Source organism: Micromonospora sp. DSM 45708 (assembly GCF_039566955.1).
Classification (GTDB): domain Bacteria; phylum Actinomycetota; class Actinomycetes; order Mycobacteriales; family Micromonosporaceae; genus Micromonospora.
In genome coordinates this window covers 5,303,977-5,359,042 of sequence record NZ_CP154796.1, presented here as the reverse complement: position 1 = coordinate 5,359,042, position 55,066 = coordinate 5,303,977, and the positions used below count along the sequence as shown (strand labels likewise).

General features: G+C 74.0%; 58 protein-coding genes (2 of these 58 running past the window's edge). 30 read left to right on the top strand and 28 right to left on the bottom strand.

The features are described from left to right. Window positions 1-413 carry the 3' portion of a hypothetical protein gene (locus tag VKK44_RS22970; RefSeq protein WP_343443287.1) on the top strand. Its footprint begins 76 nt before the window's first position, so only the last 413 of its 489 coding nucleotides appear in the window; the start codon falls outside the window, past its left edge; its stop codon occupies window positions 411-413. On the opposite strand, the gene VKK44_RS22965 is transcribed toward VKK44_RS22970, so the two are convergent. Further along, complete coding sequence (locus VKK44_RS22965) at window positions 397-2,769, bottom strand: hypothetical protein (RefSeq protein ID WP_343443286.1); 2,373 nt, start codon at window positions 2,767-2,769, stop codon at window positions 397-399. The two genes, VKK44_RS22970 and VKK44_RS22965, sit on opposite strands and share 17 nt — an antisense overlap. 217 nt (window positions 2,770-2,986) lie before the next feature. Here VKK44_RS22965 and VKK44_RS22960 point away from each other — a divergent pair, with 217 nt between their 5' ends. The 5 genes from VKK44_RS22960 to VKK44_RS22940 all read left to right on the top strand — a co-directional run bounded on the left by VKK44_RS22960 (window position 2,987) and on the right by VKK44_RS22940 (window position 6,122). Further along, window positions 2,987-3,910: an S-4TM family putative pore-forming effector gene (locus VKK44_RS22960; protein WP_343443285.1), complete on the top strand. Its 924-nt coding sequence runs from the start codon at window positions 2,987-2,989 to the stop codon at window positions 3,908-3,910. Between the two features lie 53 nt (window positions 3,911-3,963). Then, window positions 3,964-4,344 (top strand): GIY-YIG nuclease family protein, encoded by a 381-nt coding sequence (locus VKK44_RS22955; protein WP_343443284.1) that lies wholly within the window; start codon window positions 3,964-3,966, stop codon window positions 4,342-4,344. Between the two features lie 90 nt (window positions 4,345-4,434). After that, a complete protein-coding gene (locus VKK44_RS22950; RefSeq protein WP_458351557.1) occupies window positions 4,435-4,710 on the top strand; it encodes a hypothetical protein in 276 nt (91 codons plus the stop codon). Window positions 4,711-4,738: 28 nt separating this feature from the next. Further along, window positions 4,739-5,317 carry a DUF6879 family protein gene (locus VKK44_RS22945; protein WP_343443283.1) on the top strand — a complete coding sequence of 193 codons (579 nt, stop codon included), beginning with the start codon at window positions 4,739-4,741 and terminating at the stop codon, window positions 5,315-5,317. A gap of 34 nt (window positions 5,318-5,351) precedes the next feature. Then, window positions 5,352-6,122, top strand: coding sequence for a DUF6082 family protein (locus tag VKK44_RS22940; protein WP_343443282.1), 771 nt, complete (start codon window positions 5,352-5,354; stop codon window positions 6,120-6,122). Here VKK44_RS22940 and VKK44_RS22935 read toward each other — a convergent pair. Together VKK44_RS22935 and VKK44_RS22930 are read right to left on the bottom strand one after the other, a co-directional pair. Then, complete coding sequence (locus VKK44_RS22935) at window positions 6,097-6,642, bottom strand: flavoprotein (protein WP_343443281.1); 546 nt, start codon at window positions 6,640-6,642, stop codon at window positions 6,097-6,099. The genes VKK44_RS22940 and VKK44_RS22935 overlap by 26 nt on opposite strands. Window positions 6,643-6,716: 74 nt before the next feature. Next, a complete protein-coding gene (locus tag VKK44_RS22930; RefSeq protein ID WP_343443280.1) occupies window positions 6,717-8,957 on the bottom strand; it encodes a choice-of-anchor J domain-containing protein in 2,241 nt (746 codons plus the stop codon). 168 nt (window positions 8,958-9,125) lie between these two features. On the opposite strand from VKK44_RS22930, the gene VKK44_RS22925 reads away from it, so the two are divergent. The 5 genes from VKK44_RS22925 to VKK44_RS22905 all read left to right on the top strand — a co-directional run bounded on the left by VKK44_RS22925 (window position 9,126) and on the right by VKK44_RS22905 (window position 13,367). Then, complete coding sequence (locus VKK44_RS22925; RefSeq protein WP_343443279.1) at window positions 9,126-10,406, top strand: AAA family ATPase; 1,281 nt, start codon at window positions 9,126-9,128, stop codon at window positions 10,404-10,406. A 64-nt stretch (window positions 10,407-10,470) separates the two neighbouring features. Further along, window positions 10,471-10,695 (top strand): hypothetical protein, encoded by a 225-nt coding sequence (locus VKK44_RS22920; RefSeq protein ID WP_343443278.1) that lies wholly within the window; start codon window positions 10,471-10,473, stop codon window positions 10,693-10,695. A 55-nt stretch (window positions 10,696-10,750) separates the two neighbouring features. Then, window positions 10,751-11,059: a DUF6403 family protein gene (locus VKK44_RS22915; protein WP_343443277.1), complete on the top strand. Its 309-nt coding sequence runs from the start codon at window positions 10,751-10,753 to the stop codon at window positions 11,057-11,059. Beyond that, entirely contained in the window at window positions 11,056-12,408 is a 1,353-nt protein-coding gene (locus VKK44_RS22910; protein WP_343443276.1) for a hypothetical protein, read from the top strand. Before VKK44_RS22915 ends, VKK44_RS22910 begins: the two co-directional genes overlap by 4 nt. Continuing rightward, window positions 12,405-13,367: a hypothetical protein gene (locus VKK44_RS22905; RefSeq protein WP_343443275.1), complete on the top strand. Its 963-nt coding sequence runs from the start codon at window positions 12,405-12,407 to the stop codon at window positions 13,365-13,367. The genes VKK44_RS22910 and VKK44_RS22905 overlap by 4 nt, the downstream gene beginning before the upstream one ends. A gap of 27 nt (window positions 13,368-13,394) precedes the next feature. Here the strand turns inward: VKK44_RS22905 and VKK44_RS22900 are convergent, their stop codons facing one another. The 3 genes from VKK44_RS22900 to VKK44_RS22890 form a co-directional block, all read right to left on the bottom strand. Further along, window positions 13,395-13,961, bottom strand: coding sequence for a snapalysin family zinc-dependent metalloprotease (locus tag VKK44_RS22900; RefSeq protein WP_343443274.1), 567 nt, complete (start codon window positions 13,959-13,961; stop codon window positions 13,395-13,397). A gap of 99 nt (window positions 13,962-14,060) precedes the next feature. After that, complete coding sequence (locus tag VKK44_RS22895; protein WP_343443273.1) at window positions 14,061-14,288, bottom strand: hypothetical protein; 228 nt, start codon at window positions 14,286-14,288, stop codon at window positions 14,061-14,063. After that, on the bottom strand, window positions 14,239-14,406 hold the full coding sequence (locus VKK44_RS22890) for a hypothetical protein (RefSeq protein ID WP_343443272.1): 168 nt from the start codon (window positions 14,404-14,406) through the stop codon (window positions 14,239-14,241). Before VKK44_RS22890 ends, VKK44_RS22895 begins: the two co-directional genes overlap by 50 nt. A gap of 227 nt (window positions 14,407-14,633) precedes the next feature. Here VKK44_RS22890 and VKK44_RS22885 point away from each other — a divergent pair, with 227 nt between their 5' ends. Genes VKK44_RS22885 through VKK44_RS22875 form a run of 3 tightly spaced genes read left to right on the top strand, consistent with a single transcriptional unit; the run spans window position 14,634 to window position 16,019 of the window. Continuing rightward, window positions 14,634-15,344 carry a hypothetical protein gene (locus VKK44_RS22885; RefSeq protein WP_343443271.1) on the top strand — a complete coding sequence of 237 codons (711 nt, stop codon included), beginning with the start codon at window positions 14,634-14,636 and terminating at the stop codon, window positions 15,342-15,344. Window positions 15,345-15,357: 13 nt separating this feature from the next. Then, the gene (locus VKK44_RS22880; RefSeq protein WP_281936205.1) at window positions 15,358-15,618 is read left to right on the top strand and encodes a hypothetical protein; all 261 of its coding nucleotides are present in this window, start codon (window positions 15,358-15,360) and stop codon (window positions 15,616-15,618) included. Further along, entirely contained in the window at window positions 15,615-16,019 is a 405-nt protein-coding gene (locus VKK44_RS22875; RefSeq protein ID WP_343443270.1) for a hypothetical protein, read from the top strand. The genes VKK44_RS22880 and VKK44_RS22875 overlap by 4 nt, the downstream gene beginning before the upstream one ends. Window positions 16,020-16,098: 79 nt before the next feature. On the opposite strand, the gene VKK44_RS22870 is transcribed toward VKK44_RS22875, so the two are convergent. Beyond that, complete coding sequence (locus tag VKK44_RS22870) at window positions 16,099-16,671, bottom strand: dihydrofolate reductase family protein (protein WP_343447865.1); 573 nt, start codon at window positions 16,669-16,671, stop codon at window positions 16,099-16,101. A 125-nt stretch (window positions 16,672-16,796) separates the two neighbouring features. On the opposite strand from VKK44_RS22870, the gene VKK44_RS22865 reads away from it, so the two are divergent. After that, window positions 16,797-20,180 (top strand): ATP-binding protein, encoded by a 3,384-nt coding sequence (locus VKK44_RS22865; protein ID WP_343443269.1) that lies wholly within the window; start codon window positions 16,797-16,799, stop codon window positions 20,178-20,180. Between the two features lie 74 nt (window positions 20,181-20,254). On the opposite strand, the gene VKK44_RS22860 is transcribed toward VKK44_RS22865, so the two are convergent. From VKK44_RS22860 to VKK44_RS22850, 3 genes are read right to left on the bottom strand one after another with little or no spacing between them, the layout of a single operon-like run. Further along, window positions 20,255-21,109, bottom strand: coding sequence for an ABC transporter permease (locus tag VKK44_RS22860; RefSeq protein ID WP_281936200.1), 855 nt, complete (start codon window positions 21,107-21,109; stop codon window positions 20,255-20,257). Further along, window positions 21,106-22,119 (bottom strand): ATP-binding cassette domain-containing protein, encoded by a 1,014-nt coding sequence (locus tag VKK44_RS22855; protein WP_343443268.1) that lies wholly within the window; start codon window positions 22,117-22,119, stop codon window positions 21,106-21,108. Before VKK44_RS22855 ends, VKK44_RS22860 begins: the two co-directional genes overlap by 4 nt. Window positions 22,120-22,147: 28 nt before the next feature. Further along, entirely contained in the window at window positions 22,148-22,702 is a 555-nt protein-coding gene (locus tag VKK44_RS22850; RefSeq protein WP_343443267.1) for an NADPH-dependent FMN reductase, read from the bottom strand. A gap of 103 nt (window positions 22,703-22,805) precedes the next feature. Between VKK44_RS22850 and VKK44_RS22845 the strand changes: the two genes are divergently transcribed. Next, window positions 22,806-23,306, top strand: a complete 501-nt coding sequence (locus VKK44_RS22845) for a GNAT family N-acetyltransferase (protein WP_343443266.1) — start codon at window positions 22,806-22,808, stop codon at window positions 23,304-23,306. Between the two features lie 13 nt (window positions 23,307-23,319). Here VKK44_RS22845 and VKK44_RS22840 read toward each other — a convergent pair whose 3' ends face one another. The 3 genes from VKK44_RS22840 to VKK44_RS22830 all read right to left on the bottom strand — a co-directional run bounded on the left by VKK44_RS22840 (window position 23,320) and on the right by VKK44_RS22830 (window position 26,776). Next, window positions 23,320-24,303 carry an aldo/keto reductase gene (locus VKK44_RS22840; protein ID WP_343443265.1) on the bottom strand — a complete coding sequence of 328 codons (984 nt, stop codon included), beginning with the start codon at window positions 24,301-24,303 and terminating at the stop codon, window positions 23,320-23,322. A 279-nt stretch (window positions 24,304-24,582) separates the two neighbouring features. Beyond that, window positions 24,583-25,758, bottom strand: coding sequence for an endonuclease (locus tag VKK44_RS22835; protein WP_343443264.1), 1,176 nt, complete (start codon window positions 25,756-25,758; stop codon window positions 24,583-24,585). Window positions 25,759-25,798: 40 nt separating this feature from the next. Beyond that, window positions 25,799-26,776 carry a LysR family transcriptional regulator gene (locus tag VKK44_RS22830; RefSeq protein WP_343443263.1) on the bottom strand — a complete coding sequence of 326 codons (978 nt, stop codon included), beginning with the start codon at window positions 26,774-26,776 and terminating at the stop codon, window positions 25,799-25,801. 38 nt (window positions 26,777-26,814) lie between these two features. Here VKK44_RS22830 and VKK44_RS22825 point away from each other — a divergent pair, with 38 nt between their 5' ends. Further along, a complete protein-coding gene (locus VKK44_RS22825; protein ID WP_343443262.1) occupies window positions 26,815-27,693 on the top strand; it encodes a serine hydrolase in 879 nt (292 codons plus the stop codon). Between the two features lie 156 nt (window positions 27,694-27,849). After that, window positions 27,850-28,833, top strand: coding sequence for an MBL fold metallo-hydrolase (locus tag VKK44_RS22820; protein ID WP_343443261.1), 984 nt, complete (start codon window positions 27,850-27,852; stop codon window positions 28,831-28,833). Between the two features lie 10 nt (window positions 28,834-28,843). Here VKK44_RS22820 and VKK44_RS22815 read toward each other — a convergent pair whose 3' ends face one another. The 9 genes from VKK44_RS22815 to VKK44_RS22775 all read right to left on the bottom strand — a co-directional run bounded on the left by VKK44_RS22815 (window position 28,844) and on the right by VKK44_RS22775 (window position 37,422). Beyond that, entirely contained in the window at window positions 28,844-29,383 is a 540-nt protein-coding gene (locus VKK44_RS22815) for a DUF1697 domain-containing protein (protein WP_343443260.1), read from the bottom strand. A 13-nt stretch (window positions 29,384-29,396) separates the two neighbouring features. Further along, entirely contained in the window at window positions 29,397-30,146 is a 750-nt protein-coding gene (locus tag VKK44_RS22810; RefSeq protein ID WP_343447864.1) for an FkbM family methyltransferase, read from the bottom strand. Window positions 30,147-30,159: 13 nt separating this feature from the next. After that, complete coding sequence (locus tag VKK44_RS22805; protein ID WP_343443259.1) at window positions 30,160-31,899, bottom strand: alkaline phosphatase family protein; 1,740 nt, start codon at window positions 31,897-31,899, stop codon at window positions 30,160-30,162. Further along, window positions 31,896-32,714, bottom strand: a complete 819-nt coding sequence (locus tag VKK44_RS22800) for a CDP-alcohol phosphatidyltransferase family protein (protein WP_458351556.1) — start codon at window positions 32,712-32,714, stop codon at window positions 31,896-31,898. The genes VKK44_RS22805 and VKK44_RS22800 overlap by 4 nt, the downstream gene beginning before the upstream one ends. Window positions 32,715-32,889: 175 nt before the next feature. Then, window positions 32,890-34,314 carry an amino acid permease gene (locus VKK44_RS22795; RefSeq protein ID WP_343443258.1) on the bottom strand — a complete coding sequence of 475 codons (1,425 nt, stop codon included), beginning with the start codon at window positions 34,312-34,314 and terminating at the stop codon, window positions 32,890-32,892. Window positions 34,315-34,430: 116 nt separating this feature from the next. Then, entirely contained in the window at window positions 34,431-34,940 is a 510-nt protein-coding gene (locus VKK44_RS22790) for a hypothetical protein (RefSeq protein WP_343443257.1), read from the bottom strand. Window positions 34,941-35,024: 84 nt separating this feature from the next. Beyond that, complete coding sequence (locus VKK44_RS22785; RefSeq protein WP_343443256.1) at window positions 35,025-35,732, bottom strand: YqeB family protein; 708 nt, start codon at window positions 35,730-35,732, stop codon at window positions 35,025-35,027. A 2-nt stretch (window positions 35,733-35,734) separates the two neighbouring features. Further along, window positions 35,735-36,526: an ABC transporter permease gene (locus tag VKK44_RS22780; protein ID WP_458351555.1), complete on the bottom strand. Its 792-nt coding sequence runs from the start codon at window positions 36,524-36,526 to the stop codon at window positions 35,735-35,737. Then, a complete protein-coding gene (locus VKK44_RS22775) occupies window positions 36,523-37,422 on the bottom strand; it encodes an ABC transporter ATP-binding protein (RefSeq protein ID WP_343443255.1) in 900 nt (299 codons plus the stop codon). Before VKK44_RS22775 ends, VKK44_RS22780 begins: the two co-directional genes overlap by 4 nt. Window positions 37,423-37,555: 133 nt before the next feature. Between VKK44_RS22775 and VKK44_RS22770 the strand changes: the two genes are divergently transcribed. From VKK44_RS22770 to VKK44_RS22760, 3 genes are all read left to right on the top strand, one after another. Then, window positions 37,556-38,791 (top strand): sensor histidine kinase, encoded by a 1,236-nt coding sequence (locus VKK44_RS22770; RefSeq protein ID WP_343443254.1) that lies wholly within the window; start codon window positions 37,556-37,558, stop codon window positions 38,789-38,791. Beyond that, a complete protein-coding gene (locus VKK44_RS22765; protein ID WP_458351683.1) occupies window positions 38,767-39,456 on the top strand; it encodes a response regulator in 690 nt (229 codons plus the stop codon). Before VKK44_RS22770 ends, VKK44_RS22765 begins: the two co-directional genes overlap by 25 nt. 121 nt (window positions 39,457-39,577) lie before the next feature. Next, complete coding sequence (locus tag VKK44_RS22760) at window positions 39,578-40,099, top strand: hypothetical protein (protein ID WP_343443253.1); 522 nt, start codon at window positions 39,578-39,580, stop codon at window positions 40,097-40,099. A gap of 158 nt (window positions 40,100-40,257) precedes the next feature. Here VKK44_RS22760 and VKK44_RS22755 read toward each other — a convergent pair whose 3' ends face one another. Next, the gene (locus tag VKK44_RS22755) at window positions 40,258-41,034 is read right to left on the bottom strand and encodes a D-Ala-D-Ala carboxypeptidase family metallohydrolase (protein ID WP_343443252.1); all 777 of its coding nucleotides are present in this window, start codon (window positions 41,032-41,034) and stop codon (window positions 40,258-40,260) included. A 211-nt stretch (window positions 41,035-41,245) separates the two neighbouring features. Here VKK44_RS22755 and VKK44_RS22750 point away from each other — a divergent pair, with 211 nt between their 5' ends. Both VKK44_RS22750 and VKK44_RS22745 read left to right on the top strand, forming a co-directional pair. Beyond that, a complete protein-coding gene (locus tag VKK44_RS22750; protein WP_343443251.1) occupies window positions 41,246-41,887 on the top strand; it encodes a DUF6642 family protein in 642 nt (213 codons plus the stop codon). A gap of 31 nt (window positions 41,888-41,918) precedes the next feature. Beyond that, window positions 41,919-42,383, top strand: a complete 465-nt coding sequence (locus tag VKK44_RS22745) for a PPOX class F420-dependent oxidoreductase (protein ID WP_343443250.1) — start codon at window positions 41,919-41,921, stop codon at window positions 42,381-42,383. On the opposite strand, the gene VKK44_RS22740 is transcribed toward VKK44_RS22745, so the two are convergent. After that, complete coding sequence (locus tag VKK44_RS22740) at window positions 42,384-43,025, bottom strand: NAD(P)-dependent oxidoreductase (RefSeq protein WP_343443249.1); 642 nt, start codon at window positions 43,023-43,025, stop codon at window positions 42,384-42,386. Window positions 43,026-43,079: 54 nt separating this feature from the next. Next, the gene (locus tag VKK44_RS22735; protein WP_343443248.1) at window positions 43,080-44,312 is read right to left on the bottom strand and encodes a serine hydrolase domain-containing protein; all 1,233 of its coding nucleotides are present in this window, start codon (window positions 44,310-44,312) and stop codon (window positions 43,080-43,082) included. A 66-nt stretch (window positions 44,313-44,378) separates the two neighbouring features. Here VKK44_RS22735 and VKK44_RS22730 point away from each other — a divergent pair, with 66 nt between their 5' ends. From VKK44_RS22730 to VKK44_RS22710, 5 genes are all read left to right on the top strand, one after another. Continuing rightward, window positions 44,379-44,972: a pentapeptide repeat-containing protein gene (locus VKK44_RS22730; RefSeq protein ID WP_343443247.1), complete on the top strand. Its 594-nt coding sequence runs from the start codon at window positions 44,379-44,381 to the stop codon at window positions 44,970-44,972. Between the two features lie 320 nt (window positions 44,973-45,292). After that, window positions 45,293-46,555, top strand: a complete 1,263-nt coding sequence (locus VKK44_RS22725) for an ISL3 family transposase (protein ID WP_343442779.1) — start codon at window positions 45,293-45,295, stop codon at window positions 46,553-46,555. Between the two features lie 870 nt (window positions 46,556-47,425). Then, window positions 47,426-48,331: a hypothetical protein gene (locus VKK44_RS22720; RefSeq protein ID WP_343443246.1), complete on the top strand. Its 906-nt coding sequence runs from the start codon at window positions 47,426-47,428 to the stop codon at window positions 48,329-48,331. A gap of 168 nt (window positions 48,332-48,499) precedes the next feature. After that, window positions 48,500-49,375, top strand: a complete 876-nt coding sequence (locus tag VKK44_RS22715; protein ID WP_343443245.1) for a hypothetical protein — start codon at window positions 48,500-48,502, stop codon at window positions 49,373-49,375. Between the two features lie 181 nt (window positions 49,376-49,556). Next, window positions 49,557-49,817 (top strand): hypothetical protein, encoded by a 261-nt coding sequence (locus VKK44_RS22710; protein ID WP_343443244.1) that lies wholly within the window; start codon window positions 49,557-49,559, stop codon window positions 49,815-49,817. A 24-nt stretch (window positions 49,818-49,841) separates the two neighbouring features. Here VKK44_RS22710 and dacB read toward each other — a convergent pair whose 3' ends face one another. Next, window positions 49,842-51,425, bottom strand: coding sequence for a D-alanyl-D-alanine carboxypeptidase/D-alanyl-D-alanine endopeptidase (dacB, locus tag VKK44_RS22705; protein ID WP_343443243.1), 1,584 nt, complete (start codon window positions 51,423-51,425; stop codon window positions 49,842-49,844). Between the two features lie 64 nt (window positions 51,426-51,489). After that, window positions 51,490-52,206, bottom strand: a complete 717-nt coding sequence (locus VKK44_RS22700; protein ID WP_343443242.1) for an MIP/aquaporin family protein — start codon at window positions 52,204-52,206, stop codon at window positions 51,490-51,492. A gap of 229 nt (window positions 52,207-52,435) precedes the next feature. On the opposite strand from VKK44_RS22700, the gene VKK44_RS22695 reads away from it, so the two are divergent. Then, on the top strand, window positions 52,436-52,717 hold the full coding sequence (locus VKK44_RS22695; protein ID WP_343443241.1) for an iron-sulfur cluster biosynthesis family protein: 282 nt from the start codon (window positions 52,436-52,438) through the stop codon (window positions 52,715-52,717). Between the two features lies 1 nt (window position 52,718). On the opposite strand, the gene VKK44_RS22690 is transcribed toward VKK44_RS22695, so the two are convergent. Next, window positions 52,719-53,822, bottom strand: a complete 1,104-nt coding sequence (locus VKK44_RS22690; RefSeq protein WP_343443240.1) for a beta family protein — start codon at window positions 53,820-53,822, stop codon at window positions 52,719-52,721. 184 nt (window positions 53,823-54,006) lie between these two features. Here VKK44_RS22690 and VKK44_RS22685 point away from each other — a divergent pair, with 184 nt between their 5' ends. After that, window positions 54,007-55,066, top strand: the 5' portion of a protein-coding gene (locus VKK44_RS22685; protein WP_343443239.1) for a cellulose binding domain-containing protein. Its footprint extends 260 nt past the window's final position; the window shows 1,060 of its 1,320 coding nt (coding positions 1-1,060); its start codon is at window positions 54,007-54,009; the stop codon falls past the right edge of the window.

Genomic DNA, 55,066 nt, shown 5'->3' with positions numbered 1-55,066 from the left:
CGCCGGGGATGGCGGCGGCGAAGCGCGAGATGACCGACTACCTGGCGGCGCATCCGGGTGGGGTGCCGGTGAGCGCCAACGAGATCAGCTACGGCGACGGCGCGGTGCTGGTCACGCTGCGCGCACCCGTCGGCACCTACGCGCTGGCCGACTGCCCGTGGGGCTGGTACTGCTTCTACGACCGGCCCAACTTCGGCTATCCCCGGGGCAAGCTCTCCGACTGTGGTCGGCAGAACCTCGCGACCTGGCAGTGGCAGTTCCGGGTGGCGTCCGCGCACTACAACCTGTCCAGCGGATCGGTCACGTTCTACTACAACAGCACCGCGCTGTTCAGCGTCGGCGCCGGCAACCGGGTTCGTGCCGACGCCGCGCCCTACCGTGACTGGGCCAACTACGTCAACCGTCCCTGTTAGACGGCTTCGGGTCGGCGCAGGGCTTGTCGAGGATGGAGTTGACGCGCCCGCTGTCCAGGAACAGGTAGGACGCGAGCGTCTCGTTGCCGGCACCGATCTTCTCGTGGCTGAGCAGCCGGCCGGTCTTTTCGTCGAACTGGAGCGTCTCCTGTTGGCCCTCACCGTTCTGCGCGCTGATCGCGTACCCGTCCCGGCCGGCGCGGTCGGGGTAGCTGCCACTGTCGATGATGCCCTCGGTCCCGGCGAGCAGCCGCAGCAGCGCCACCCGCTGCGGCACCGAGAGCGGCCAGAACCGGTACATCTCAGCGACCACTTCCAGCAGACCGGCCGCGTTCCGCAGCTCCGGTGGCCGGCCGGCCAGCAGGCTGGCGACCTGCGCGCGTAGCTCGACCAGATCGGCCGACGGTGCCGGCGGCACGTCGGTCAGGTCGCTCGGGCCGAGCGGGGAGACCTTCGCCCGGGACCGCCGGCCGTTGTCGGCGGCCTGGACGGTGCGCCGGCCGGTGCCCTCCCGGGTCCACCAGAGCCGCTCCTCCCGGAACCGTTCCGGCTTGTCCGAGTGCGGCCTGAGGTCGTCAGGTGACCACACCCGCAGGCAGATGTGGGCGTACCGTCCCCGGCTCGGCGGCTCCTGCCGCTGCGCCACCCGGGCGGCGATCCGGTCGAGCTGCACGCCCGGGCCGACCGGCGTGCGCGCACGGTCGTCGTCGCGGCTGGTCGGCGGCGTCTCGGTCCGGTTGGACGGTGCGACCGGTGGCTGGATGCGCCGGTCCGACCTGCCTTCCGCCGCCATCAACGGCAGGAGGCTGGTGCCGAGCACGACGAGGGTCACCGGGACCATGAACCGACGCCGGCCACCGTTGCCGGCCGGGTCGGCCGGTGGCCGCCTGACGCGTGCGCGCCACCGCCCGCCGGTCCGGTCCGCCAGGACATTCCGGCTGCGCGCACGGGGCACTCGTCCGGTGTGGCCCGGGTCGACGGCGGGGACCGCGTTACGGGGTTGAGCCGGCTTGGCTCGGTGCCCCGGGGTGCCCGGATCGGGCCCCTCGCCGGGAAGCAGGTACCAGGCGGGCGCGTTGACCCGGGGCCGGGACGTGTCGGGCGGCCGGGGCGACGGCACACCGGACGCCGGCGTCGTCGCCTTCCGGTGGTGCTCCTCGCGATGCGCCTCCACGAGGTGCGCGGCCAGTCGGAAGCACCATTGGGCGGCGTCCGTCCGCACGTTGTCGTAGGTGGTGGCGGCGAGCGCGTGAGCGGCCAGCGACAGCCGGTGCGGCGTGCGCCACTCCGGGCGCCAGTTGCCGTGCTCGGCGTACGCCATCCCGGCCTCGTGATGGAGCCGTACGACGTCGGCCAGCGCACGCGGCAGTTGGCTCGGCGGCGACTGGTCCGGCCGGACCAGGTAGCGCAGGAGCGGCTCGGCCTGCCGGGTCGGCAGGCCGAGCGGCCACGCCCCGTCCGGGCCGGGCCGCGGTGCCACCCACCGCAGGACCATGGACATCAGCAGGGCGCTCGGGTCGCGGGTCAGTGGCGCCCAACTCTCGTACGACTCCAGGTCGATCATGCAGAACGTGCTCGGGCGGGGGGTGCCGTCGACGGTCGCCGGGATCAGCAGGTTCCCGCCGTGCAGGTCACCGTGGCTCCGACCCCGCAGGTAGCGGATCGGGAGGTCGCCGAAGAGCCCGCCCGGTTCGGCCAGCCGAAGCGGGTTGGGCAGCAACCTGCCGTCGATGTCCAGCCAGTCCCCGGCCAGATCGCCGAGCCCGAGCTGGTCGGCGGCCGGGCGGACCGCCTCCAGTGACCTCGCCACCGTCAACTCCCGACGGACGTACCCGCGCACCGTGGTGGAGGCGGTCGACGGCCCGCCCCTGCCGGTCGGCGGGTTCCAGGCCGTCAGCAGGGCGGTGAGCACCTTCCGGTACGCCGTGACGAGGAGGTCGTCGTCCTCGATCTCGTCCAGGGCGACCACCGGGTCACCGCCGTTGGCGACGTCCTGGAAGGACAGGTGACGGCCGTCGGGCAGCCGGTGCCAGCCGTGGTGCTCCTTGACCATGTGCCGCTTGGCGAAGCCGCCTCCCTCCGCCTTCGCCAGGGCGTGCCGGCCGGACTCGGGTGATCCGTTCCCACCCGCCGGGTGCACCTTGACCAGCTTCTTGTGATCCTTGGTGAGCCCCGGGCCGGTGGGGCTCACCAAACTGATGGTGAACAGGTACGCGCCGGTGTATCCACGGAGGGGTTCGTCCTGCGGCAGCACCACCGCGGTGCCGCCCTGGCCGGCCGCCCACTCCGGCAGTGCCGCCAGCACGAGCGGGTCCTGCCGGAGCCACGCCGGTGTGGCATCGAGACCTTCGTCCATCGGGGTCGTTGAGCTCTCTGGTGATGAGGGATGTGGTCGGAACTTTGAGTGCCGGCTCAAGGTACAGGAAATCTGACGAAGTGTTCGCTAACTCACGGCTCAGTACGAAACCGTACTTATCGGTAGTTCAATGATCACGTTATGATGTGATCAAAAAGCGCACGGTGACATCTAGCAAGGTGGATGTACGATCGGCTCGGCGGACCGGGAGGTTGACGTGACGGACCGGACTGATTCCCTGCTCAGGCGTCAGGTCGACCCGACCATGATGTCGCTGCTGCGGGCCATGTCCGTCTGCCACTCCCGCGCCCAACGCCTCGACGCGCTACGGACATCGGTCTCCGTCGTGATCGCCGGCGCCGGTGCGACGGTCGCGTTCACCGGCGTGTCGGCCACCGCCGTCACCGCGCTCGGCGCGCTCTGGGCCGTGGTCAACGCGCTCGGGCTCGCCTCCTGGTCACGCGGGCAGCTCCGGCGGGCCGCCACCATCCAGGAGATGTTCGACGTCGACCTGTTCCGCCTGCGCTGGAACGAGGTCGCGGCCGGTGACCGGGTCGCCGCGCACGAGATCAGCCGACTCGACCGCGCGTTCCGGGGCACCGAGCGCTACCTGCGCGACTACTACGAGATCCCGGAACTGCCCGCGCCCTACGACGTCCTCGCCTGCCAGCAGCAGAGCCTCGGCTGGGGCGCCCGGCTGCGCCGCCGCTACGCGTACACCGTGCTCGTCGCGGTGGCGACCTGGGCGGTGATCGGCGTCGGCTACGGAGTGCTCGCCGGCCTGACCGTGGCACACCTGCTGCTCGCCTGGTTCGTGCCGTCGCTCGGCGCGCTGCTGCTCGGCGTCGAGATCTACCGGGGGCAGCGCGAGATCGCGGTCGAACGCGACCGGGCCATGACCATCGTCGAGGGTCACATCGCCTCGGCCGTCCGCGACCCGGCCGCTGACGCCGGTGACCTGCTCACCGTGGCCCGCCAGGTGCAGGATCTGCTCTTCCACACCCGCTGCACCCAGCCCCGCGTGCCGAACTGGTTCTTCCGGCGGTTCCACGCCGCGGACCGGGTCGACTTCCAGTCCACGATGGCCGGTCTCGGCCAGGCGCTGCACACACCGTCGCCGGCGGCGCGGCTCGACGGGTGAGCACGCCGTCACGCGGGGCCGCACAGTGCCCCCGACGTCGGTACCCTCCCCGGATGCCGCACACCGAAGACCCGCTGGCCGGGTTCACGCCGGCCCGGGCGTACACCAAGGATGTCGTCGCCGACGCGCCCGCCGCCCCCGGCGTGCACCTGGTGCTCGACGGCGGTGTGGTCGCCTACGTCGGCCACACCGGCAACCTGCGCGCCCGGCTGCGACAGCACCTCACCGGCAACCGCGACTCGTCGGTGCTGCACGACCAGGTCGGCCAGCTCCTCGACACACCGGGCCGCGCCGCGACCCGCGACGACATCGCCGGGTGGCTGGGGCGGTGCGAGGTCCGCTGGCAGGAGACCGACAACCCCGAGGGTACGAAGGAAGCGCTGGTGCTGGCGCTGCGTCCCCGCTTCAACCGTCGGGTGCCACGCTCTCGCTGATGTTGGAGATTCACTTCAGTTCGCGAAACTCGAAGGCGTCACCGATTTCACTCTGGCTATTCTGAGTGCTCGACTCGTGACTCTGAGGAGTTGATGATGGTTGGTCGATGGGAAGCGGAACCTGCTGCCACGTTCGCCCGTCGCCTCGGACGATCCGCCGCCGAACTGGGCGAGAGCGGCGGCACGACCACCTGCCCCGACATCTGGGAACTCTCCAACGGTGACGTGGCAGTCATCGGCCGCGACCTCACCACCGCCTACGACGGGCGTCTGCCGGAGGGCGTCAGCGTCGGTCCTGACGAGCGACTGGTCGTCATTCCGCGCAGCATGATCCGGGCCGCCAAGCCGGACATCCCGGATGCGTGACCTGCTGCGGACGGCGTCCGCTCAACGGATGAGCCTCCCCGAGTACGAGGCCGACTTCTACGCCACGGTGGAGACCGTGGACGGGGTGATCCTGAAGACCGAACGGGCCCAGACGTTCCGTGAGCCGGGCAGCCCCAGTTGGGAGGCGTTCGCAGCCGGTCGATGGGATGAAGCGCTGCGGATCGCCGCCCAGCCGAATCCCGACCTGGCTCAGTTCTTCGCCCGCCTCGGCGGACAGGGCTCTGGTCTGCACCGCCTGCGGATCGTGGAGCTTCCTCTCACGCCGTACCTGATCTGGGAGCTGAACTTCCTCCGCTTCCGCGCCGAGGCGGGGGAGCAGATCCGCGTGCTCGACGCGGATGCCGTTACAGAGTCGGAGCAGGAGCACGGCCGGGTTCCCGAGCTGATGGTGGCCGGCAGCCGGGCCGTCTACGACGTCCGGTACGACGAGACGGGGCTTCCGGTCGGCGCGGCCAAGGTCGTCGAACCCCGAGTCGTCGAGGGCTGCAAGTCCCAGATTCTGGCGATGCTCGATCAGGCCGAGCCGTTCGAGTCGTTCTTCCGTCGGGAGGTCGACGGCCGAAAACCCTCCACCGCCCACCTGTAGTAGCCTGCCCGCACCAGCGACCGTGGAGGCAGGCGTGCCCCGACTGCGGATGGTCACCGGCCTGGCCCGTCGATCGGCGGCGCCAACCGCGCTGCTGCTCGCGGTGCTCGCCGTTCTCGCCGCCGTGCTCCTCACGCCGATTGGCCTGCTCTGGATCGGTGACCGTCCCGGCTACGACTGGCCGCTGCTCGGCAACGTCGGCCAGGCCTATGGTGCCGCCTCCGCCATCCTCGCCGCGCTTGCGCTGATCGGCGTGGTCGCCTCCTTGATCGTGCAGGCGCGGGAGGCCAAGGCGGCGCGCGAGCAGACGCTTCGCGCCCTCCACACGGACCTGCTCAAGATGGCCATCGACGACCCCGGGCTGCTGGAGTGCTGGGGCCCGATCGAGGAGTCGACGGATCTGCGCTGGTTCCGCAAGCACGTCTACAGCAATCTGATCGTCACCCACTGGCAGCTCATGTGGGAGGTCGACGCGCTCAGCGAACCCCACCTGGAGGTGCTGGCCGACCAGTTCTTCAAGGGCACCGCCGGGCGGCGCTTCTGGGCGGAGGCGAGGGGCCCGCGCATGAAGGCCGAGACGTCGCGTCGGGCCCGCCGCTTCACTCTGGTCATGGACCGGCGCTACCAGATGGCCGTCGCGACGGGCCCGGCAGCCGACGCGGCGCGTGCCGTGCCGGAGCCGAGCGAGCCGGAGCCGCACCGTCCCGCTGTCTACCTCGTGAGAGGTGCCGTACTCGGCGGGGGAGCGGTATTCGCCGCTCACTACCTGCTGCGGCGGCTCACCGCTCGTCGGGGTTCGCGGTAGCGGGGCGGGCCGCGCGCAGCGCGTCGACCACGGCCGCCCACCGGCTCGGCGTCATCTCGTCCGGTGACCGCAGCACGTCCCCGTCGTGCACCACCACCCCCGCCTCCCGCAACCGCCGCAGGTTCGGCTCATAGGCGGGATGCGCCGACAGCGCGGCGTTGACCCGGGGGAAGACGTGGATCGGCAGCCCGGTGCCGAGCAACTCGTTGAGGATGCCCAGCGCCAACGTGTCGCTCGCGCCGGCCGCCCACTTGTTCAGCGTGTTGAACGTGGCCGGCACGACCGCGGCGGCGTCGGCGGGCGGGTGCGGCTCGGGGTCACCGGGGCGGCGCCACTCGACGCGTACCGGATGACCGGTCTGCGCGGCGAGCGCGTCGCGGTCGAGCCAGCTCCCCGCGACCGGGGTGGCGATCAGGCAGACCCGCCAACCGTCGGCGGCCAGCAGGTCGGCGAGTTCGCCGATCCGTTGGGCCGGGGGAGCGGCGCAGACGACGAGGTGGAGCACCGGCGCGTCACTCATGGCCGCAAGTCTTACCCGGAAACGGCCCCGCCCGAGCACCGTTGCGGCGCTCGGGCGGGTCGTCGTCGCGGGCGTCAGGAGGACGCGCCGCCCTTCTGGGTCACCCCGTTCACCGTGAGCGTGTACGGGGCGTACTGCTGGACCTGCTCGGTGGGCTCGTCGTAGGCGACCACGGCGACCACCTTCGGGAAGAGTGCGAGCAGCGCGAGCTGCGCCCGGTTGAGCGTCAGGCTCGACTTTCCGTCGAACTCGAACTGCCAGGCCAGCGAGTGCTTCTCGTCCAGGCCGATGAGCCGCACGTTCCAGTTGTGCACGGCGATCGGCTTGATCTCGGTGGGCGAGTCGAACGCGGCGAGGCTGCTGCCGTCGCTGACCGTGGTGCCGCCGAGCGTGATGTCGTCGACGAGCAGGCCGCCCTCGTTGACGCCGCCGTCGCTGACGTAGCGGAAGCCGAGCAGGATGTTCTTGCCGGCGTACGCGGACAGGTCGAAGCTGTGCGGCTCGAAGCCGTCGGTGGTGCCGTTGAGCGCCGGGCCGAGCGGGCCGTCGGTGGTCCGGTCGCCGGCGACCGCCGTGTAGGTGGCGCCGCCGTCGGTGGAGACGACCACGTAGCCGTAGTCGAAGCCGACCTCCGCGCCGTACTTGGCGAGGAAGCGCAGCGTCGGGTCGGCGGTCGGCACGGTGACCGGGGTGACCGCGGCGGCGTCGGTGTTGTCGGCGTTGCCGGAGAACAGCACCGGGTTGCCGGCGCGGTCCGGGTCGGTGGTGACGACGGTCCAGGCCAGCGGCAGCGACGGCAGCGTCTTCGCGCCCTGGAACGACAGCGACCGCAGGTCACGGCCGCGCAGCAGGGTGCCGTCGGCCTTCGCCAGCGGGACGTAGTCGGCGCCGTTGGGCGCCGCGCCGGGCGTGGCGTACGCGGCCGGGTTGGCCAGGTTGACGGTGGAGCGGAGGCTCTTCGTGGTCACCCGGCTCTTCGGTACGCCGAGCATGATGCCGGTCCGCGACTCCCCGACGATCTTGTCGACCAGCGTCATGGTCTGGTAGTCGTGGATCACCTGGTACATGTTCTTCGCGCCCTCGGCCTTGAGCGCCGCGTCCAGGCTGGCCAGCCCCTGGAGGTCGGCGTCGTTGTGCAGCCGGTGCACGATGTCGTTGCCGTAGCGGTCGTACAGGAACTGGATGAACGCGTACGCGTTGCCGTAGTCGGCGAGCACCGCGTTCGGGTTCGGGCTCTCGCCCCACAGGTTCAGCGAGTTCTCCGGGCCGCCGCAGTCGCGCGGGTTCGCGTTGTACGGCGTCTGCACCGTGCCGAAGCCCTGCTGGCAGTAGAGGTGGCTGTCCGCGCCCCGGTCGAAGACGGTGGCCTTCGTGTCCACGTACCCGGTGAGCGTCTGCGCGAAGTCGGACAGGCCCTCGTTCATCCAGGTCGTCTCGAACGGGTCGCTGTAGTAGTGCGCCAGGTGCTGCCACTCGTGGGCGAACGTGCCCTCGTAGCTGAACGGGCGGGCCGGACGGCTGGTGCACAGGTCGCCGGTCGGCTCGTCCGGCGGGTTCGCGCCGGTGCGGTGCAGCCAGTCGAACGCGTCGACGGTCATCACGTTGCGGTCGAACAGCTCGTTGAGCTGCGCCGAGAAGAAGCCGGCGATGTAGGTCGGCGCGGCCGGGAACTCGTAGTAGTTGTCGTCCCGGACGTTGTCGATCAGGGTGACCGTCTTGTTGCCGCCGCCGGTGTAGTCGCCGCCGTTGCCCTGGGCGTCCGGGCCGAGCAACGCGTTGCTGCCGTCGCGGTCCGGCGGCCGGCTGAACGCCACCGTCTCCTTCGGGTACATGTTCGTGTCGAACTCGTGCACGAAGCTCTGCACCTGCGCGTCGGTGATCTGCGTCGACGTGGGGATCTGGTTGCGGCAGTCGTCGGCCGGGAACGAGATGTCGTTGGCGACCCACACCTCGACGTTGTCGCCGACGCCGCGCAGCGTGTAGTCCTTGCGGTAGTAGCTGCCCTGGAAGTCGTCCATGCCGAGCCACTGCCGGACGGTGCCGACCTGCGGGGTCGGGCCCGCCGCCGGGGCGGCCGAGCGGGCCTGGGCGCGCTTCTGGTAGCGGGCCGGGGTCTTGACCGGCTTGCCGTCGAGCGTGAAGTCCTTGCGGGTCAGCTCGCGGGTGTCGTCGGTGGCCGGCTTGGCCTTGCCGGGTACGGCCTGGGCGGGTGCGGCCTGGGCGGGCGCGGCCGACGCGGCCGTCGCGGGCAGGACGCCGAGGAACGGTAGGACGAGTGCGATGGCTGCGGTACCGGCGATCCGGCTGCGTGCCATTGGCCCCCCTTGTCGGGTGTGCGGAATCCGGCCGACGGGGGTCACCGTCGCATGCGCCGGAGAGACATTCACCGTCGTTCGTACGCCACACTGTTGCCTTTGGCAACCAGTTGAACGTGTTAAGAAGGGGCCCCGCCGCTGCCGAATCCGTTAAGAAGGGGCCGCGCCTTGCAGGTCGTCGAGAGTGTGCTGCGTGATGTGCGCGAGGGGAGCCACCGGGGCGTGGTCGTCGACTCGCCGCCCGGGGCGGGGAAGTCCACGCTGGTGGTCCGCGCGGCCGACGAACTGGCCGTCACCGGGGACCCGCTGATGATCGTGGCGCAGACCAACGAGCAGGTGGACGATCTCATCGACCGGCTCGCCCGCCGGGCGCCCGAGCTGCGGATCGGTCGGCTCTCCGCAGCCGACTACCGGCCCAGCGAGCGGGTGACGGGCCACGGGACGGTCCGGGTCGCGGCGAAGGTCGCCGACCTCGGCGGCCCGGCCGTCACCATCGGTACGGCGGCCAAGTGGGCCACCGTGCCCGAGGGTTCCTGGCCGTGGGCGATCGTGGACGAGGCGTACCAGATGCGGGCGGACGCGCTGCTGCGCGTGGCCGGGCGGTTCGAGCGGGCGCTGTTCGTCGGCGACCCCGGGCAGCTCGACCCGTTCTCCGCCGTCGAGACGACCCGTTGGACCGGCCTGACCTGGGATCCGATGCAGTCGGCGGTGGCCACGCTGCTGCGGCACAACCCGGAGCTGCCGGTGCACCGGCTGCCGGTGTCGTGGCGGCTGCCCGCTTCCGCCGCGCCGGTGGTGTCCGCCGCGTTCTACCCGTTCACCGGGTTCCGCGCCGGCACCGGCCCGGCCGACCGGGCGTTGGCGTTCACCGAGGCCGGTCCGGGCGACGGCTACGACGCCTCGGTCGAGCTGGCCGCCGCGACCGGGTGGGCGTTGCACGAGCTGCCGGCGCGGCACACCGTGCGTACCGATGCCGAGGCCGCCGCGGCCTGCGCGGAGCTGGCGCTGCGGGTGTTGCGGCGCGGCGCGGTAGCGGTCAGCGAGGCGGCGCCCGGCGGCGCGCCGGTGACCGCGGACCGGATCGCCGTCGGGGCCGCGCACCGTGACCAGGCCGCGGCCATCCGGGCCCGGCTGGGCGCGGCCGGCGCGGGCATCACGGTGGACACCGCCAACCGGCTCCAGGGCCGGGAGTACGACGTGACGATCGTGCTGCACCCGCTCTCCGGCCGGCGCGACGCGACCGCGTTCCACCTGGAGTCGGGGCGGCTCTGCGTGCTGGCGTCCCGGCACCGGCACGCCTGCGTGGTGGTGGCCCGGGCCGGCATCGGCGAGCTGCTCGACGCGTACCCGTCGACCGAGCGGGTGCACCTGGACGTGCCGGTGAAGTTCCCGGACGGGTGGGAGGCCAACCAGACCGTGCTCACCCACCTCGACGCGCACCGGGCCTGAAACACCGGCGGGGGTGGTCCGTTCGGATCTTCCGGCGGGGGCGGGCGGTGGGCACGATGTCCGGATGCATCCTCACGACCCGTACCAGCCGGACCCGTACCAGCAGCAGCAGCCGCCGTACGCCGCGTACTACCCGCCGCAGCCGGAGGAGGACGGGATCGACTGGACGACGGTCCTCTGGGTCGCGGTGCCGGCGCTGCTGGTGATCCTCTGCTGTGCCGGGTGCGTGGTCTCGGGGTTCGCCGGGGCGTTCATGGAGGGCTTCCAGGAGGGCTACTCGTCGTCGTAGCCGGCGGACCGCACCTCGACGCGCGCGGCTGGCGGTGGTGCGTTAGACAGGGGTCATGACCTTGAGCGTGCTGGCCTGGCTGGGCGGGGCCCTGGTGGCGGTGGCTGCCGGGTTCCTCGCCACGGTGCTGCCCCGGCGCCGCGAGCGTGACCGGGGCCGGCGGGTCGCCTGGTCGTCGGCACGGGCGGCGATCCACGACGCCACCGTCAGCCGGGACGCGACCACCACGCCGGTGCCCGAGGCGGACCGGTTGCTGGCCCGCGCCGAGTTGCTCGCCGCCGCGCGCGGCGGCGGCGCGGACGCGGCCCGGGAGGCGACCGCGCACGCGCGTCGCGCCGACGAGCTGTGGCGGGCCGGCCGATGAGGGTACGCCGGGAGCTGCTGCGCTGGTCGCTGCTGGCCGTGGCGGCGGCCGTGCTGGCGGTGTTCCTGGTGGCGCAGCGGCAGAGCGTCGACGTCAGCTACGGGCGTTCGCCGTCGTCCGCCTCGCTGCCCGGGGAGGGGGCCGCGGGTGAGCTGAGCGACGCGACGGTGCCCTCGGTGGCGGAGATGACCGCGCTTGTCGCGGCCGATCCGGTGGTGCGCCTGCCCGGCGCGACCGCGCGCTGGGACACCGCCCGGGTCCGGGCCGCCATCGGCGGTGACGACACCCGCATCCTGGTCGCCCCGCCGGGGTTGGACGAGGCGGAACGCCGACGGGTCAAGGACGTCGAGAACGCCGCGATCCGGATCGTCGGCACCGAGGTCAGCGGCGGGCTCTACGTGGCCACGGCGGACGACCTGCCGGGCTGGCGGGCGCAGTTCGCCACCGGCGACGTCACCGGGCAGGTGCTCGCGCTGCTCGCCGGGCTCCGCAAGCAGCCGTCCCCGCCGGACCGGGACGACCTGCGCCGGCGTGAGCCGACCGCCGCCGAGCTGGCCCCGGTGACCGCCGCGCTGCGGGCCACCGGCCGGTATGTCGGGGCCGGCGCCACGCTGCCCCGGCTGCCGGAGCGGACCGCCGAGGACGCGTTCCCGGGCGGGGCCTGGTTCGTGGTGCTGCCGGCCCAGCCGTACGGGGCGCCGCTGCCGGCGTACGGGCCGGCGCTGCACCGGCTCGCCCCGGACCGGCCGGTGGTGGTGATGTACGGCGGCTGGATCGAGTACCACGGCCCGGGCGCGGCGGACTTCGCCGAGGTGGCCGCCGCCAGCTTCTACGCGCAGTACGGGGGCCGGCTCAGCCGCTACGACTATCCGCAGCTCAACGTGCTCGGCGCGTACCTGGCCCGGGTCACCGACGTGCGGTACGCGGGGCTGTTCGACAGGCCGCTGCCGTACCGGCCGTTCGACCCGCTGCGGGTGGCGCTGCCGGCGCTGCCGTGGCTCTTCGCCGGCTGCGTGGCCGGGTTCGTGGTGCTGTCGATCCGGACCGTGCGCGGCGCCGGTCGGGGCCGGCCGGACGACGTCGGGCCGGGCGGCACGCCGGCGCGGCTGGCCGGGCTCTCCGCGCTGGCCGTGGAGCTGTCCCTGCTCACCGGCGCCGCAAGCGACCCGGCGCTGGTGCGGGGCATCGGCCGGCTGCGTGCCGCCCGGTACGCGCTCGACGACGGGCTGCCCGACCGGCACGTACGCGGGTTCCTGGCGGACGCGGCGGCCGAACTGGACGGCGTGGCCCGGGCGGTGCGGATGCCCGGCTACCGGCCGGACGTCTACCTGCGCGGGAGGCTGTCGTGAAGGACACCGCGCGCCGGCTGCCGGGCCGGCTGGTCGGCACCGCGTTCGGTCGGGCGGTGCTGGCCTGCCTGGTGCTGGCCGGCTGGGCGCTGTGGACCGGCGGCCTGTTCGACGGCCCGGCCGCCCGGCAGGTACGCGCCTCGTCGGTCTACGCGGCGCCCGGCGTGGACCTGGACCGGGCCGCCGCCGAACGGGTCATCGGCAACCGCCGGCTGGTGGTGCTGATGATGCGGCCCGGCAGCGACCTGGCCGAGGTGTGCGACGACACCGAACGGGCCACGCAGGGCACGCTGGTGCTGGCGATGAGCCGCGACGGCGACGACTGGGACACGTACGGCTGCTCCCGCCTCGGTGGCGACGGCCCGCGCGACGTCGGGCGGTCCATCGTGGTGGAGAGCGTGATCGGCCAGGGCGCGGACGCGTTCGTGGACCGGCCGGTCGAGGCGCTGAAGGTGATCGTGCTCAACTACGACCGGCTGGTCCGCACCGGCCTGGTGCCGGACGGCGCCCGGACCATCAGCCCGTCGCTGCCCCGCTATTTGCTGGCCGGCGGCGCGCTCGGCGGCGTGGTGGCCGGCGCGGCGGTGCTCTGGTTCGGTGGCCGGCGGGCGGGCCGGTTGGCCGACGCGCGGCGGGCCGGGCGGGACGCGCGCGCCGACGAGCGGGCCGCGCTGGGCGCCGCCACCGCCGTGCTCGCCCAGCAGATCATCGACCTGGACCGGGCCGGCGGGCCGGGCGGGTCGGCGTACCGGCGGCTGGCCGGCGACTACGTCGGGCTGCTCGACGAGGTGTCCGGAGCGGAGCCGGGGGATCCGGTGGGTCGGCTGCGGGAGCGGGTGGCGGAGTTGAGCCGGCGGGCGGCGGAGCTGGCGGACGAGGTTCCGGAGGCGGCGGCCGGTGGGACATCGGCGCACGCGACCTCCGGGTCGGCGCGGACGCGCGGACGGGGCCGGCGGTGACCCGCCGGCCCCGTCCCCGGAGCGTCGTCAGCGCTGGGCGCCCACCGTCGCGGCGGCCGGCCAGCTACCGCTGAAGACCTGGGCGGGCGTGGCGCTGCGGGCGGCGAAGCCGAACAGCGAGTCGACCCGGGCGGCCTCGGCGGAGCTGGGGTACGGGTTGGTGCAGCTGGTGCCGGCGCTGCCGCCGGACATCAGGATGGCGCAGTTGCCGTTGTAGTTGTCCGGCAGGCCGAGGATGTGGCCGATCTCGTGCGTCATGATGCGCAGCGGCGAGTACTGCTGGGCCTGGTTGTAGTCGATGACCACGCGGCCGTTGCCGAGGCTGGTGCGCTGGGCGTACGACCCGCCGCCGTAGGTGTAGTAGATCATCAGGTTCGACCCGCACTGGGCCATGTTGATGTTGTTGGTGTAGTTGTTCCAGATCGACGCCGCCTGCACCGCGGTGCTGGCGAACGGGCCCGCCTGGCTGGTGTTGAAGCAGACGTTGCGGACCGCGGCGGAGGCCGGTGCCGGGTTGACGGCGACCGCGCCCAGCGCCGTGAGCGTCACGGCCGCGAGGGTGGCGAGGATCCGGGACAGCTTCGGCGTACGCATGGTTCACACTCCTGGGGGATGGGGGGTGTGCGGACGCCGACAGCCTATAGATATCAATCGATAGATATCAAGGTCTGGTGCGCAAGTCCCGGCGTCAGCTCAGGCGGCGGCGTGCGGGTCGGCCGCGTTCAACTCGGCGACCACCCGGTCGTACCCGCCGCGCGCCTGCGCGTGCCGGAGGAACCGCACGCGCTCGACCTGGATCTCCGTGGCGTCCGGCTGTGTTTCCAGCAGCGCCATGACCCCGGCCACGAACTCGTCCAGCGGCATGGCGAACTCACTGCTCTCCTGCCCGGGCAGCAGCCCGGTCCGCACCGCCGGCGGCACCAGCTCCACCCCCCGTACGCCGGCCGCCGACGATCACCGTGTTGCCCCGCTCCCGCAGGGCGAGCGCCAGCGCCAACCCGATCCCGCTGGTGACGCCCTGCTCGCCGTGCTCGGGCACGAGCGCTTCCCGGCCTGACCCGGGCGCGCGGCGGCACGTGCGGCGTGCGGGCGTGAACCCCGACGCCCATCCTCGGCGTGCCGGCGGCATGAATCCGGCACAGGAACGGTCATTCACGCCGCCGCTAATTCCCGGCCGCACTGTCGACCTCCCGTCACGCAGGCTGTTCTGCTGATCCCTTCCGGTCGATAGCGTTCGGGCCACTGGCCGCCGACGAAGGGCCGACAATGGACAACAACGGACATCCGCTCGACCGCAGGCGGCTGCTCGCCGGCGCGGCGGCGGCCTCGACGCTCACCCTGACCGGCCTGGCCGTCGCGCCCACCACCGGCGCCGCGGCGGCCCCGGCCGGTGCCGGAACGCCACTGGTGACCCGGGACCGGATCGCCACCGCCGCGTTGCGCGCGCCCGACGGCTCCGCGCCGGCGGTCCGGATCCGGGCCGACTTCCACGACCGGCTCGCCGCCTGGCTGGCGTTCTGGTCGGCGAACTCCCCCCGCGCCTGGAGCGCGCCGACGCAGGTGGTCGCCCGGGTCGCGCCGACCGGCGACGCGCTGGACCTGCACGCGATCCGCTACCGCCGCGACGACGAGCCGCGGGCCGGCTTCGCCGCCGCCCGGTGGGACGCCACGCACCTGGCCACGCTGGCCAGCCTGCACCACCACTTCCCGAACGTGCGGACCCGGCCGGACGGGACGATCCGGATCGGCGACGGGCCCGCCGGCTTCACCGGCGCGCCGGAACAGATCGCCTTCGCGGTCGCCGCCTGCCGCGAGCTGTGGGGCGACGCGACGGCCACCGCCGGCCGCTGGCCGGAGCACGTCGGCCGGGTCCTCGCCCGCGCCGGCCGGCCCGCCGACGCCGCCACGCACGCCGGCTGGGCGGCCTTCACCCGGACCAGCCTGCGTCGCGGGCTGGGCACCGAATCGTACGAGTGACCGGAGGAAACAGATGGCCCGCAACGAGTTCCGCTTCGTGGTCGACGGCGTCGACCTGACACCCGACCAGCAGACCCTGATCGCCGGTGAGATCCAGAAGGCCGGCCTGGCGGCGCTGCGTACCGCCAACGCCAAGCTCGTCAACCCGCTCACGCTCGGCCACGGCAACATCAAGCTGCGGCCCGAGTGGTACGGGCTCTGGGTGCTCGACGGCGTGTCCGCGCAGGACCTCGGCCAGAAGATCAACGACATCGGGTTCTGGATCCAGCGGTGACCGACGCCGCCCGATCGGCCGGCCCGCCGGAGCGGATGTGCCCGAGCACGCCGGCGTCCAACGCCACCGTGTTCCTTGGCATGATCACACCGGCGGGCCGGGTGGCCTACGTGACGCCGGCCGTACCGGCCGAGGTGGCGCTCGCCGGGGCCGACGACTCCGACGAGCCGATCGAGTCGCGGGTCCGCCTCGCCGGCCCCTGCGTCACCTCGTCCTGCGGCTTCTGGACCGGCTCGCACTGCGGGCTGGGCGCCCGGATGGCCGCCTCGTACGCCGACGCCGCCCCACCGGCCGAGGAGACGCTGCCGAGGTGCGCGATCCGGCGTACCTGCCGGTGGTTCGCCGAGCAGGGACCGGCGGCGTGCCCGGCCTGCTCGCACGTGGTCACCGACGCGCGTTGAGCGCGGGTGGCTGCTTGACCCGGCCACGCACAGCCGCTGATCCTCGCGGCCGTGTCGTTCGCCTCCGCTGCCGGAGCCGTCAGCCGGCGGACACCTGGTGTGACCCGTCGCGGACACGGCGGTAGCGCTCGTAGATCACGCGGGAGCTGAACGTCCTGGTCTCGACCAGGTTCAGCGGGATGTCGGCGGTGACCGGCGGCAGATACGGCGTGCCGCCACCCACCACGACCGGACACCGGTACATGCGCAGCTCGTCGACGAGGCCGAGCTCGATCGCGGCCCCGGCCAGCACAGTGCCGCCGATCGAGACGGGCTTGTCGGTCGCGTCCAGCGCCATGGCGATCTCCTCGGCCACCGACGCCTTGGCGAGCCGGGCGTTGCCCTGGACGTCATCGAGCGTACGGCTGAAGACGACCTTCGGCAGGTCGCGCCAGGTGTCGGCGAACGCGGCCCCGATCTCGGTCTCGCGCATCGCCGGATCCGTCTCCCACACCAGCATGGTCTCGTAGAGCCGGCGGCCCAGCAGGTAGCCGCCGAGCTGGCCCACCTCCGCGTGGTGGAACCGGATCAGCTCATCGTCGGGGGCCGTCCAGCCGAACGAGCCCGCGCGGTCGGCGACGAAGCCGTCCACCGAGACGCTCATCGAGTACATCAGCACAGATTCTCTCCTTCTCCGGTCGTATCTGGACCGCAGCCTGACACACCGGGACGACGTTCTGGCGCCTTGAGACCGCGGCGTCGCCGCCTGTCGGACCGGTCGACTAGCGTCGGGAGGTCATGGAGCCGCGGTTCGGCGAGGAGATCATCGGGCGGGATCACCCGGCCGGGTTGCTGCGCGCCGAGGTGGCGCGCGTGGTCGACAGCCACGGCGGTCTGGTCCTGGTCACCGGTGAGCCGGGCATCGGCAAGACCACCCTGGTCTCGGCCGCCGCCGACGAGGCCCGCCGGCGCGGGGCGCTGGTGCTCGGCGCCGCCTGTTGGGACTCCGACACCGCCCCCGACTACTGGCCCTGGGTGCAGGTGCTGCGCCGGCTGGCCCGGGCGACCGGCGACGCCGCGCCCGCCAGGGAGGCCGCCGACGCCGGGCTGGCGGCCCTGCTCGGCGAGCGCGCCGCCGACGACGACCCGGTCGAGCCGGGTGACGACGGCGGGCGGGACGAGTTCGCCCGGCACGACGCGGTGACCGGCGCGCTGGTCGCGGTCGCCCAGCACCGGCCGGTCGCGGTGGTCCTCGACGACCTGCACTGGGCCGACCCGGCATCGTTGCGGCTGCTCCGGTTCGTCACCCAGCACACCTGGTTCGAGCGGCTGCTGGTGATCGGCACCTACCGCGACGCCGAGGTGGAGGCTGACGACCACCGGTTGCGTCCGCTGCTGCTGCCGTTGGCCGCGAAGGCCACCACCGTCACGCTGACCGGCCTGGGTCGCGACGAGGTGGCCGCGCTGATCCGCCGCACCGCCGGCCGGGAACCGGGCGCGGACCTCGTCGACGAGGTGCACCGCCGCACCGGCGGCAACCCGTTCTTCGTCGAGCAGACGGCCCGGCTCTGGCACACCGACGGTCTGGCCGACACCATCGCCCCCGGCGTACGGGAGGCGGTGCGTCGCCGGCTCGACCAGTTGCCCGCCCCGGTGGTCGAGGCGTTGACAGTGGCCGCCGTGCTGGGCCGCGAGTTCCACCGGCAGACGCTGGCCGCCTGCGTACCCGCCCCGGCCGCGCAGGTCGACCGGCTGCTCGACCGGGCCGCCGCCGCCCGGTTGGTGCTGGCCCGCGGCGGCGGCCGGTTCGCGTTCGTGCACGACCTGGTCCGGGAGACGCTCTACGACGGGCTGCCCGAGCATGCGCGGCGTGCCCGGCACGCCGCCGTGGTCCGGGCCGTCGACCGCGCCGACGACGCGCTCGCCGACCGGCTCATCGCGGCCGACCTGGCCCGCCACGCGTGGCTCGCGGGTCCCGAGCTGGACCCGGTACGCGCCGGCGACCTGCTGCTGGCCGCCGCGCGGGACGCCAGCGGCCGGCTGGCCGTGGAGGAGTCGGTGCGGCACTTCCGGCGCGCGCTGAGCCTCGCCGACGAGCCGGTCCGGCGGGTCCGGGTGCTGCTGGAGCTGGCCGGGCTGCTGCACCACGCCGGCACGCCGGGCGAGGCCGAGCAACTGCTCGTCGACGCCGCCGCGCTGGCCCGGGGGCTGGACGAGCCGGCCGTGCTGGCCCGGGTGGCGCTCACCGCCCGCAGCCAGCACTCGGCCACCCGGCGTCGGCTCGACGCCGACGCGCTGGTCCGGGAGGCGTACCACCGGTTGATCGGCCCGCCCGACCCGGAGCGGTCGACACGCGCCCTGGTCACCGACCTCATCACCGCGACCGAGACGCTCGCCCGGCACGGCCGGGACGACGAGGCGCTCACGTTCAGCCTGTGGGCCCGCCACGACACCACCTGGGGGCTGGGCACGGCCGAGGAGCGGGCCGTGGTCACCGCGGAGATCCGCGAGGTGGCCCGCCGTGGCGGCGACCGGGACACCGAGCTGTGGGCCACGTCGCTGCGCTGGGTGGCGCTGCTGGAGCTGGGCGACCCGGCGTACCGGGACGAGCTGGCCGCGTTCGTCGCCGGCTGCCGGGCGGGCGACGTGGCCCGGCAACGGATGGCGGCGGCCGTGGACAGCGGCATCATCGCCGCCTTCCGGGGCGACTTCGCCGCCGCCGACGCCTGCTACGCCGAGATGGACGGCTACGGCGAGTGGGAGCACTCCGACCACGCCTTCATGGCACACCACCTGCGCTGGTCCCTGCTGGTGCTGCGTGGGCGGCTCGCCGAGGCCGAAGCCGTGCTCGACCGGCCGGGCGCGGCCAACCACCCGCAGATGGAGCTGCTCCGGGCGATCACCGCCGCCGAGCGCGGCGACGCGGGCGCGGTGCTGCGGCTCGTCGGCGGCATCGAGGCGGCCGGCACCGCGTACCCCCGGCCGGTGTCGGCGCTGTGGCTGCGGTCGCGGGCCCAGGCGGCGGCCGTGGACGGCGACCCCCGCCGCTGCGCCGAGGCGCGGGCGGCCCTGGCGCCGCACCGCGGGCGGTGGATGGTCGCGCTGTTCGGCTGCGACATCGGCGGCCCGGTCGACCTCTGGCTGGCCGCTGTGGACGCGGCAGAGCGGAGGTGGGACGACGCGGTCGCCGGCTACGCGGCGGCCCGGGCCGCCGCCGACCGCCTGGGTGCCCGTCCCTGGTCGGTGCTCGGTCGGGCCGGGCTGGTCACCGCGCTCGCCGGGCGCGGCGGGCCGGGCGACGCGGCCGAGGCGGCCCGGCTGCGGGCCGCGACGGTGGCCGAGGCGCGGGAGCTGGGCATGGTCCAGGTGGTCGAGCGGCTCACCGCGGCCGACCTATTGGCCGGCCGGCGGGCCGCTGACGTCGGCACGGCCGTGACGACGGCGCGGGCCGGCGAGGTCGCGCCGGTCGGGTCCACGACGGCGGCCACGTCAGGTGTGGCCGGTCGGGGCGGGCTGCGGGGTGGTCCCGGCGCGAGCGGTTGGGCCGGCATGACGGTCGGTGCGGGCACGCGCGCCCGACCCGGTTCCGTGGCCGGTGGCGGCCCCGACGCGGAGGCCCACGGTGCCGACGCGGGCCGGCCCGAGTTCCGCCTCGACGGTCCGGTGTGGCGGCTCGCCTACGCCGGCCTGGTGGTGCACCTGCCCGACGCCAAGGGCCTGCACGACCTGCGGCTGCTGCTGAGCCGGCCCGGCGTCGACGTGCCCGCGGTCGAGCTGCTCGACCCCGCCGCCGGCGCGGAGCTGGTCGCGGCCCGCCGCCTCGGCGCCGACCCGGTGCTCGACGACCAGGCGAAGGCCCGCTACCGGCAGCACCTGCGGCGGCTCGACGACGAGATCGACCGGGCCGCGCTGCGCGACGACGAGCGGCGGCTGGCGGCCCTGGACGCCGAACGCGCGGCCCTGCTCGACCAGTTGCGCGCCGCCGCCGGGCTGGCCGGGCGCAGCCGCCGCCTCGGCGACCAGGCCGAGCGGGCGCGCAAGGCGGTGACCGGCCGGATCCGGGACACGCTGCGCCGGATCGAGCAGCGGCACCCGACGCTCGCCGCGCACCTGCGCGAGTCGGTCACCACCGGCGGTGCCTGCCGGTACCTGCCGGCCGAGCCGGTGCGCTGGCGACTCTGAGCCCCGACCGATGTCGTCACCCCGCCGGGGTGGCGGGGGCCCGAAGCGTCCGGACCCCCGCCACCCCCGCGGCGTCAGCGCCGGTTGTAGCGGCGCATGGTCAGCGTGCCGAACACCACCACGAACCCGGCGCTCCACAGCAGCAGCCACATCGTGTTCGTGGCGTCCGTGGCGCCGGCCATCGCGGCCCGGACCGAGGCGACCAGGTGGGTCACCGGGTTGACCTTGACGAACGCCTGCAACCAGCCCGGCATGGTGGCCGGCTCGACGAACACGTTGCTCAGGAACGTCAGCGGGAACAACACCATCATGCTGACGCCCATCACCGACTTCTCGCTGCGCAGCACCAGGCCGAAGAACGTCCACACCCAGGAGAACGCGAACGAGAAGACCACCAGCAGGCCGATGCCGGCCAGCACCCCCGGCAGCCCGCCGTCGGGACGGAAGCCGAGCACCAGCCCCACGGCCAGGATGACCACCGCGGCCAGGATGTAGCGCAGCACGTCGCCGAAGATCATGCCGACCAGCGCCGCGGGCCGCCACACCGGCAGCGTCCGGATCCGGTCGAAGACGCCCTTCTCGATGTCGTTGTTCAGCCCGACCCCGGTGTACATGGTGATCATGACGACGCTGGTGACCATGATGCCGGGCAGGAAGAACTGGAGGTACGCGCGCGGGCTGTCGGCGAGCGCGCCGCCGAACAGGTACGTGAACATCAGCACCATGATGATCGGGAACGCGGTCACGTCGAACAACTGCTCCGGCACGTGCTTGATCTTCAGCACGGCCCGCCAGCCGAACGTCAGCGACGCCGACAGCGGCCCCGGCGGGGCCGGTCGCTCACCGGGGGCGAGCACGGTGGCCAGCGCCTCGGTGGAGGGCACGTAGACGGACGGGGCCCGCCCGGTGGTGGTCGCGGTGTCGCTCATCGGGCGGCCTCCAGTTCGTCGTCCCGGTCGTCCGCCGCGACGGCCGGGTGGTCGGTCAGGGCCAGGAACACCTCGTCGAGGCTGGGCTGGCCGAGGGAGAAGTCGTCCACCACCACGCCGGCCCGGGCCAGCTCACCGAGCGCGCGGGCGGCATGCTCGCCGGCCTCCAGGTCGGTGCCGTCCTCGCCGACCCGGGCGGTCAGCACCACCGGGTCGGCGGCGAGCTGCACCGGCACGTTCAACGTCGTGCGCAGCACCTGCTCGGCCCGGGGTCGCTGCCCGGCGTCGCGCAGTCGCACGTGCACGGTGCCCGACCCGACCGACGACTTCAGCTCGCCCGGGGTGCCCTCCGCGATCACCCGGCCGTGGTCGACCACCGCGATCCGGCCGGCGAGCTGGTCCGCCTCGTCCAGGTACTGCGTGGTCAGCAGCACAGTGGTGCCGTGCGCCACCACCGCCCGGACGATCTCCCACACCTGGTTGCGGCTGCGCGGGTCCAGCCCGGTGGTCGGCTCGTCCAGGAACAGCAGGTCCGGCGTGTTCAGGATGCTCGCCGCGATGTCGATGCGCCGCCGCATCCCGCCGGAGTACTTCTTCACCTGCCGGCCGGCGGCCTCGGTCAGCCCGAACGCGGCGAGCAACGCCTCGGCCCGATCCCGCGCCGCCGGGCGGCCCAGCCCGAGCAGCCGGCCCAGCAGGACCAGGTTCTCCGCGCCGGTGAGGTCCTCGTCCAGCGAGGCGTACTGACCGGTCAGGCTCATCCGGGCGCGGACCGCGTCGGCCTCGGCGACCACGTCGTGGCCGAAGACCCGGGCCGTGCCGCCGTCGGGACGCAGCAGCGTCGCCAGCACGCGTACGGCGGTGGTCTTGCCGGCGCCGTTGGGCCCGAGCATCCCGTAGACGGCGCCGGCGGGGACCCGCAGGTCCAGGCCGTCGAGCGCCCGGGTCGAGCCGAACGACCGGATCAGGCCGTCGGCCTCGACGGCCAGCCCGGTGTTCCGGTTACTCATGATCACTACCTTTCTCCATGGATGGTTCTCAGCAGGCGTACGGGCGGGCCGCGCGCCCCTCGCGCAACGCCAGGCCCCACCAGCACAGCTCGTCGAGGAGCAGCCGGACGTCCTGCCGGAGCCGTTCCTCGGTGTGCCCGTCGGGCTCGCCGTCGAGCAGGTCGACGCCGACGGTGTCCCGCACGGTGGTCGCGTGCAGCGCGGTGAAGACGGTCCGGAGCTGGTCGACCGCGTACCGGCCGACCGACCGGCAGCCGTACGAGACGAAGCCGACCGGCTTGGCCTGCCACTCGTCGTACGCGAAGTCGATCGCCTGTTTCAACGAGGCCGGGAAGCTGTGGTTGTACTCCGGGGTGACCACGACGAACGCCTCCGCGCGTGCCACCTGGGTGACGAACGCCCGCATCGCCGGCGTGGGCTCGGCGGGCAGGGCGGCCGGGAAGTCGTACCCGGCCAGGTCGATCTCCTGCACGACCAGCCCGGCGCGGCGACGGGCCTGGTCGGCGAACCAGCGACCGATCCGGTCACCGACCCGTCCCTCCCGGGTGCTGCCGATGAGCACGGCGAGCCGCAACGGTGTCATGCCGCCCCTCCCTCACTGCCGGCCTCGACCGTCAGGCGCCAGACGGCCCGCCAGATCGGATCTGGCGGGCCGTCTCGTCAGGGGGTTCTGGTCGAATCGGCGGATGACCGAGGTACGCATTCTCCGATGGAGCACCGACGACCTGGCGTTGCTGCGGGCGCTGAACAGTCCCGAGGTGCGGGCGCACACCGGCGGCCCGGAGACCGACGAGCAGGTGCGCGCCCGCCACGAGCGCTACCTGCGCGGGCCGGGCCCGCGCAGCGGGACCATGTTCGCGGTGGTCACGCCGGACGGGACGAAGGTGGGCAGCGTCGGCTTCTGGGCGCGTGACTGGCGCGACGAGCAGGTGTACGAGATGGGTTGGGCGGTGCTCCCGACCCACCAGGGCCGGGGGTTGGCGACGGCGGCGGTGCGTGCGGTGGTGGTGGCCGCCTCGGCGGTGGGCGACCGGCGCTTCGCGCACGCCTACCCGTCGGTGGACAACCCGGCGTCGAACGCGGTCTGCCGCAAGGCCGGGTTCACGTTGCTCGGCGCGACGGAGTTCGAATACCCGCCGGGGCACCTGATGCGCTCGAACGACTGGCGGATCGACCTGACGCGCTGACCGGGCCGACCGGTCAGTGCGCCGCGTCCAGTCGCTTGCGCTGCTCGGCGGTCAGCTCCAGGTCCACCGCGGCCAGGGCCTCGTCCAACTGCGCCACCGAGGAGAAGCCGACCAGCGGGATCGCCGGCACGTCGCCGCCCATCAGCCAGGCCAGCACCACCTGGTTGACCGTGGCGCCGCTCTCGGCGGCCACCGCGCGTAGCGCCTCCAGCCGGGCCGGGGCGCCGGGCAGGGCGTACGCCTCGCCGAGCCGCTCCGGCCGCGCGTACGCGCCCTTGAGCAGCGGCGAGTACGCGACCAGGGTGAGCTGCGGCTCGGCCCGCAGGTAGCTGACCAGGTCGGGGCCGGCCCAGCCGATGTCGCCGTCCGGGTCCAGGTCGCTCGGTCGGTCCACGCGGGGCGGCAGGTAGCTGCGGTGGTACTGGAGCACCTCGTACCCGGGCAGCCCGGCCGACGCCGCGATCCCCCGGGCCCGCTCGACCCGCCAGGCGCGGTGGTTGCTCGCGCCCAGCAGCCCGACCGTGCCCTCGGCGACCAGCTCCGCGAAGCCCTCCACCGTCTCGCGCAGCCGGACGGTCCGGTCCTCGATGTGGGCGTAGAGCAGGTCGATCCGGTCGACGCCGAGCCGCTCGCGGCTGCGCTCGGCGGACTCGCGGATCACCGTGGCCGACAATCCCTCCGGGTTGTCCACGTAGCTGGTGCCGGGCGCGAGCGGGCGGGCGCCGAGCTTGGTGGCGAACACGATCTCGGTGCCGATTCCACGGCTGCGCCGCCAGCGGCCGAGGAGCGTCTCGCTCTCCCCGCCCTGGCCGCCGTTCTGCCAGAAGGCGTAGTTGTCCGAGGTGTCCACGAACGTGCCGCCGGCCTCGACGTACCGGTCGAGGATGGCGTAGGCGGTGGTCTCGTCGGTGGCGGTGCCGAACAGCATCGCGCCGAGGCTGAGCACGCTGACCTCGCGGCGGGTGGCCGGGTCGGTGCCGATGGTGCGGTAACGCATGTCTGGGTCCTCCCCGTCGGAGCGTTTCCGCCACCCTGCCCCTTCGAGGGTGCTCGAAGTCAAACCCCGGCGTCCAGCGGATCGCCGGGGGCCGGTCGGCGTGGCGGCACCATTCGAGCACCGTCGAATCATTGGCGCGCGCCGGGCGCGGTGGGCTGCAATGGCAGGCAACGACGCCCGCTCCGGCGGGTGGTGCGGAACCAGGACGCGGCGGGCCGGTCAAACGGGGGTCGGCCCGCCGCGCGGCCGGAGGAGGGGCGGGTGATCGGGGGCAAGCGGTCAGCCCCAGATGGACCGCGCCCACTCGGGGTGGTCGACGAACGGATTGCGGTTGCCCTGCCAGCGCTCGTAGATGCGTTGGTTGCGGCGCTGCTCGAACGCGTCCGGCGGGTCCTGCTCGTTCCAGGCGAGCAGCTTCGACAGCCGGCCGAGCCGGGGCGCGCTCCCGTTGGCCACCGAGTCGTTCGGCTCCAGGTCCGGCCAGCCGTCGTCGCCCTCGTACCGGATCGCCATGTAGAGGATCATCCGGGCGACGTCGCCCTTCACCGCGTTGCGCGGCTCGAACGAGTCGGCGTCGGTGTAGCAGCCGGGCGCCTCGGCCACCGTGCTGCCGCCGGTGTCGAAGTCCTTGTTGCCGCGCAGCGAGTTGACCGACACGTCCTCCGGTCGCAGGTGGTGCACGTCGGTGCCGGGGCCGGTGGCGGTGCCGAAGTCGCCGTGCGACTTGGCCCAGACGTGCTCGCGGTTCCAGTCGTCGACGCCGCCGCCGTTGCTGGTCTTGCTCTGCGAGCGCCCGCTGTAGAGCAGGATGACGTTGGCCGGGTTCGCCGGGTCCTGGTCGGTGTCCTTGAGCGCGTCCCACACCTGGTCGTACGTCAACCGGGTCTGGGTCCTGATGATGGCGTGCAGCGCGGTGCGCAGCGCCGGCCCGGTCTTGCCGGTCGCGGCGGCGTAGTAGCCGGTGGGCGACGTGGTGCCGGTCGGGCTCGGGGTCGGGCTCGGGCTCGGGCTGGTCCCGCCGCCGAGGCTCATCGCGCTCGGGTCCTTCAGGCCGCCGTGGCTGAAGTACGCGGTCAGGGTGCCGGTCGCGGTCACCTGCCGGCCTCGCAGGGACGGGTTGGTGAGCAGCCCGAAGGTGCTCCGCCAGGCGGCGGTGACCTGCACGTACAGCATCCGGCCGGTGCTGGTCTCGGTGGCCTGGTCGGCGATCGCGATCGCGGTGTCCGCGGTGAAGCCGGACGTGATCACCGTGTTCGTCGCGGTGGGTTGGCCGATGACGTATCCGGTGACGGTGGCGGCGCGACCGTCCTGGGCGGCCAGCGCCTGCGCCACGGTCAGCGTGGTGGCCGCCGATGCCGCGCCGGTCACCGCCAGTGGGGTCGCGACGGTGACGGTCAGCACGACCGCCGCGATCAGCCGCCCGGGTCGCGAGCGGGTGACGCTCTTGATATTCATGATCAGCGATGTTAGTCGGTGCCTGGTGAACTCCGGGAGATCAGAGCGACAACTTTCCGTCCCGCCCGGCCTCGAAGAGCACCGGCCACGGCCGGGCCGCGGGGGCGACCAGCGCCGGGCCGACCGGCGTCTCCGGCGCCGCCAGCACCTCCGTGGCGAGCTGCCCGAACATCGGCGCCGCCGGGTGCGCCGCCCGGCTCGGCCAGGCCGCGGAGATCCGCCGTACCAGCGGTGCGCCGGCGAGCGACCGCCAGGCGATGCGAGGTTCCCGTCGCGCCAGCGCCGCCGGCTCGACGGCCACCGCCCCGCCGGCCAGGAGCAATCCGAACAGGAACTCCGGGTTGCGCGCCGGTCGGACCCGGGACGGGACGAAACCGTGCTGCCGGCACACCGTCAGCAGGTGCTCGTGCCACCCGGGGGCGGTGGCCGGCGGCGCGGTGACCAGGTCCAGACCGGCCAGGTCGGCCAGCGCGACCTCACGGGCCCGGGCCAGCGGCGAGGTCCGGGGCAGCAACGCCCCGACCGGCACGTCCACCGGCTCCCCGAACCGCAGCCCGGCCTCCTCCGCCGGATGGTGCAGCAGGCCGACGTCCAGCCGGCCCTCCGCCAGCATCCGCCGCTGCTCGGCGCTGGTCAGCTCGTGCAGATCGAGGTCGAGCCCGGGTGCGCGGGCGGCCAGCCCGTCGAGCAACGCGCGCAACGTCACCGCCGGGGTCTCCGGGGGTACGCCGGCGCGCAGCACACCCAGCGTGCCCCGGCGTACCTGGTCGGCGAGGTGGCGCAGTCGGCGTTCGCCGGCGAGCAGGTCGTCCGCCTCGCCGAGCAGCAACTGGCCGGCGATGGTGAGACGGACCTGCCGTTGCGACCGGTCGAAGAGCGTCGCGCCCAACTCCCGCTCCAGCCGCCGGATCGACTGGCTCAGCGGCGGCTGCGCCATGCCCAGCGTCTCGGCGGCCCGGCCGAAGTGCAGCTCCCGGGCGACCACCACGAAGTGCCGCAGATGTCGCAGCAGGTCCACCCGCGCACCCTAGCCCCCATGCTGGTTACCGTGACGGGGTGGATGCGGCGCAACGGGTCGGGGAGATCTTCGGACGGGCCGGGCTGAGCGGGTGCCTGCACGTCGCCGACGTGGACGACCCGTCGCGCGAGGTGGCGCTGCGCGCCGACGAGCAGATCGTCATCGCGTCCGTCTTCAAGATCCTGCTGGTGCTGGAGTTCGCCCGGCAGGTCACCGCCGGCCAGCTCGACCCCGGCGAGCGGGTGCTGGTCGGCGCCGCCGACCGGCTGGGCGGCTGGGGGGTGGCCGGCTGCGCCGACGACGTCGAGGTCTCCCTGCGCGACCTCGCGTACTTCGCCATGTCGGTGAGCGACAACACGGCCGCCGACCTGCTGCTGCGCCGGGTCGGCCCGGACGTGCTGCCGATGCTGGCCGCGGAGCTGGACCTGCCGCGTACCCGGATCGTGGGCGGACCCCGGCAACTGGTCGAGACGATGCTCGCCGACGTGGGCGCGCGCACCGAGGCGGACTTCGCGCGGATCTTCCCCACGCTGCCGCCGGAGCGGGTCCGGGCCATGCGGGTCTTCGACCCGGCCCACACCACCTCCAGCACCGCCCGCGAGCTGACCCGGCTGCTCGGCCTGGTGTGGCGGGACGAGGCCGGCCCGGCGGAAGCCTGCGCGACGGTCCGGGAGCTGATGGCCCGGCAACTCTTCTGGACCCGGCTCGCCGCCGGCTTCCCGCCCGCGGTCCGGGTCGCCGGAAAGACCGGCACGCTGCCCGGCCTGCACCTGGAGGCCGGCGTCGCGGAGTATCCCGACGGCGGCCGGTACGCCGTCGCGGTCCTGGCACGCACCGAGCGGCTCAGCACCCGCCGGATCGACGCGGACCTGGCCATGGGGGAGGCCGCCCGGGCGGCGGTCGAGTCGTTGCGCTGATCTCCGGACCGGTAACCCCGGCGTGCACCGGCTCCGGCCTGCGGTGATATCGGAACGGATATCGATCCTTCCGTCGCTCGATCTTGGACGCCGCCGCCGGTGCGGTGGTGGAGTGGGCCTACCGATCCACCGATCCCTGAACGGGGAGGACGACCTGTGCCCGAGAACCGACCGTCCCACTACGCCCGCCGCCGCTTCCTGCGTGACACCGCCGTCGGCGCCGCCGCCGTCTCCACCGCCGGGCTCGTCGCCGGCACCCCGGCCCAGGCCGCTCCGAGCGCCCCGGCGGGCCGGACCGCCGGCCGCGCCGGCGCGGTGAGCTTCCGCTGGTGGGGCACGGCCGGATGGCGGATCGACATCGGCGACCGGACGGTGCTGGTCGACCCGTACCTCAGCCGTTTCGACACCGGCCTCTTCCGGGGCGCGTTCCACCCGGACACCGCGCTGAGCGTGGCCACCGACGTGGTCGACCGGCTCGCCGACCGCGCCGAGAACATCCTGGTCACCCACACCCACTGGGACCACTTCAACGACGTGCCGCACATCGCCGCCCGGACCGGCGCCCGGGTCCTGGGCACGCTCACCGCCTACCACCTGGGGTTGGCGTACGGGCTGCCGGCCGGGCAACTCGCCCCGGTCAAGGGCGGCGAGGTGCTCGACTTCGACGGGTACACGGTCGAGGTGGTCGGCTCGCTGCACAGCCGCAACGCGGCCTGGTCGATGGCCTTCCCCGGGGTCCGGTTCAGCCCGCCGCCGCGGCCGACGAAGATCTCCGACCTGCCCGAGGGGGACACGCTGGCCTACCAGATCCGGGTCGACGGCGGGCCGTCGGTGTTCTTCATGGGCGCCAGCGACCTCGACGAGCGCAACCTGGCCGGCCTGGCGCCGGACGTGGCGATGATCGCCTCCGCCGCCACCACGTCCGTCGCCGACTACGTGCCCCGGCTGATGGCCGCGCTGGACCACCCGAGGATCGTGGTGCCGGTGCACTGGGACAACTTCGAGACCCCGCTGACCAACCCGCCGACGGTCGCCGCCACCGACCGGGCACGCCTCGACGCCCTGATCGCCGACGTGCGGCGGGTCTCGCCGCGCAGCCGCGTGGTGGTGCCCGAGTACCACACCGCGTACCGGTTCTGACCGGTCGCGCTCAGTCGGCGGTCAGGTCGCGCAACGCCAGCACCGACTTCCAGTTGCGCGCCGTCGCCACCACGCCCAACTTCTTTTCCAGGTACGCGGTGGTGAACTTCGTCCGCCCGTAGTTGCCGGCCGGGTAGTGCAGGTGCAGCTCCCGGCCGGCCACCGCGTACTCCATCTCCTCGCCGGCCGGCACGGCCAGCTCACGGACCCGCGCCGGGTCCGGCGCGGCGGACAGGAACACCACCAGCACCCGGGTCGGGTCCTCCTGCCGCCCGGCGTACGGGCTCGCGCCGACCAGCGCGGCCAACTCGCCGCCGTCGCGGACCAGCACCGGCACCCGCAGGCCCAGGTCGTCGGCGAGCCGCGTCGCGATGCCCTCGGCGAGCACCTCGTCGCGGGTCGGCGGGGCGGTGAACACCACGTTGCCGCTCTGGAGGTACGTCGCGACGTCGGTGTGGCCGAGGTCGGTGACGACGCGACGCAGGTCCGCCATCGCGAGCCGGGTGCTGCCGACGTTGACACCCCGCAGCAGGGCGGCGTAGCGGGTCATGGCGCCAGCCTAGTCAGGAACGCGCCAGCCGGGCGTAGACGTCGCCGGAGCGACCCGCCGGCCGGTACGTCTCCAGCAGCCGCACCAGGCCGGCCGCGTCGAGCCACTCGTCGGCGGCGAAGCGCATCGTCTCCACCGGGGAGTAGTTGTAGCGGTAACCGCCCGCGCCCAGCCGCTCCACCTGGTCGAGCACCGCGAGCGCGGCATCGTGCGCCGGTGGGAGGTACTCGAAGGAGAGCGCGCGCACCGGCCGGCTCAGCCCGGCCAGCACGTCACCCTCGAAACCCTCCACGTCGACCTTGCAGAACGCCGGTACGCCGTGCCGGGCGACCAGGTCGTCGAGCGTCACCACCGGCACCTCGACCGAGCGGTCCCACCGCACCCCGGCGAAGCTCGGGTCCGCGGTCACCGAGTCGATCCAGGCCGACGACATGGTGGACACCGTCGGCGTCGCCGACGACAGCTCCAGCCGCGCCCGCCCGGGTCGGGCGCCCACCGCGACGGGCTCGACGACCACGTCGTCGTCCCGCCCGAACGCCAGGCGCAGCACCCGCAGGCAGTCCGGCTGCGGCTCGACCGCGACCACCCGCGCGCCCAGCCGACGCCAGGTGCGTACCCGGCCACCGACGTGGGCGCCGATGTCGAAGCCGAGGTCGCCGGGGCCGAGGAACCGGCCGTAGAGCTGGCGGGCCCGGCGGTGCTTGGCCGGCTGGCCGTGGTAGATGGCCAGGGACCGGGTGATCCCCCAGGCCCGTGCGAGCATCGTCACGCCGTTCCTAACTGTGAGTCCTGGACTGCGGGCCGAACGCCCGCAGGAACCGGTCGCGGAACGCCTCCATCGGCCAGACGGGAGCGTCCGGGGCCGGGTTGAGGCCGGCCTGCCAGCCCCAGCCGGTGACCCGGTCGAGCACGGCCGGGTCCCTGGCCACGACGGTGATCGGCACGTCCCTGCCGGCCCCCTCGCCGGTGATCGCCCGGGCCGGCTGGTGGTCGCCGAGGAAGACCAGCACGAGGTTCTCGTCGCCGTACCTCTGGACGTAGGAGATCAGCGTACGCAGCGAGTAGACGATCGACTTCCGGTAGGCCTTCCGGGTGCCCTCGTCCGCGCGGTCCGCGCGATTGGTGCCGGTGAAGACCGATCCGTCGCCGAGGTCGTCCCAGTCGACCAGGTTCGGCACCGGCGTCCACGGGATGTGGCTGGAGAGCAGCGGGATCTCGGCCATCACCGGGGCGTGCCCGGGTGCCCGCTCCGCGCGCTGGAAGGCCTCCAACGTGAACTGGTCCGGCGGCGAGGAGAAGCTGAACGTCGGCCCCCGGTAGCCGAGGTCACCGGCGCCGTAGACGCGGTCCGGGGCGAAGAAGTCGGCCTCCGGCCAGGCCCGGGTGAGGGCCGGCATGACCAGCGACGTCCGCCACCCGGCGCGCTTGAACGCGCCGTTGAGCGTCAACCGGTCGCTGTGCACCAGGTTCGTGTAGCGCAACTGGTTGTCGGTGCGGATACCGGTCATCAGCGTGGCGTGCGCCAGCCAACTGCCCCCGCCGGTGGTGGACGAGGTGAGGAACGCGCTGCGGCTGCCGTAGCCGGCGGCGGTCAACTGCCGCGTCCCCTCGTCCAGCGCGGCGTCCACCTCCGGGGCCAGCTCCGGATCCTCCACCGCCACCCGGCCGTAGCTCTCCACGAACGTGACCAGGACGTCCTTGCCGCGCAACCCGGTCAGCAACTGGTCGCCGGGGGTGTCGCGGAACGGGTCACCGGCGAGCTGGTCGTTGAGCCGTTCCTGGTCGTGCAGGCCCGCGTTCACCTGCCGGGTACGGTCCCAGACGCCGGCCGCGACGGTGTCGGCGGCGACCGGCAGGCCGGGCACGATCTGCGCGCCGAGCACGGCGCAGACGACCCAGGCGGCGGCGAACGCGGCGGCGGTGCGCGCGCTGACCGGCCGGTGGTCGCCCAGCAGCCGGGCCAGCCGTCGCACCGCCAACGTCACCAGCACCGGTACGGCGACGACCGCGGCCACGGCCACCGCCACGGCGCCCACCTGCGCGGCCCGCCCGTACGACTCGGCCAGGAACTCCGCGCCGGCGGCGAGGAACGCCCAGTCGGCGATGAGGTCGAAGCGACGGTCCAGGACGGTCGAGAAACCGAGGTCGGTGAGCGTGAGGACGAGGACCAGGCCGAGCAGCGCGCCGAGCACCGTGGCGACGATCCGGCGCGGCCCCGGCGGCAGCACCAGGAGCAGCGCGACCGCGATCAGCCCCTCCACCGGAATGCGGAGGAACGCGGCCGGGGTGAGGTCGTCGACGTCGGTCGGCAGCATCAGGGCGGCCAGCACCAGCGCGGCGGCCAGCCCGGTGGCCGTCCCGGACCGGATGCGCCGCCGTCGTCCGGCCCGCTCCGGGCCCGGGTCACCGGTCGTGGCGGTCCCGGTCCGGGCGTCGTCGTCGGCGACCTCCCGCCGGACACCGTCGCTCGCGGTCGGGTCGTTCCCGGCGGCCGGGGTCAGGTCGTCGCCGGTCACGAGCGTCGACCGCCGACCTCGGCGCGTCCGACCAGCACCGGGGCGGCGGGCTCCCAGCCGGCCCGGCGAGCCGCCGGCACGGGGGAACGCACCACCGCCGGGCGGGCCGGCTCGGTACGGACCACCGGGGTGCGGTGCCGCCACCGCCAGCGCACGTCCCGGCCGAACGACTCGACGAGCAGCGCCAGCGCGCCGACGAGCACCGCGACGGCCGACGCCACCGGCAGCGTGTCCGCCGCCACCACGGCCAGCGCGATGCCCTGGACCGCGGCGACCGTCTTGCGCCAGTAGCGCGGCGGCAACGGGCCGTTCAGCCAGGGCAGCACCCAACCGGCCGCGACGAAGGCGTACCGCATCGCGCCGATCGCCAGCACCCACGGGCCCACCTGGTCGGCGACGTGGACGCAGAGCACCAGGACCAGGAAGGAGTCGACCTCCATGTCGAACCGGGCCCCGAGCGCGCTCACCGTGCCGGTGCGCCGGGCCACCTGCCCGTCCACCCAGTCGAGCGCGAGCGCGACCGCGGTGAGCCCGACCAGCACCGCGACCGGGGTCGGCCGGCTGAACGAGTCCACCACCAGCGCGGTCACGCCGCCGGCCAGCGTCGCCCGGGTCAGCGTCACCCAGTCGGCCGGCCCGAGCCGGCGCGCGCCCGTGCGGCGCAGCCCGTGCCCGAGCGCGGCGAGCAGCACCACCCCGTAGACGAGGCCCGCCAGCCAGCCGGCCCGGCCCAGGCCGACGGTGCCGGCGAGGCCCGCCAGCACACCGAGCTGGAGGATCGTCCCCGCGAATGGATCAGTCCGAACCACTGACACTGTGCCTCCGAGTTGCGCGCGTACGACCCACCGGTCTGTACGCAGAACATGCCCGGACGGTTCGCTCTGATACCGAAAACGCACGGTCATGAGTGGACGTCACACCTGGGACACCCGCCCGGGCCGGGCGGGCCGAGGGCCATCCGTGCCGGCCCTGGACGCCGTGCGGGGCGGGTCAGCGGGGCGGCGCGTCGGCCGGGTCGTCGTCGTGGCCGGCCAGCGCCGAGCGGCGGTAGCCGTACAGCGCGTAAATGACCGCGCCGAGCAGGAACCAGACGCCGAAGCGCAGCCAGGTCACCGGGTCGAGGAACGTGATCAGCCAGATCGAGAACACCGCGCCGAGCGCCGGCACGACCGGCATGCCGGGCAGCCGGAACGTCCGGGGCGCGTCCGGGCGGCGGTAGCGGAGCACGATCACCGCCACGCAGACCACCACGAACGCCAGCAGGATGCCGATGTTGGTCAGCTCGGCGGCCTGCCGGATCGGCAGGAAGCCGGCGATCAGCGCCGAGGCGACGCCGACGATCCAGGTGACCCGGCTGGGCACCCGGCGCACCGGGTGCACCTTGGCGAACCAGGCCGGCAGCAGCCCGTCCCGGCTCATCGAGAACCACACCCGGGTCACGCCGAGCATGAACGTGAACATCACCGTGAGGATGCCGATGATCGCCCCGACCGCGATCACGCTGGCCAGACCGGAGAGCCCGACCGAGGCGAACGCGGAGGAGAACCCGCTCTCCGGGTCGATGTCGCGGTAGTTCTGCATGCCGGTGAGCACCAGCGTGGCCAACACGTAGAGCACCATGGAGATGACGAGCGACCAGATGATCGCCTTCGGCATGTGCCGGCGGGCGTCCCGCGACTCCTCGGCGGCGGTGCTCATCGCGTCGTAGCCGAAGACCGCGAAGAACACGGTGGCCGCCCCGGTGATCGCGCCCCCGACCCCGAACGGGAAGAACGGCGAGTAGTTGCCGCTCTTCACGTGGAAGAAGCCGACCACGATCACCAGCAGCACGACGGCGACCTTCAACCCGACCACGAACGTCTCGAACCGCGCCGCGGCCTTGATGCCCCGGTTGAGCAGGTACGCGATGAGCAGGCAGAGCACCGCCGCGAACAGGTCCATCCGGTGCCCGTCGCCGGTGCCCGGCGCGCCCAGCATCCAGGCCGGCAGGTCGGCGCCCAACTGGTTGACCAGGAACCCGAAGTAGCCGGAGATGCCGATCGCCACCACCGCCACGATGGCGGTGTACTCCAGCAGCAGGTCCCAGCCGATGAACCAGCCGACCGCCTCGCCCAGCACCGCGTAGCCGTAGGTGTAGGCCGAGCCGGCCTTCGGGATCATGCCGGCGAACTCCGCGTACGACAGCGCGGCGGCGGCGCTGGCCAGGCCCGCGATCAGGAACGACACCAGCACGGCCGGGCCGGCGGTCTCGTTGGCCACCGCGCCCGCGAGCGCGAAGATGCCGGCGCCGATGATGCCGCCGACCCCGATCGCGGTGAGCTGCCACAGCCCCAGCTCGCGGGAGAGCCCCTCCTCGGTCTCGTCGGCGATCTGCTCGACCGGCTTACGCCGGAAGATGCCCTGCCCAACGGTCATGGTGACCCCTCCCGCCGCACCGACGCGCTCCCCGGTCGTGGTCACGCCGCGACACGTCGCGGTCACGCCACGGCACGACGGTAAGTCCTCGCACCGAAGATCGCAGCCCGTGGCGGTCAGGTGGCGCGCAGTGGTGGTAGACCCAGCGCGGTGCGTACCCTGGTCGCCTGCCGCACGCCGTCGTGCGCGCCGGCGGCCCGGATCTCCCGGCGCAGCTCGGCGGCGCTGCCGGCCCCGGCCGCGAGCCGCCAGTGCCGCAGCGCCACCTCGTGTTCGGCGAGCAGCGCCGCCATCGGCGGCTGCGCGGCGGCCGGCCAGCGGATGCCGCGCAGCTCACCGGCGCAGGCGACGTTGGCGTCCACGACCGCCCCGGCCCGCTCCCGCACCGTCCGCCACGGCCGGCCCGCCTTCTCGGCCTCGGCCAGCGCGTCCCGGGCGATGTCGTACGCCGCCACCACGGCCAGGTAGCGCCCCTTCGCCTCCTTGACGGTCAGCGGCGCCACAGTGCTCGGCGTGGGACTTGCCGGCGGTGGGAGGGCGACCTGTTCGGTCTCGCCGCCGCAACCGGCCAACAGCAGGACCACCACCAGAACCGACGCGAGCCGCCAACGCGCAGAACCTCCCATCGCCCGAGTGTAGAGCCCTCCTCCCGCCCCCTGTTTCACGGAAAGAGTGGCTATTCCGCGTCCGATAGCCACTCTTTCCGTGAATCAGCGCGGGGGTGGGGTGGGGGGAGGGACGAGCCGCCAGTACTGCCGCTTCCCCTCGTCCCGCACCACGACGCCGAGCCGGGCCAGCTCCCCGTGCAGCTCCCGGACCTCGGCGCCGCGGCTGTCCTTCAGCGCCCGCTCCCGGGCCCGCAGCAGCGCGTCCGCGCCGGCCGGCAGCCCGGGCAGCCCGGGCACCCAGCGCCGGTACGCGTCCCGGTGCGGGTCCTGGTCGACCCAGGGCCAGCCCTGCCCGGTGAACGCCGCCCGCAGCCGGCCGGCGCTCAGGTCGGACCGCTCCCGGGCCAGCTCGCCGCCGGCCCGGTCCAGCAGCACCAGCGACCTGTCGTCGACGAAGACGCCGGCCACCTCGACCCGGGCGACGTCCCGGCCGTGCCCGTCCCGGTGCAGTCGCACCGACCGGTGCCCGACCGTGACCCGCAGCCGCTCCCGTACGCCCACCACGGCCAGGGCCAGGCCCGCCACCGCGGCCACCCCCGCGCCGAGCGGATACGACCGCTGGTCCGGCCACTTGTCGAGCAGCGCGAACGCGTCCTGGAAGGGGAACCAGGCCAATCCGGCGATCCACCCGGACAGGGCGGTCAGCCCGGCCCCCAGGCCCGCCCCGAGCAGCGGGAACCCGGCCCACATCACGACCAGCTCGCCGACCCCGCCGTCGACCACGACGGCCCCGGGTTCCCGGTCGGCCACGGTCAGGACACCTCCCGCCGCATCGTGCGGATCAGGCCGGCGACCAGCGGCACGACCATCCAGACGGCGAGCGAGACACCGAGCCGACCCCACTGCCCGGCGGTCACGTCCGGGCTGAGCAGCGGCGCCATGGTGAGCGAGGTGTCCAGCCAGCCGGCCGGCTCCCGCAGCGCCTCGATCATCGCGGACAGCACGCTCCACGCGGTCGGTAGCAGCAGGTAGGTGACGATCGCCAGCGGCGTGCTCAGCAGCAGCAGACCGAACCCGGCGCCCATCAGCACGTTCGCCACCTGGAACACCGCCGCGTACGGCAGCATCTGCCAGTCGAACGTCCAGGCGCCCGCCCCGCCGGTGGCCCGGGCGGCGAGCGTGCCGGCGGCGGCGACGGCGAGGCTGACCAGCACCGAGGCGAGCGCGGCCAGCACCACCGCGGCGAGCTTGGCGACGATCACCCGTTCCCGGCGGGGCACCAGCGCGAACGTGGTCAGCGCGGTGCGCTGGGACCACTCGCCGGTGATGGAGAGGATGCCCAGCACCGGCAGCAGCAGCCCGACCGGCAGCAGCGACGGCGCGAAGAACGCGGTGAACGTCTGCTCCGCCGCGTCGGTGACGAAGAGCTGCACCACCACGATGGCGACCGCGATCAGCCCGATGCTGATCAGCAGCCAGCGTCCGGCCCGGGTGTCGGCGAGCTTGCGCAGCTCCACCCCGGTCAGCCGGACCAGCGAGGGGCCGGCGGCCGGCCCGTGCCGCATCGGGGCGGCGGTGGGAACGGGGGTGGTGGCGGTGGTCATCGGACGGCCTCCCTGGTCGACGCGCCGGCGGTGAGGGTGAGGAAGAGCTGCTCCAGGCCGCCGCTGCCGGCCGGACGCAGTTCGGTGAGGACCAGCCCGGCGTCGGCCGCGGCCTGACCGACGGCCTCCGGCTCGGCCCGGACCACGAAGCCGCCGTCGGTGCCGACGGTGGCCGGCAGCGCGGCGCGGTCCAGGGTGAGGCGCAGGGCGTGCTGGTCCCGGGCGCGGACCAGCGTGCCGGCGCCGGCCAGCAGCTCGTCCTTGCCGCCCTGGGCGACCACCCGGCCGCCGCCGATCACCACCAGCCGGTCGGCCACCGCCTCCACCTCGCGCAGCAGGTGCGAGGAGAGCAGCACGGTGCCGCCCCGGTCGGCGTAGTCGCGCAGCAGGCCGCGCATCCAGTAGATGCCCTCCGGGTCGAGGCCGTTGGCCGGCTCGTCGAGGACCAGCACCCGGGGGTCGCCCAGCAGCGCCAGCGCCAAGCCGAGCCGCTGCCGCATGCCCAGGGAGTACGCGCCGACCCGCCGCCGCGCGGCGGTGTCGTTCAGCCCGACCAGGTCCAGCTTCGCGGCCACCTGCCCCTGGTCCGTTCCCATGGTGCGGGCGGCCAGCGTGAGCGTCTCCCGCCCGGTGCGCCCGGCGTGCTGAGCCGAGGCGTCGAGCAGGACGCCGATCTCCCGGCCCGGGTTGGGCAGCTCCCGGTAGGGCCGGCCGGCCACCGTGGCCGAGCCCGAGCTGGGCGGCGTCATCCCGCAGATCATGCGCATCGTGGTGGACTTGCCGGCGCCGTTCGGCCCGAGGAATCCGGTCACCGTGCCCGGTTCACACCGGAACGTCACATCCTCGACGGCGGTGTGCGGGCCGTACCGCTTGGTCAGGTGGTCGACTTCGATCATGCCGAGAAGCCTGCCGGGGCCACCCGGCGCTCCGCTGCGGCCGGCGGTCGCTGCCGGTACCGACCTCGGTCCACCGCAGGCGTCGACTTTGGTAGCTGGCCGCCGGTCCGGACGGCTCCCTAGCATGGAGCAGGTGAGCAGCGCTGTCGTCCCCGATCACCCCTGGCTCCTGCCGGGCTCCCTGGTGCCCGCCCGGGCCGCCCGCCGGACCCCGCGGGACTGGTTCGTCGACAGCCTGCTGTTCCTGGCCGCGCTGGGCTGGGTGCTCCTCGCGCACGACGACGCGGTGAGCGCAAGCCCGGAGTTCGCGCTCAACGCCGGGCCGAGCTGGCTCGCCGGGATCGACCTGTTCGTCGGCCTGCTCGCCGCCGGCGCGCTCTGGCTGCGTCGCCGCTGGCCGGTCGGGCTGGCGGTGGCCACCGCGCCGCTGACGCTGTTTTCGGTCACCTCCGGGGCCGCGCTGCTGGTCGTCCTGTTCACCGTGCTGGTCCACCGACCGCTGGTGGTGGGGCTGACGCTGGTCGGCTGGCATCTGGCCACCGCGCTGCCGTTCATCGTGGTCCGCCCCGACCCGGCCATGCCGTTCTGGGCCGCCGTGGCGTGGACCGTGCTGTTCATCGGCGTCGTGGTGGCCTGGGCGCTGTTCGTCCGGGCCCGCCGCCAACTGGTGCTGTCGCTGCGCGACCGGGCCGAGCGGGCCGAGGCCGAGCAGCAACTCCGGCTCGACCAGGCCCGGCAGCTCGAACGCGGCCGGATCGCCCGGGAGATGCACGACGTGCTCGCCCACCGGATCTCCCTGCTCAGCCTGCACGCCGGCGCGCTGGAGTTCCGCCCGGACGCGCCGCCGGAGGAGGTCGCCCGCGCGGCCGGGGTGATCCGGGCCAGCGCGCACGCCGCGTTGCAGGACCTGCGCGAGGTGATCGGCGTGCTGCGGGCCGAGGCGGATGCCGGGGCCACGCCGGAACGGCCGCAGCCGACGCTCGGCGACGTGCCCGCGCTGGTGGCGGAGAGTCGTGACGCCGGGGTACGCGTCAGCGTGGTGGACGAGGTGACCGAGCCGGCCGGGGTGCCGGCGGCGATCGGGCGCAGCGCGTACCGGATCGTGCAGGAAGGGCTCACCAACGCCCGCAAGCACGCCCCCGGGGCGGTGGTGACCATCCGGCTGTCCGGCGGCCCCGGCGAGGGGCTGGCGGTGGACATCCGCAACCCCTGGCCGGTGGGCGGGCCGGCCACCGCCATCCCCGGCACCGGCACCGGACTGGTGGGCGTCGCCGAGCGCGTCACGCTGGCCGGCGGGCGCGTCGACCACGGGCGGGACGCCGACGGCGACTTCCGGCTGGCCGCCTGGCTGCCCTGGGGCACCTCGTGAGCGCGATACGGGTGCTGATCGTCGACGACGACCCGCTGGTCCGGGGCGCGCTGTCGATGATCCTCGGCGGCGTACCCGACCTGGCGGTGGTGGGCGAGGCGAGCGACGGCGCCGAGGTGCCGGCGGCCGTCGCCGCGTACGCCCCGGACGTGGTGCTGATGGACATCCGGATGCCCCGGGTGGACGGGCTGGCTGCCACCGAGGCGCTGCGGTCCGCGGCGGACCCGCCCGAGGTGCTGGTGCTGACCACGTTCGACGCCGACGAGCAGGTGCTACGCGCGCTACGGGCCGGGGCGAGCGGTTTCCTGCTGAAGGACACCCCGCCGGCCGAGATCGTCGCGGCGGTACGCCGGGTCGCGGCGGGGGAGGCCACGCTGTCCCCGGCGGTGACCCGCAGGTTGATCGCGCATGTGACAGCCGCCGCGCCGGCGCCCGCCCGGGATCCCCGGCGGGAGCGGGCGGTACGGCTGCTGGGCGGGCTGTCCGAGCGGGAGCGGGAGGTCGCGCTGCTGCTCGGCCGGGGTCGGACCAACGCGGAGATCTCCGCCGAGCTGTTCATGAGCGTGGCGACCGTGAAGGCGTACGTGTCGCGGCTGCTCGCCAAGCTCGACCTGAACAACCGGGTGCAGGTGGCGCTGCTGGTCCAGGACGCCGACCTGGTCTGACGCGGTGAAGGGCACGCCCGGCTGGCGGGATTGAACTGTCGCCGGTGTCCGGCCGTACCAGTGGGCGAGGATGTGGTGCGGCCGGTCCGCCGCATCGCTGCCGAGCTGCGGGAGGCCTGCCGTGCGTGTTGGTGAGCAGTCGACGGATCCCATCGACAAGGTCCTGGGCGAGGTGCCGATGCCGGCGCCGTTGACACCCGAGGACGTCCGCCTCGCGGTCCGGGCGGTGGTGGTGCACGCCGCCGAGGAGTGGCCCGCGGGGCCGAAGTGCCGCAACGACGGGGCGGCGTTCCCCTGCCGGTTGCACCGCTGGGGGCGTCGGGTGCTGGAGACACACGGCCTCAACGAGCGCCAGATCGACGCGCTGATCCGGCACGGCAACCCGTTCGTCCACGTACCGTTCCCGTTCGTGCTGACCGGCCCGTCGGCGGTCCGACCGGCTGTCCAGGCGGCCCGTCCGGGCGCGGCGCAGACTGCCCGGCCGGGCGCGGGTCAGGCTGCCCGGCCGGGCGCGGCCCCGGCCGCCCGCCCGGTCGCCGGCCAGGCGCGTGGCCCGGTCCCGCGGGTCGTCACGCCGCCGGTGCGGCCCGGCGTCGGGCGGTCGGCCCCGGCGGCCCGGCCGCGCTGGCCCCGGGCGAGCTGACCTCCGGGTACCGGTCGCGGTCGGCGTGCCGTCGGCCGCGACCCGTGTCCGGGCGGCGGCCCGCCGCGGAGCGCCCCCCGACCTCCGCGCGGGCCTTCCGGACGGCGGCCCGGCGCGGGGAGCCCCCACCCCCCGCGTCGGGCCGCCGTGCGTCCGGATCAGTCGATTCCGCAGTCCGGGGCGGACCAGTCGGTGGTGTTGGCTGACCCGTCCTTGTTGTTCTCCTTGCGTGAGTCCACGTGCACGTGGTCGCCGTGGTCCGGGTAGCCGGGGCCGTAGATGCCGCTGAAGCCCTGGTCGCGGGCCGACCGGGCGACCTGACAGAGGGTCCGGTTCCGGGAGGTCAGATCGGCCGCGCCGCCGTACAGGTGCTGGCTGTTCGAGGCGCCGCCGACCTGCCGGTTGCAGGCGATGCTGCGGAAGCCGCTGGTGACGGTGAGTGGCTTGTCGCCCAGGCTGCGTCGCAGCGCCTCCAGCTTCCACATGGCGCGTAGCGCGTTCTCCCGGGTGGCGGACGGCGAGAGCGGGCCCCCGCTCCACCCGCCCTTGCCGCAGCCGTTGTCCAGCTCGCGGTAGCTGAAGTGCTTCGGGGTGCAGTCGTCGTCCTGGAGGTCGTAGATCTTGGCGAAGGTCTGCGGCCCGGCGACGCCGTCGGCCCGCAGTCCGTACGCGGACTGGAAGCGCTTGACCGCGGTGGCCGTCTCCGGGCCGTACCTGCCGTCGACCCGGACGATCCCGGCGTACCCGGCCCAGCCGGCCACCCGCACCTGGAGCTGCCGGACGTCGGTGCCCGAGCTGCCCGACGACAGGGTGCGGGGCCAGGTGTAGCAGCCGTCGGCGTGGGCCGGTGGCGCGGCGACGACGGTCGCGACGGCGGCCCCGGGCAGGGCCAGCGCGAACGCGACGGCCGCCCGTTTCAGGGTGTTGACGCGCACAGGAGTCCTCCGATGAGAGCGTGGAACCGGGTCCGGACGGGCACGTCGGCCGGTACGTCCCGTCCTTCTCACCGTGACAGTCGCCGGGGCATTTCGTGGTGGTTGGCGGAAATTGTTCTCACATTCGGTCGTGGTCGGAGGGGCGCGGTAACGTCTGCTCGCGGGCCCGGTGCCGACACCGGGCGGCGACCTCGCGCGGGGAGGTGCGGCGTTGGCGCGTGGCGGCGTGTTCTGCGTCGAGGGGCAGTGGCACCGCGACCTCAACGAGCGCGGGTCCGTCCTGCCCACGCTCGACCTGCTCGAACGGCTGGGCCGGATCCGCTACATCCACAAGGACGCCGCCACCCGGGACGAGCTGTTCTACTTCCTCGACCGCTGGCTGCTCAAGCAGTACGCGGACCACCGCGTCGGCTTCTTCGCCATGCACGGCGAGCCGAGTCGGCTCTGCCTCACCGACTGGGACTCGGTCGAGCTGTCCGACGTGGCCGAGCGGATGGCCGGCCGCGCCGACGGGCGCCGCCTCTACTTCGGCAGCTGCTCGGTGCTGCGCGCCTCCGACGCCACGCTCCGCGGCTTCCTCGAGGTCACCGGCGCGGCGTTGATCTGCGGCTTCACCCGCGACGTGGACTGGGTCGAGTCGGCCGCGTTCGAGACCGTGCTGCTCGACGTGCTGGCCAACGGGCAGCGGCACAACGCCGCCGAGCTGCGGATGGGCTCGGCGCACTGGGCGCCGCTCGCGGCGTACCTCGGGTTCCGGGTGATCTACGCCAACGGCCGTGCCTGGCGGCCCACCGCGCGCCCGCGCGTGCCGGAGCAGCTCTCCCCGCGCCGGGCCGCCGGCCGCCCGCGCTGAGATCCGGCCGCCGGCCTGGTAGAACCGAGGCATGCCACGCAGCATCGCGCGCAACACCCGGGTCGACCGGGACGCCCTGACCGAGTTCCTCCGCCCCCGGCACCGCGTCGTGCTGATGACCACCCGGGCCGACGGCCGCCCGCAGTCCTCCCCGGTCTCCTGCGGCGTCGACGCCGAGGGCCGGCTGGTCATCTCCACCTACCCCGAGCGGGCCAAGGTGACGAACATCCGTCGCGACCCCCGCGTCTCCGCCTGCGTGCTCTCCGACGACTGGAACGGCCCGTGGGTGCAGGTCGACGGCGTGGCCGAGGTGCTCGACCTGCCGGCGGCGCTGGAACCGCTGGTGGACTACTTCCGCAGCATCTCCGGCGAGCACCCGAACTGGGACGAGTACCGGGCCGCCATGGTCGCGCAGGGCAAGTCGCTGATCCGGGTCACCATCTCCTCCTGGGGCCCGATCGCCACCGGCGGGTTCCCGGCCCGGCTCGCGGACTGATCAGTACGCGGCGGTGAACCGCGCGTTGCCGAACCGGGGGTTCTCGATCTCGTCGACGATCGCCACCGCGAGGTCCTCGTAGGTGAGCACCGAGCGGCCCTGCGCGTCGGTCACCGGATGGTCGGTGCCGGTGCGGTAGTGCCCGGTCCGCTCCCCGGGGTGGAACTCCAGCGGCGGCGGGGAGACGTACGTCCAGGTCACCCCGTCGGCCGAGGAACGGTAGAACTCCAGCGCGTCGGCCTGACCGTGTGCCGAGTCGCGGTACTCGGCGGGGAAGTCCGGCTCGTCCAGGAACCGGGTGCCCTTCGGGGTGAGCAGCGTCGCGCCACCGCCGACGTGGATCACCCGGGGTGGGACGGGCAGGTCACGCAGCGCGTCCACGAGCGTCCGCGCGGCGTCGCGCCAGAGATCGCGCTCGCCGCCGCCGATGGCCACCACCAGCACGTCCGCGTCCTCGGCCAGTTCGCGTACGCTCCGCGCCGAGGTCGCGTCGCCGGTCACCGTGCGTACGCCCGGTGGCAGGTAGCCGACCGCCTCCGGCCGGCGGACCGCGGCCGTGACCCGGTGCCCCCGCTCGGCCGCCTCGGCGGCGATCCGGGAGCCCGCCGTCCCGCCGGCGCCGAACACGACGATGTTGCTCATGCCTCACAGGCTAGGCAGCGGGCCGCCGGCCGGGTGCCGTTCCGCCGAACCCGGTCAGTCGACCAGCGCGGAGTAGACGAGCTGGCGCAACTGGCTGCGCAGCGGGTACGTGCTCGACGGCATGAGCTGGGCAAACAGCAGCGCGGTGACCTCCTCCACCGGGTCCACCCAGAACGCGGTGCTGGCCAGGCCGCCCCAGTAGAACTCGCCGACGCTGCTGGGCACCCGCGCCGGCACCGGGTCGAGCACCACCGCGAAGCCCAGCCCGAAGCCGATCCCGTCGAGCACGGTCTCGGAGAACCCCTCCGGGGAGAACGAGGCGAGGTCCCGGCCGCCGGGCAGGTGGTTGCGGGTCATGAAGCGGACCGTGCGGGGGCCGAGCAGGCGCACCCCGTCCAACTCGCCGCCGCGCAGCAGGAACTGGGTGAAGCGGTGGTAGTCGGCGGCGGTGGAGACCAGCCCACCGCCGCCGGAGTGCCAGCCCGGCTCCGCCAGCGCGGCCCGGCCGACGCCGTCGGCGCGTACCGCCTGACCGGTGGCCGGGTGCGGGGCGTAGAGCGCGGCCAGCCGCTCGGCGTCCGCCGCGTCGACCCACCAGCGGGTGTCGGCCATCCCGAGCGGACGCAGGATCCGCTCGGTGAAGAACGCGTCCAGCGACTGCCCGGAGACCACCTCGACCAGGCGGCCCAGCACGTCGGTGGAGACGCCGTAGTTCCAGCTCGTGCCGGGCTGGAAGAGCAGCGGCAGCTCGGCCAGGCCGGCTGAGGCCGCGGCGAGGTCCGCGCCGGCCGGCACGCCCAGGTCGAAGCCGGCCGCCCGGTAGAGGCCGTCGACCACCGAGACCTGGGCGAAGCCGTACGTCAGGCCGGCCGTGTGGGTGAGCAGGTGCCAGATCCGGATCGGCTCGGTCGCCGCCACGGTGTACGGCTTGAGCACCGAACCCCGGTCGTAGACCCGCATGTCGGCGAACTCGGGCAGCCACCGGCTGACCGGGTCGGTCAGCTCGAACCGGCCCTGCTCCCAGAGCATCATCGCGGCGACCGAGGTGATCGGCTTGGTCATCGAGTAGATGCGCCAGAGCGTGTCCGCCTCGACCGGCGTGCCGGCCTCCCGGTCGCGCAGCCCGTACGTGGCCGAGTGCGCGATCTCGCCCCGGCGGGTGACCACGACCTGCCAGCCGGCGAGCCGGCCGTCGTCGACGTAGCGGGCGAAGTGCTCGTCGATCCGCGCCAGCCGGGCGGGATCGAAGCCGACACGGCCGGGGTCGGTGCTCACTGCGACGCTCATCCCCGCGAACCTACCCGCCGGTACGGCGGGCCGGAAGTGTCGGCCGACCACACTAGTGTCGGCGGCATGCCGGAGATCGTCGAGGACGTCACCTACCGCCAGCAGGACTGGTACGCGGAAGAGCTGGTCGATCGGCACTTCACGCGCTGCGAGTTCTTCGACGTCGACCTCACCGAGGCGGTCAGCCGGGGCGCGGTGTTCACCGAGTGCGTCTTCGGCACCGTGGCGTTCAACGCCTCCCGACACATCGACTCGGCGTTCACCCGCTGCACGTTCACCCGGTGCAACCTGTTCGAGGCGGAGTTCACCGGCTGCAAGCTGGTCGGCAGCAGCTTCGACCGGTGCGACCTGCGCCCGCTGCGGGTCGACCGCGGCGACTGGTCGTTCGTCGCGCTGCCCGGCGCCGACCTGCGCGGGGCGCGCATCACCGACGTCCGGATGCGCGAGGCCGACCTGACCGGCGCCGACCTCACCGGCGCGGTGCTCACCGGCGTCGACCTGTCCGGCGCCCAGCTTCACGCCACCAAGCTGACCCGCGCCGACCTGCGCGGCAGCGACCTGTCCGCGCTCGACCCCACTGCGGTGGAGCGGGCCGGGGCACGGGTCGACGTCGAGCAGGCAGTCGCGCTGGCCCAGGCGCTCGGCTTCCAGGTCGGCTGAGCCGGCCGGCTCCCGGCTTCCGCCGCCCCTGCCCCTGCCCGGCTTCTGCCCCCACCCTGCCCTGGCTTTCGCCGCGGTCCCTGCCCCGGCTCCCGCCGCCACCCCTGCCCCGTCGGGCCGGCGTCCGGGCCTACCTCCACCGTTACGCTGCGTTGCACCTTGTCTGGGAAGACTCCGTCACAGCGATATACCGCTTAGTCATATTTATGGGTCTTGTGACGTGTTTGTGGGTGGTTGGGCGCGTCGTTGATGGCGCACGCCGTTGTCCTGCCTAGGTTCTGGCTTGTCGAAGGTCAGAACTGAGTGGGCGGGGCAACGGCGTGCGTTCGGTAAGGGTATGGGCTCGGTTGTTCGGGGTCGAGCAGGCGGTGGTGGAGGGTGTCGAGTTCGATGCGGTCGAGCAGGTGGTGGTGGCTCGGGTGCGGGTGGCTCGGGGTGCTCGGCGGCGGTGTCCGTTTTGCCGGCGGCGGTGTCCTGGTTATGACGCGGGGGTGCGTCGGCGGTGGCGGGCGTTGGATCTGGGGGTGGTGCGGGCGGTGATCGAGGCCGATGCGCCGCGGGTGTCGTGTCGGGTGCATGGGGTGGTGGTCGCGGCGGTGCCGTGGGCCAGGCATGGGGCGGGGCATACCCGGGCGTTCGATCAGGCGGTGGCGTGGTTGGCGGTGCACGCGGCGAAGTCGGTGGTGTCGCGGTTGATGCGGATCAGTTGGCGCACGGTGGGTGCGATCATCGCGCGGGTGTGGGCTGATAGCGGCGCAGCGGTGGATCGCCTCGACGGGTTACGTCGTATCGGTATCGACGAGGTCAGCTACAAGAAAGGCCACCGGTATCTGAGCGTGGTGGTGGATCACGACACCGGCCGGCTGGTGTGGGCCGCTGCGGGCAAGAGCGCGGCTACGTTGCACGAGTTCTTCGACCTGCTCGGACCCGAGCGGGCAGCCGCGATCACCCACGTGTCGGCTGACGGCGCGGACTGGATCACCACCGTGGTGCGCCGTCGTTGCCCGAACGCGGTGCGCTGCGCCGACCCGTTCCACGTCGTGGCCTGGGCCAGCGACGCCGTGGACCGAGTCCGCCGGCAGGTATGGAACGCCGCCGCCGGTCGGGGAACAGGCCGTCGCGGTGTCGCCGTCGGCGAAGCGCGGCTGGTGAAGAACACCCGCTGGGCGTTGTGGAAGAACCCGGACAACCTCACCGGCGCACAACGGGCCACCCTCGACTGGATCGCCAAGAACCACCCCCGCCTACACCGAGCCTGGGCCCTCAAAGAAGGCCTGCGCTACGTGTTCACCCTGGCCAAAACCAGCCCCACCACAGCGGTCCAAGCCCTCGACCAATGGATCGGCTGGGCCCGCCGCAGCCGCATCGACATCTTCGTCGACCTGCAACGCCGCGTGGTCCGCCACCGCGACGCCATCATCGCCTCGCTCGAACACGGCCTGTCCAACGGCCGCATCGAATCCGTCAATGCCAAGATCCGCCTCATCACCCGGATGGCCTTCGGCTTCCACTCACCCCACGCCCTCATCGCCCTAGCCCTACTCAGCCTCGGCGGCCACCGCCCCCAACTCCCCAACCGATGACCCACACATCCAGCACAAAATCCATATTTATGACCCAGCGGTATATCGCTTCTCGTTCGGTCCTTCTCCGGGACCGACACGCCCGAGGCGGTGGCGGCGAAATTGGTTCGTGTCGACGGCTTCTCGGAGATCGAAGCGTGTGTCATCCTGCCCTGCGGCGAGCCGCGGTGTCCGCCGGCTCCGGCGGCCGAGGGAGGGGCGGTGGCTGAGGAGGAACTGACGCAGTCCGGGGTGCGGGTCGGAGGTTGGCTGCCCGCCGTACCGGCCGAGCCCGTCGTCGCCACGCCGCAACCGCACACTGGTCCGCGTCGCCTTGCCGGCGATCCGGACGTCGGCGCGGGGGAACCGGCCAGCCCGGACCTTTCCCGGGCTGACGATGCCGTATCAGCGCCGGCCGGGCCCGCGTTGGTCGGTTCCGCGCCCGATGGGCCTGCGCCTGGCCCGGTCCCGCCGGTCGGACACGCGCCGGCCGCGCACTGGCCGAGCAGGCCCCAGCCGGGCGGACCCCAGCCGGGTGGACCCCAGTCGGGCGGACCCCAGTCGGGCGGACCCCAGTCGGGCGGACCCCAGTCGGGCGGACCCCAGTCGGGCGGACCCCAGTCGGGCGGCCCCCAGCCGGGCGGACCCTGGTCGGGTGGACCCCAGCCGGGCGGGCCCTGGTCGGGTGGACCCCAGCCGGGCGGACCCCAGCCGGGCGGCCCCCAGCCGGGCGGGCCCTGGTCGGGCGGACCCCAGTCGGGCGGGCTCGGTCCGGTTGAACTCGGGCCGGCTGGGCCGGTGCCGCTTCGGCCGCCGGCCCGGCCGGATCGTGCCGCCTGGCGGGCGCGGGACGGCCGACGGTCGGCGGGTGGGGGCCCTTTCGAGGACGGGATGTCGGCGGTGGCCGGCCGGCACACCGCACCGGAGAGCCTCCGCACCCGGCTCGCCGGTCTGGCCGGTCCGTTCGCGGTCCGGTTGCGCGGGGCGTCTGCCCGCCCGGTGACGGCGCGGCCCGCGTCCGAGACCGGGGCCATCCGGGTCGCTGCGGCCCGGGCTCGTCGCCGGCGCCGGCGGACCGTGCTGGCCACCGTCGCGCTGACCGCCTCGGTGGTGGCGCTGGCGTACTCGGCCCGGTCGCCGGCACCGCCCGAGAGCGGACGGGCCGTGCCGGCCGCCGGGCCGACGACGCCGGCGCCCGCGCCGACCGCGGCGCCCCCCACGGTCGTGCCGGTCACCGGCGACCCGGTGCTGCCCGGCGATCCGCTGCTCGGGGTGGATCAGCAACCGGTGCCGCCCGCGGTGTCGCTCACCCTGCTCGGCACGCGGGACTGGCGGCACTGGGGCGGCGCGGGCGCGGACAGCGTCCAGCGTAAGCAGCGCGGCACCGGCGAGATCGAGGACCCGGGCGGCGACCGGCTGGAGCACAACGCCGGCGTCTCGGGCCTGAGCTGGACGGACGGCACCCCGACGGCGCGGCAGGAGGGCACCCGGACGGGCGTCTTCCAGCGCGGTGCCGGCAAGACCTTCACGCTCGGCGTGGCCGGCAGCGGGGACCTGCGGACCGTCCGGCTGTTCGTCGGTGTGTTCTCGGCCGGGGCCCGGCTCGACGTCTCGCTCTCCGGCGGTGGCGATCCGGCCGTCCGGGAGGTGGCCATGGCCCAGGGCGACCGCTTCTACCAGTACGTCGTCCACTTCCGGGCGCCCCGCGGCCAGCGGCTGCTGATCACCTGGCGAGCGCTCGCCGTGACCGGCGGGCAGAACGACGGGGTGTCCCTGGAAGCGATCACGGTAAGCTGACCGACCCCGTGGCTGGACGGCGACGGGTCCGTTCTGCTACCACTTGGTAACGAACGGGAAACGCCCGTCGGCTCACATATGGCGCAAACGGCCGGCCGATGACACCGTGAAGCCCGTCGCGCTCCGGTCGCTTCCGGCGGCGCCGCGCCAGACGAAGCGGAGGGTGTGGTGGGCGAGGGGGACCGTTCGCGAACCGGCTCCGGCTCGCATCGGGAGGGCCGCCCGCGTACCCGGTCCGCGCTCCGTCGGCTGCGGCGCCGGCGACGGATGGCGCTGGAGGGCCTGGCCGCGTTCCTCTGCCTGGCGGCGCTGGTGGCCTACCTCGGCGCCGAGCGGCACGACGCGCCGCGTGAGGAGAGCGCGGTCCTGCCGGCGGCACCGACCGGCCGGGTCGGGCTGCCGAGCGAAGCCGACGGCGCGGTCGCCACCCCCGGGCTGCGGCCCCGGCAGCGCCCGCCGTCCCCGAGCCCCGCACCGTCCACGGTGGCGCCGTCCACAGTGGCGCCACCGACTGTCGCGGTCAGCCGTGCCGAGGTGCCCGCCTCGGTCGACCTCACCGCCGTCGGCACCGTCGACTGGGTCCACTGGGGGCTGCTCGGCGGCGACCGCACCGTCCGCAAGCGGGGCGGCTCCGGGGAGATCCGGGACGAGGGCGGTCGGGGCAGGCGGGAGAGCTACAGCAACAACCCCGAGGCGTACGCCTGGCGCGACGGCGCGCCGGTGGCCTCGGCCAGCGGCACCATGTCCGGGGTCTACACCTGTGACCGGGGCAGCGGTTTCCGCCTCGCGGTGACCGGCGACGGGCAGTCGCGCACCGTGCACCTCTTCGCCGGGCTCTGGATGGCCCGCGGCCGGCTCGACGTGCGGATCGCCGACGGCCCGGTCAGCACGCTCCGGATGGAGGACCCGCACACCGCGCTGACGGCCGACTTCACGGTCCGGTTCCGCGCGCCGCGCGGCGCGAAGCTGCTGCTGAACTGGACCGTGGAGGAGTCCCTCGGGCAGTGCGGCAACGTCAGCCTCCAGGCCGTCGCGCTGCGCTGACCGCGTTCACCTCCCGGATGCGGGCCGCGCACGGCCGGACCGTCGGGACAGTTTGTCCGTCGCGCGCCGGGCCGACCGTCGTACCTTCTCCGATGTCCCCGTCCGTCCATCCTTTGTGGAGGCCCACCCGATGAGCCGCCCCGCGCCTCTCGCCCCTGCCCGCCAGTCCTCCGATCGCGGCGTGCTGCGGGACATCCCCCTGCCGCCGTACGTGACGGTGGAGGACGTCCAGTTCGCGGTGCGCGCGGTGGTGGTGCACGCGCCACGGACCTGGTCGGGCGGGACGATCTGCCGCAACGACGCCAGCCCGCACCCGTGCCGGCTGCACCGCTGGGGCCGGCGGGTGCTCACGCTGCGCGGGCTGCCGCCGGCCGAGATCGACGCGCTGGTCGAGCGGGGCGACCCCGCTGCCGCCCCGCGCCCGTACCGGCCCGGCGCCTGATCGCACCGGGCCGGCGCGGGCCGGTCAGCAGAGCGCCGGCTTGACCCAGGAGCACTCCCGTCCCTCCGGCACCCGTGGTGAGTCCGGCGCGGTCGGCACGGCCCGCCGGGCGGTCGCCGTCTCCTTCTCGGTGTACGTGGCCAGCGCGATCGCGATCTGGTCCTCCAGCCCCTTGACCGACGAGGTCAGGTAGTTGTTGAGCACGATCGAGAAGGCCAGCAGCCGGCCGTCGGCGTCGGTGACGTAGCCGGAGAGACCGGACGCGCCGGTCAGGCTGCCGGTCTTGGCGTGCACGTTGTTCGCGGCGGCGGTGCCCGCCATCCGGCTGCGCAGCGTCCCGCCCACCAGCCGGTCGGTGTTGCCGGCCACCGGCAGCGCGGCGTACCAGGTGTCGAACCAGGGCTCGGCACGCACCGCGGCGAGCAGCGTCACGAACTGGGCGGGCGGGATCAGGTTGCGCCGGGACAGGCCGGAGCCGTCACGCTGGCGCAGCGTTCCGGTGTCCACCCCGGCGTCGCCGACGTACTCGCCGATCGCGGCCAGGCCGGCGGGCCAGGTGCCGGAGCCGGAGAGCACCCGGCCCAGCTCCTTGGTGAGCACCTCGGCGTGCCCGTTGTTGGAGAGCTTGAGGAACGGCACCATGAGGTCGGCCAGTGGCATCGAGTCGTGCCGCGCCAACGGCCGGGCGGTGTCCGGGGTGGCCGTCCCGAGCACGGTCCGACCGAGGACCCGTACGCCGTGCCGGCGCAACGCGGTGCGGAAGATGTCGGCGGCGTACCCGGTGGGTTCCCAGACCGTCACCCAGTCGCTCTCGGTGGTCTGACCGACCGCGATCTGGCCGGTCACCACGATGGTGTTGCTTCCGTGCTCCCGCTCGACGGAGACGGTGGTTTCGCCGCCGGTGACCGTCTCGGCCTGGTTGTCGATGTGCAGCCAGCCGTTGTCGGGGGTCATCGAGATTTTCGGTCGGACGCCGGCCCGCGTGCCCGGCGCGACGTCGACGATCACGGTGCCGGCGTCGTAGTCGGTGTCCGGCGCGACGGTCAGCGCGGACACCTGCGCGGCGTAGTAGTAGGGCTCGTCGTCCCAGGTCCAGTCCGGACCGAGCCGGGTGCGGTCGTAGCGGGTGTCGTCCGCGACCAGGTCACCGGTCACCACCCGTACGCCGGCGGCGGCGACCTGCGCGGCGAGCCGGTCGTAGTCCGCCGCGAGCATGGTCGGGTCACCGCCGCCGCGCAGGTAGAGGTCGCCGGAGAGCAACCCGGCGCGGCGCGGCCCGTCGGCGCTGACGTCGGTGGTGAAGCGGTGCCCCGGGCCGAGCAGCTCCATCGCCGCCGTCGAGGTGAGCAGCTTGGTGTTGGAGGCGGGGACGAGTCGCCGGGTGGAGTTGCGGTCGTAGAGCGTGCGGCCGGTGGTGGTGTCGACCACGACCACGCCGGCCTGCGCACCGTCGAGCCGGCTGTCCGCGAGGATCGCGTCGATTGTCGCGTGCAGCCGGGTCTGCGCCGGGGTGGGCGCGTCGGCCGTGGCGGTGGTGGTGCCGGCGGTGGCCGCGGTGGCGACCAGCACCAGCGCCGCGAGCGCCCGGGGAAAGAGACGACGATGCATGTGCAGATGCTGCCACGGTGCTTTCCTGCGGGAAAGGGCCCGGAGCGAAAGGTTATTGCCGCACTCAGGTTCGCGGCGTGGTCACCCGTTCCGCCGGCCCGCGCCCGCCCGCGCCCGTACGCAGGATCAGCGGTGCGACCAGGGCGGCGAGCGCGCCGCCCAGCAGCGGGAAGACGATGAAGACCCAGAGCTGGCGCAGCGCGGTGCCGCCCTGGAACAGGGCCGGACCGAACGACCGCGCCGGATTGACCGAGGTGCCGTCCAGGGTGAGGCCGACCAGGTGTGCGGCGGCCAGCGCGAGACCGATCGGCACCCCGGCGAACGCGGCGTGCTCGCCCCGCCCGGTCACCACCAGCACCACCAGGACGAAGAGGAACGTCAGCACCGTCTCCAGCACGGCGGCGCCGCCCAGGTTGATGTGCGCGCCGTACCCGTTGGTGCCGAGCGCGCCGGTCTGGTCGACCACGTCACCCCACCGGGTGAACGCCCAGATCACGAACGCGGCGACGGTGGCGCCGACGAACTGCGCGATCCAGTACAGCACCGCGCCCAGCGGGGAGATCTTCCCGGAGAGCAGCACGCCCAGGGTGACCGCCGGGTTGATGTGGCTGCCGGAGAGCGGCCCCATCGTATACACCAGCGCCAGCATGGTGAAGCCGAAGGCCAGGGCGACCACCACCACACCACCCTGGACCCGGGCGAAGACGGCGCTGCCCACGCCGAAGAAGATCAGCAGCAGTGAGCCGAGGAACTCGGCGACGTACCTGCGCGGGTCATCCACGCCTCCGAGCTTATGGAGCTGCCGGCGGATCGGAGGAGAAACCGCTGTTCACGCCCGATCACACGGCTCTATTTGACGGATGGGGCGGCAGCGGGCACGGTGGTGGTGAGGGGCCGTCCGACCGCCCCCCTTCGTGCGGCGAAACAGCGTTTCGTCCGCTTCCGGGTCGCGAGCCGACCGCGTGGGCCGAGTCGCCCGCGAATCCGAGAAACCCATGAGGAGTCCCGCCATGCTGACCATGACCGACAACGCCGTCCTGGTGATCCGTGACCTCGCCGCCCAGCAGGACGTGGCCGACGCGGGCGGGCTGCGCATCGCCGCCGACACCGAGGCCGGCGCGCTCTCCATCGAGCTGGTCGGTGAGCCGGTGCAGGGCGACCAGGTGGTGGACGACCAGGGCGCGCGGATCTTCCTGGACCCGGACGCCGCCGAGTTGCTCACCGACACCTCGGTCGACGCGGTGGTCGACGAGGAGGGCGTGGTCCAGTTCGGTTTCACCGAGAAGGAGTGACTCAGCCGGCGCGGCGGGACTCCCCGCCGCGCGTCGACCGGCCGGCGCGCCCCCACTCCGGGGTGTCCTGGCCGGGCCGCCACGGGCCGCCGCGCTGCTCCCGGTCCGGGCGGACCAGCGCGGTCAGCACGTGGGCCAGGTGGTGCGACGTGCTCCAGGCGATCCAGTTGGTCGGCGAGCCGGCCCCCGCGCCGCGCCGGGCCCGGCGCAGCACCTCGTGGTCGCCCCAGGAGAAGCCCGACCCGGCCGCCGGCCAGTGCGGGGCGGCCACCAGCGTGCGGCACAGGTCGGCGAGGCGCTCGTCGCCCCGACCGCCCCGGCGGCACCAGCGGTAGATCCACCACGCGCCGTGGTCCGCCCACCGCAGCGTCGGCAGCCGGTCGCCGGGCGAGTCCGCGTCGCGCACCGCGCAACCCACCCCGTAGTCGGCGTAACCGAGTCGCAGGTCGGCCAGGCGTTGCCAGAGCAGCCAGTCGTAGCGGTCCAGGCGTACCGGCTCGTCGACCGGGAGCCGGGACAGCGTCGGCGGCATCCCGCCCGCCGCCACGGTCACCGCGTGCCAGGCGTGCCGCCGGGCCCACTCCGCCGCGCGCCGTACCCGTGGCTCGGCCAGCCGGACGTCGGCCAGGCAGCAGACGTCCCCGGCGTCCACCAGCAGGTCGCACTGCTCGGGCACCAGACCGGTGGACCGCCACACCCGCTCCGCCGCGGCGGTGGCGGCGTCCGGTCCGACCCGGTCCGGCCCGATCCGCAGCCGGACCACCGCCCGGCCCGCCCCGGCCCGGGCCGCCGCGCCGTGGGCGCCCAGCCGCCGGTCACTCTCCGCCAACCCGATCACCGGCACCAGGGGTACGCCCCAGCGGACCGGGTCGTGGTCCGGGGTGTCCGGCAGCGCCGACACGTCGACGGCCGGCAGGAGCGAGGCGGGCAGCCGCCGCAGTGCCTCCACCGGGCCCGGCTCGTCCGCCGGGACGTCGACGATCGGGGCGAGCAGCGCGGCGGCGGTGTCGTCGAGGTGGGCCAGGGCCTCCAGTTCGCCCCGCCGGCCGGCCAGCACGGGACGGTAGACCGGGTCCGGCGGCCGGCCGCCGGGTGCGGACACCATACTTCAATGTAGCGACTCGATTGCTCTGCGTCACCGCCCCGTTCGGCTGACGGACGGCCGCCATTGACACGCCGAACGTCCCGGTGGTGGCATGGTCCCGCGGGCACGGCCGGGCATGGCGGGCAACCATGACCACTCCTGAGCCGCCCCGTGCCCGGTGTCGGCCCGCCCGGAAGGCCACCCCATGACCCCGCAGTCCCGCCTCCGGCTCGCCGCGGCCCTGACCGCCGCCGCGGCCACGCTGCTCGTCGCCGGTCAACTGCCCGCGCTCGCGGTCGACGACCCGCCCGCGCCGGTGATCGGCAACGCCACCCACTTCGACGGTCTCGGCTCCCCGTACGGCGGCTGCGGCCTGCCGCAGTCCGAACTGGACGCGCCGGACTTCGTCGCGCTCAACGTCTACGACCTGCCCGGCGACTACACGTCCTATCCGGCCCGGCCGCTGCCACCGGCCCAGGCGGACCGGATCGGGCTGTGGAACAACGGCCTGAACTGCGGCCGGTTCGTCCGGGTGACCATCGGGGACCGGTGCACCGGCACGAACGACGGCGCACCGGGGCAGCCCTTCTGCCGCAACGGCTCCTGGGTCGCGGACGGCTACAACGGCGCCACCCTGACCATGGTGGTCGCCGACTCCTGCGGCGACGGCAACGCCTGGTGCCGGGACGACCGGAACCACCTGGACCTCTCCACCGCCTCGCTGAACCGCTTCGCACGCGGCGGTGTCCCGGTCGGCGACCTCTATCCGAGCCACTGGAACAACCGGCAGGTCTCCTGGTCGTTCGTGCCGGCGCCCGACTACTCCGGCGACCTCCGGATCGCGTTCCTGCGGGGCGCCCAGCGGTACTGGCCGGCCATCGCGGTGTCCCACCTGCCCAACGGCATCCACGGGGTGGAGTACCTGGCCGACGGCGGGTGGCGGGCCGCCACCATGAACAGCGACATGGGCCAGTCGTACGTGCTCGGCGCCAGCACCGCCGGCGGCACCGACTTCCAGATCCGGGTGCGGGACGTCACCGGCGCGCTGGTGGGCGGCGGCCGGGTGTACCGGTTCGCGCTGCCGGCCTCGTGCGGCGGCACCTGCTCCGCCGCGTACACGCCGGTCACCTACACCACGTCGGACGGCCCGACGGCCCCGCCGACCGTGTCGCCGAGCCCGACCGTGTCGCCGAGCCCGCCGCCGTCCACCCCGCCGCCGTCCGGGTCGGGTTGCGCGGCGACCTGGACGGTCACCGGCGCGTGGG

What these genes read in the sequence shown, in the direction of transcription:
- VKK44_RS22920 (WP_343443278.1), top strand. Translation starts at nt 10,471, where the DNA reads ATGCATCCTCACGACCCGTACCAGCCGGACCCGTACCAGCAGCAGCAG.
- VKK44_RS22695 (WP_343443241.1), top strand. Translation starts at nt 52,436, where the DNA reads ATGCTGACCATGACCGACAACGCCGTCCTGGTGATCCGTGACCTCGCC.
- VKK44_RS22790 (WP_343443257.1), bottom strand. Translation starts at nt 34,940, where the DNA reads ATGGGAGGTTCTGCGCGTTGGCGGCTCGCGTCGGTTCTGGTGGTGGTC.
- VKK44_RS22840 (WP_343443265.1), bottom strand. Translation starts at nt 24,303, where the DNA reads ATGCGTTACCGCACCATCGGCACCGACCCGGCCACCCGCCGCGAGGTC.
- VKK44_RS22780 (WP_458351555.1), bottom strand. Translation starts at nt 36,526, where the DNA reads ATGACCACCGCCACCACCCCCGTTCCCACCGCCGCCCCGATGCGGCAC.
- VKK44_RS22795 (WP_343443258.1), bottom strand. Translation starts at nt 34,314, where the DNA reads ATGACCGTTGGGCAGGGCATCTTCCGGCGTAAGCCGGTCGAGCAGATC.
- VKK44_RS22730 (WP_343443247.1), top strand. Translation starts at nt 44,379, where the DNA reads ATGCCGGAGATCGTCGAGGACGTCACCTACCGCCAGCAGGACTGGTAC.
- VKK44_RS22815 (WP_343443260.1), bottom strand. Translation starts at nt 29,383, where the DNA reads ATGACCCGCTACGCCGCCCTGCTGCGGGGTGTCAACGTCGGCAGCACC.
- VKK44_RS22965 (WP_343443286.1), bottom strand. Translation starts at nt 2,769, where the DNA reads ATGGACGAAGGTCTCGATGCCACACCGGCGTGGCTCCGGCAGGACCCG.
- VKK44_RS22945 (WP_343443283.1), top strand. Translation starts at nt 4,739, where the DNA reads ATGAGCCTCCCCGAGTACGAGGCCGACTTCTACGCCACGGTGGAGACC.
- VKK44_RS22855 (WP_343443268.1), bottom strand. Translation starts at nt 22,119, where the DNA reads ATGAGTAACCGGAACACCGGGCTGGCCGTCGAGGCCGACGGCCTGATC.
- VKK44_RS22935 (WP_343443281.1), bottom strand. Translation starts at nt 6,642, where the DNA reads ATGAGTGACGCGCCGGTGCTCCACCTCGTCGTCTGCGCCGCTCCCCCG.
- VKK44_RS22845 (WP_343443266.1), top strand. Translation starts at nt 22,806, where the DNA reads ATGACCGAGGTACGCATTCTCCGATGGAGCACCGACGACCTGGCGTTG.
- VKK44_RS22915 (WP_343443277.1), top strand. Translation starts at nt 10,751, where the DNA reads ATGACCTTGAGCGTGCTGGCCTGGCTGGGCGGGGCCCTGGTGGCGGTG.
- VKK44_RS22775 (WP_343443255.1), bottom strand. Translation starts at nt 37,422, where the DNA reads ATGATCGAAGTCGACCACCTGACCAAGCGGTACGGCCCGCACACCGCC.
- VKK44_RS22955 (WP_343443284.1), top strand. Translation starts at nt 3,964, where the DNA reads ATGCCGCACACCGAAGACCCGCTGGCCGGGTTCACGCCGGCCCGGGCG.
- VKK44_RS22910 (WP_343443276.1), top strand. Translation starts at nt 11,056, where the DNA reads ATGAGGGTACGCCGGGAGCTGCTGCGCTGGTCGCTGCTGGCCGTGGCG.
- VKK44_RS22740 (WP_343443249.1), bottom strand. Translation starts at nt 43,025, where the DNA reads ATGAGCAACATCGTCGTGTTCGGCGCCGGCGGGACGGCGGGCTCCCGG.
- VKK44_RS22900 (WP_343443274.1), bottom strand. Translation starts at nt 13,961, where the DNA reads ATGCGTACGCCGAAGCTGTCCCGGATCCTCGCCACCCTCGCGGCCGTG.
- VKK44_RS22810 (WP_343447864.1), bottom strand. Translation starts at nt 30,146, where the DNA reads ATGCTCGCACGGGCCTGGGGGATCACCCGGTCCCTGGCCATCTACCAC.
- VKK44_RS22930 (WP_343443280.1), bottom strand. Translation starts at nt 8,957, where the DNA reads ATGGCACGCAGCCGGATCGCCGGTACCGCAGCCATCGCACTCGTCCTA.
- VKK44_RS22835 (WP_343443264.1), bottom strand. Translation starts at nt 25,758, where the DNA reads ATGAATATCAAGAGCGTCACCCGCTCGCGACCCGGGCGGCTGATCGCG.
- VKK44_RS22880 (WP_281936205.1), top strand. Translation starts at nt 15,358, where the DNA reads ATGGCCCGCAACGAGTTCCGCTTCGTGGTCGACGGCGTCGACCTGACA.
- VKK44_RS22870 (WP_343447865.1), bottom strand. Translation starts at nt 16,671, where the DNA reads ATGTACTCGATGAGCGTCTCGGTGGACGGCTTCGTCGCCGACCGCGCG.
- VKK44_RS22745 (WP_343443250.1), top strand. Translation starts at nt 41,919, where the DNA reads ATGCCACGCAGCATCGCGCGCAACACCCGGGTCGACCGGGACGCCCTG.
- VKK44_RS22860 (WP_281936200.1), bottom strand. Translation starts at nt 21,109, where the DNA reads ATGAGCGACACCGCGACCACCACCGGGCGGGCCCCGTCCGTCTACGTG.
- VKK44_RS22865 (WP_343443269.1), top strand. Translation starts at nt 16,797, where the DNA reads ATGGAGCCGCGGTTCGGCGAGGAGATCATCGGGCGGGATCACCCGGCC.
- VKK44_RS22720 (WP_343443246.1), top strand. Translation starts at nt 47,426, where the DNA reads ATGTCGGCGGTGGCCGGCCGGCACACCGCACCGGAGAGCCTCCGCACC.
- VKK44_RS22690 (WP_343443240.1), bottom strand. Translation starts at nt 53,822, where the DNA reads ATGGTGTCCGCACCCGGCGGCCGGCCGCCGGACCCGGTCTACCGTCCC.
- VKK44_RS22735 (WP_343443248.1), bottom strand. Translation starts at nt 44,312, where the DNA reads ATGAGCGTCGCAGTGAGCACCGACCCCGGCCGTGTCGGCTTCGATCCC.
- dacB (WP_343443243.1), bottom strand. Translation starts at nt 51,425, where the DNA reads ATGCATCGTCGTCTCTTTCCCCGGGCGCTCGCGGCGCTGGTGCTGGTC.
- VKK44_RS22850 (WP_343443267.1), bottom strand. Translation starts at nt 22,702, where the DNA reads ATGACACCGTTGCGGCTCGCCGTGCTCATCGGCAGCACCCGGGAGGGA.
- VKK44_RS22885 (WP_343443271.1), top strand. Translation starts at nt 14,634, where the DNA reads ATGGACAACAACGGACATCCGCTCGACCGCAGGCGGCTGCTCGCCGGC.